This window comes from Chryseobacterium sp. Leaf394 (assembly GCF_001424105.1).
Taxonomy (GTDB): domain Bacteria; phylum Bacteroidota; class Bacteroidia; order Flavobacteriales; family Weeksellaceae; genus Chryseobacterium.
Window position 1 is genome coordinate 682,955 of the sequence record NZ_LMQH01000011.1, and the last position, 57,671, is coordinate 740,625.

The following is a 57,671-nucleotide window of genomic DNA, read 5'->3' on the forward strand; positions in this document are numbered from 1 at the left end:
GTTCATTAGATTTTATCGTTTTTTGAGATTTATATACCTACTTATCAATATGCACTCAATTTATTAAATATCGAAGAATGCTAAACAATTTTACATTCAATTACAAGATTTTGTCATAAACAATTTTGTATTCAGATAATTTTCTTTAAAATAAGCTCATTTAGTAATAATAAAATAGTCGGAATGTAAACATTCCGACTATTTATTTAAAATGAGACCTGCTTTTTATTGGATTATTTTTTTTTAAAAACAATTTTATAGGTATAAGAAGCAAAATCAATACATAGTAATATCAAAATCAATATATATGATGCCATCGCCAAAAAATTATTTTGACGCAAAATAGCTTCATATTGTGAGATAAGAAATAACGCGATTGCAATTTTATATAATACCAATATGTTTTTTTCCATTTTATTAGCTCTCCATATTTAGCCAGTAGTAAAAGCTTTGTATAGATACTGAAAAAGCAGAAAGTAAAGACTCCTTTTCAATATCAGTTAAATTTGAATTTGATACCTGATTAACATAATATTCAGTAATATTATTATAGTCTTCAAAATTTTGTGATTTTTTTGTTGCATCGAAGTATAATGACAATATATCATGGCAGTTTGCATTAATCAAACCATTATCCTTATAAGCTTTTAAAAGTGCCTGCACGTCATAATTAGAATTCTTATATTCAGCAGAAATTGTTTTTATTAGCTCAGCTCCTTTTTTAAAATCAGGTGAATTGTATATTTTTTGGAAATCACTTGAATTTAAATTAGGTATATTACTATTTGCCCAATCTAATTCATTGATGTTATTTCCATCCATATAAATTGCTTGTAATCCGGCGTTGTGGAAAACTCCCACGTTTTCCAAATGGTCAAACTCTCTCGGGAAATCATAAATCACAGATGCACCTTCCGGATTAGTATTATTAAATGTTCCTCTGCAATGACCGCCAGTACTACAATAAGCAGCATACGATCCACCGACTGCACCTATAACAGCTGCACCACCGGAAACCACAGCCCATCCTGCACCAGCAGTTGCAGCACCGACAGCACCAGCTACGCCTTGAGCAACCCATACCATTCCTGCAGCGCCACCAGCATCACCTGAAGCAACAGCAGCTACTTGTCCTACAATTTGCCACCATTTCTTTTTACTTGTTGGGTCCTGATTGATATTCGTGCTTTTAAAATTATTATTGTAATTTTTCAAAAGCAATTTCAAATCACTTGTACTTATTTTGTTAGTGGAAACATTTTCTGTTGTTACAACATTTTCATCACTGGTACAGCTGCTAAAATTAAGCAGAACAGCTAATCCTAGAATTTTAATTGAAGTTTTATACATGTTATTTTTTTGTGCCTCAAAACTATTACAGAAAAATTAATTCACAAAATTAATACTTATTTGATTTTAATATTTTTTTTTGCACAAAGATATTTTTTTTTAAAAAGCAAGCTTTTTCGTAGAAGTAATAAAAATTCTATAATATTAAGAGCCTGTTTAAATTTTATTCAATAAATTTTTATGGCAGATAATTTGACCATATTTTCTGAATTTACCATTAGCAGTTCATAATTCCTGCACAATCTTCGGTCGTTATCAAACCATGAAAAAGTCCGTTCAATAATCCATCGTTTATTATTTCCAACTTATTATTTGTACTTCGTTTGGAATTGATTGAATCTGTATATCTTAATTTAAATTCTAAACTATCGTTTTTTGAGACTGTATCAAAACGTAAATTTATTACTTCTCAGAATTAGTTATTTAATCACTCATAATTTTTGCATATTTTTTTAAACTTATAAAAATTAATTAATTATTATATAGTTTTATTACAAATCCAATACACATTTTACAAGTTACAATAAAAAAACATCGCTTATTTAAAGATAATTTTCTACTTTTATTGAATTATTAATTAACACAATAATAACCATGAAAAAATATTTATTGTCGGAAGCCTTATTTGGTTTTCATGGCGTTTTGCAACAGTAAGCAACTTGCCACGGCTACTTACGAAGCAGGAAAATCTCCAGCTGTGGTAAACTTCGAAAAGGCTATAAGAGCCTTGGGAATTCTGAAAACAAAGAACCTTCAGAAGAAAAAATACAAACAGGGAATTCTTCTGAGTTGAACAACAGGGAGATGAGATCTTCTTATTCCATCTGCTGTGGGGCTTATAAAATCTACAGGCGCAAAAGAGAGTAAGATTACAAAAGAAACACAGGTAGATCGGGACAAAATTTTAGTCTAGGCTATAATAATATATAATGAAAAACTATCCAATATCAATAATAACCTTCTAAACCAATAGTCATGAAAAAGATAGCACTGTGTAAATTAGGGCTAGCTTTTGGCTCTTCTTTATTTGCACAGGACAGTAGTGGAAGCCTTCATATTGTTAATAGATTAGATTTATATTAAACACTGAACACTGTAGGTGTAAATAATTGTGACAGTTACAAAAGTGATGCTTCTTCAGCATTTATAGCACAAGGACATGAGGTGGTTTGTGTCAAGTATAGTGGTATGAAAACCAATTCAGCGTTTATTCCTTACCCAAATACTTTTGATGAATGAACAAATATTACTATAAATTCAGTTTATATCCCATTGGATGAATATGATACTCAAGTTATGGATACAGTTCGGGATCGTATTGACATTAAGTTAAATGATGCAAGTAATTATAGTGTGACATCACTTTTAACTGGCTCTGTTGGTTTTGTATCTTCATGCATATCAAGTAACGCATCTGTTGTCACTGGATTTGGCATTTTAAATGGTAATAATTATGATTTTAAAGCGTAAGCTTTCACTGTGGATGGTGATTATTGGATAATCGTAAAATAGAACAAATGAAAAATCTTAAATATTTGGTTTTGTTTGTGTCTGTACTCTGTACTGCCCAAACTTTTAACTATCAAAGAGATTGGGGCTCGTATTTGGGCGGGGTAAACGGAAAGATGGGCAGATTGTTTGAAGCTAATACTACTTTAGTTTTAGACGGAGTTGTAAAAACGGCTAATTTTTCTCCTGTTCCTTCTGCCGGTTATTATGACCAGTTTGTTACCCCCAATGAACAAGGTTTTCAGTTTGGGGTTAATAATTATAACACTAATTTCTATGTTTCAAAGATGTCAGCTGATGGTATGGCAGTACAGTCATTTGGATACCGCAGTACCCCTGTGATCCATATGGATAAAGATGGGAATTATTTTAAAATTGTCAATAGCGGCACACCTACGGCAGGAGCTTGGTTGTCTGCAGGTGTAGAAACAGGTATGGCTCCTTTTCACAACCAACTGTTAGAGAAATATGATTCCAATAATAATTTACTATGGAGAACTTATATCCCATACGCAAACAATGATTTTGAGTATGTGGATATTGATGGTGATTGCCTGACTACGGACGCAACTGGAAATATATATATAAAAGGATATACCCAATGGCAAAATTTGGGAGATGCAGGTACGGCATACCCCAACTACTCTGTTTATTTAAATGGTTTTGTGGTAAAGCTCAATACTCTTGGGCAAAAAATATGGGCGACATATGTTCCAGGCGCTGGAGTAAATGCCAGCGGAAGGTTTTGTGTATTTGGTAATGATTTGTATTTTGCAACGCGATACAACATTAACAGTTCATCAATAACTGCAACACCTGGTGCTTTTCAAACATCACCGGCTGCCAATGCGATTTTAAACCTTAATGCTACTACCGGTGCACTGCAATGGTCTACCTTTTATGCTTCCCCAAATGAAAATGGGAATTCATCTATCCAGTCAATTGCAGCACAGGAAGATGGACTCTATGTTCTAGGATGGATAAATCCTTTTAATTTTAATGCTTACGGATATTACGCAAGCTCAGGGGCTTACCAAATGCAACAACCAGGGGATTCAGACTGGTATCTTGCTAAATTCGGAACGCAGGGACAAAGAATTTGGGGTACATATTATGGTTCTCCCGATGATGATGGTGATAGTGGCAGAGGTCATTTAGATGTAAAAAACGGTAAAATATTATTAACACATCTTCAGTCCGGCGATACCAATATGGCAACTCCGGGAGCGTATTTAAGTACAAAACCACAAAATAATGGTAATAATGATATTGTATTCTCTATGTTTAATACTGATGGTAACCGTCTTTTTACCTCTTATTATGGAGCATATATTGCAAATGCGGGTGGTCAAGCTGTAGAAGTTCGTGGGCAGTTTTCAAATACCTCAGATGCTTTTTATCTTTACGGTCACACCACATCCCAAAACGGTTTTACACAGAATGAAATACAAAGCAGTATTATTACCCCGTCTTCATCAACATTTACTTATTCTCCGTATACAAGTTACCTTGCCAAGTTTGTGGTCAGTCCGCTGCTTTCTGCTCAAGAAGTTGCCAAGAAAAATGATGTGCAACTTTTCGACAACCCAAATAACGGTGCTTTTTCTATAAAAGGAAGTATTCTTGCTAAAGAGCAATGTAGTTTAAGTATTTACGATGCTTTAGGACGAATGTTGACAAATAAAATGATGGATAAGGCAGAAATGCAACAATTTAATTTAAGCCAAATACTTTCTGCGGGAAGCTATATTCTTACGGTAAAAAATAGTAAAAAAGAAGTAGTAAAGACATTTAAAATGATCGTGAACTGATTTCGATTCTCTTGCATTATCCGTTTTACATTTTAAACGAATCGTTGTAAACATTAATTTTTTTAATAACCCTAAAAAAAATATATAAATATTTTAAGAATATTTTTCCTCTCTAAAAATCGGTACGTTTATTTCTATTTAGTTTGAAATATTCTCGATTTTTTTAAAATTTTCTCATCATTATATCTGAAAATTTTATAAATTTGTGATATCTACAAAACGTTATAAAATTACATAAATTTTAAGGGACGAATTAGGGATTGAAAATTATTCAAGTAACTGAAAACCTTATTAATAGGTGATCGGATGAAATGCTCACAGTCCCGTCCGGATCGCAAAACCTGTTTCATCTTGAGACAGGTTTTTTTTATGGAGTACCGGTTCGATCCCGGTCCTGGGTACGAATGGATCAGTCTCAAAATTTGGGGACTAAGCAAAAGTTTTGACAATCTAAAGAGGAAGAATGTTCTGTCGCGAACGCCCCGAAGCTGTAATCTGAAGTTTTTAATTTTTGCATTGAATGATTCTGTTTAACATTGCTACTTTAGCTTTCAAAATAATTGAGAATATCGTTTAACTAGATTCAGAATGTTTTCATGAGGACAGAAAATGATTTAAAGCCAGATTCTTCCACCTTCTTAAACCAGTGCGCCAATTAATCATAGCTAAAGGTTATTGGATCATTTAATTGTAAATTTTTCTCAATCCATCTGCTAAATCGTAAGTTTTTTTCCAAGTCGGGATAGTGCGAAATTAAGATTTCTGTTCTCTGTTTTTGGTTTGGAGTTCATTTTTTCCGGCATTTGTAGAGCAAATATCGGCTTCTTGTTAGGAGTTGCTTTCAAGTATCTCCCGTTTTCGAAAACTTAAATTTCGGGTTTTTGTTTCTTTAATTTAGATTCTGCCAGCAAACATTTTCTAATTCAATGGCTTCCCAACAGTATTTTATTCTGATCTCCTGCGATGCTTCTGTAGCGAGTTTCTGAACATGAACCAAGCAGAGCGTTATACGAATAGCTTTAAAAAAATAAAAGAATGAGTAAACCGATCCACAACCTCGGTTGCATTTGGGAAATGTTTTTTGACGATTACTTTCGTAAAACCTGCCATTTCGACGATGATTCCTTTTATATTTAGTCTTAATTTTCTGTCGGTTTTAAGAGGTTTTTCAATCACCGTTTCGCTCTTTGTTCCCTGGACAGCCTGTCAATAGCCTTGTAGGAAATGGTTATTGTATTGTTTATTTTTTTATAAGAACTTCGAACGATTATTCCCGATATATGCGTTTGATGTGCAGTTTCACAGATTTTCCGCACAAGTGATTATTTACGGTAAAATCTTTTCGTATGCACCATAAATGAGGTGAATTCTTTGTGAAAGAATATTTTTTTCCTTCAGAATAAAAATGAATAATAATGTTATCTTCTTCAAGTTTCAAGACCTCGAAATATTCGATTAAAAACTACGATAACAGTAATTTCCATAATTCCCATACATTCTGAGATCCCACATAAATTGCGATTTTCTTTTTCGCCATTAGTTTTAATCTTAATCCGAGACTTTCGCTATACAGATTTTTATCAGACCTTTTGAAAAGCAAGCTATCTTTCTCTTTCATTATTTCTGACCAAATCAATCAGTAATAATGGTATGCTAATCCGTAATATATATAATCAAAAGACATATTAGTTTCACGATATTTGTATACAGTCAAATTCCAGACGTACATCAATCATATATCTCAACCTCAAAAAATATAAAATGGCCATAACTACATTAAAGATTAATAAAAAAGACTATACGGTAGATGCCGACGAAAACATGCCGCTTCTCTGGGCAATTCGGGATCTCGCTGGCCTTACAGGTACAAAATTCGGATGTGGAGTAGCACAGTGTGGTGCCTGCGTGATTCACTTAGATGGTGAAGCGGTAAGATCCTGTGTAACGAAAGTCAAGCGTGCAGAAGGGAAGAGTATCACCACAATAGAAGGACTGTCTGCAAATAACGATCATCCTGTACAAAAGGCTTGGCAGGAAATTGATGTTCCTCAGTGCGGTTATTGTCATTCCGGTCAGATTATGTCCGCTGTAGTTCTCTTAAGAGAAAATCCAAATCCAACTGATGTAGATATCGATAATGCGATGTCAGGAAATATTTGCCGTTGCGGAACTTATCCAAGGATCCGTCATGCAATTAAAATCGCCGCCGAACTTCAACGTGAGAAAGGAAAATAGTAAAAGATTTTTTAATTAATCGAATTCCCACCGAAGAAAAATATATAGAAAGATGAATATGTTAAAAAATAGAATACCGGCAATAATCTTAGTGGTCCTTCTCTGTTCTGTTGGGATCTATGCTTATACCTCGCAGAGAGTGCATAGGCCTATTGCAACATCGCAAGTAGAAAAGAAGGTATTTTCTGCTAAAAAAGACAGCGTAGCATCTGTAAAAGCATTCGAAAAAGTGTATGCTGTATTGATGAGTCCGCGCTGCATGAACTGTCACCCGAGTGGTGATATTCCATTGCAGGGAGACGACAGCCATATCCATACCATGCAGCCTAAACGTGGCGTTGACGGAAAAGGTCTTTATGCGATGAAGTGTACCAACTGTCATCAGCCGGAAAATACTCCCGGACCTCATACGCCACCGGGAAATCCTAACTGGCATCTGCCACCTGCCAATATGAAGATGGTGTTTCAGGGTAAAACCGCCCATCAGCTTGCAAAACAACTCATCGATCCTAAACAGAATGGCAATAAGGATATAAAAAAACTCATTGAGCATGCCGACGATGGTCTTGTACTCGCAGGCTGGAAGCCAGCAGAAGGTTTGAAACTTCCTCCAATGAGTCATGCAGAATTTAAAAAAGCCTGGATTACATGGCTTGAAACCGGAGCTTACGCACCTCAACCTAATTAAATTAAATCGATATGTCATTAGATAAAGAAATATCAAGAAAAAGTTTTCTGAAAATTGCCAGTTTGGGTGGTATAGGTTTGTGCCTCGGTCTCTTTGCGGCTGATTCAAAAACGCATATTTTGACGGATGAGGAGATTGAAGCTGCTATTCAGTCGGTTGAGCTCAATGCCTGGGTCATCATTGATACCAACGGTAAAATCACTTTTGTTGATCACCGTGCCGAAATGGGACAAGGGTCTTTTCACAGTGTTCCGCAGATTCTTGCAGAAGAACTGGAGGTCAATTTAAATGACATCCATGTGATCTTCGGAAAAGGTGATAAAAAATACGGCAATCAGGTTACGGGAGGTAGTTCTACCATCCGCTCCAATTATAAAAATTTCCTGAAAATAACCGCAACAGCCCGCGAAATGCTGATCGCAGCGGCAGCGGTAAAATGGTCTGCAGATCACAGTGATTGCTATGCGGAAAACGGGCACGTGATTCACCGTCCGTCAGGCAAAAAAGCACATTACGGAGAGCTTGTTTTGGAAGCATCTAAAATGCCTGTTCCTAAAGATGTGAAACTTAAAAAACGTTCAGATTACAAAGTGATTGGTAAGCCTTCAAGACGTATCGACACAAAATCTAAAACTAATGGAAGTGTAACTTTCGGTCTTGATAAAAGAATTCCGGGAATGCTTTACGCAGCGGTGGAAAGAAACCCAAGACTCAGAGGTAAGGTTAAAAGCTTCGATGATACAGAAGCGCTGAAAGTTCCCGGTGTCAAGAAAGTTCTCAAGATTAAAATGCTCGTATTTAAAACGTATCGTGAAGGAGTAGCAGTTGTTGCTGACAATACGTATGCTGCATTACAGGGCAAAAAAGCATTAAAGGTAGTTTGGGATGACTCTGGATTTGAGCACATCAATACTGCTGATATTTATAAAAGACAGGAAGAAAATGTACGGACCAAAGAAGGTTTATCTTTTAAAAAACAGGGTGATCCGGACAAAATTTTGGCAACTGCCGGAAAAAAAATTGACGTGATGTACCAAACTCCTTATCAGTCACATTACGCAATGGAGCCTCTCAACTGTATCGCACATCATCAGGGAGATAAGTTAGAAATCTGGGGACCGATTCAGGCACCCGATTGGGTGCAGGATGCACTGAGTGAAGAACTTGGACTGAAACGGGAAAATGTAATTGTAAACATGACCTTTTTGGGAGGTGGTTTTGGCAGAAAAGCTTTTATGGATTACCCCCACGAAGCAGCCGTTATTTCAAAAGAGATCAACGCGCCGGTGCAGGTCGTGTGGACGAGAGAAGATGATTCTACACAGGGACCTTACCGTCCCGGTATTACCTACAGATGTGAAGGCGTAGTAAAAAACGGAAAAATTGAAGCTTTAAAGTTCAGAATGTCAGGACAGAACAATGATCACTGGCGCGAAGAATCGGCAAAAACGCAGGCAAACCGAAGCACCAGCGAAGGTTTTCTGGAGCCGTATTTTGAGAATATTAAAAATGTAAGTTTTGCAGAAGTGCCTTTTGAAATCCCGATTCCAAGTATGTGGTGGCGGTCTGTTTATGCATCAACCAATGGTTTTGCCTATGAAAGCTTTTTGGATGAATTATCGCATGAAGCAGGAAAAGATCCGCTGGCATTCAGAAGAGAATATTTAGATGACCGTACGCATAAACTTATTGATAAACTGGAAGAAGTTTCCGGCTGGAAGAAACGTAAAAAGAATGAAGGTTTTGGCGTTGCCATTACAGAATGTTTCGCATCTACGGTGGGACATGTGGTCAAAGTTTCCAAAAATCCTGGCGGCGGCGTAAAAATAGATAAAGTCTGGGCGGTAATAGATTGCGGCTGGTATGTCAATCCTGATATTATTAAAGCTCAGGTGGAAGGTTCTATTGTAATGGGATTGGGTGCCGCAGCATTTCATGAAATTACTTTCAAAGACGGAAAAACCGAACAGAAGAATTTTTATGCTTACCCAATGCCAAGAATTAATGATATTCCGCCCATTGAAGTTTTCGTGATTGATAATGATGAAGATGCAGGCGGAGTGGGTGAACCGGGATTACCGCCTTTGGCTCCTGCATTAACCAACGCAATCTTTGATCTTACCGGAAAAAGAATTCGTAAATTGCCATTTGATTTAAATAAAGTTTAAACTGATCATTATTTAAACTTGATATAACAACTGTTTGATTTAATTCCAATGACAGAAATCGGAAATATTATAACATCCTACAACAGGGCACACGCTGCAGGAAAAAAAACAGCGCTGGCAACGGTCGTGAAAGTGGAAGGATCTTCCTACAGACAGCCAGGCGCCAGAATGTTGGTGACCGAAGACGGAATCCTGACCGGTGCCATCAGCGGAGGATGTCTGGAGGGTGATGCATTGAGAAAGGCTTTACTAGCCATCAATCAGAAACAGAATAAACTGATCACTTACGATACGAGTGATGATAGTATTCTGGAGTTCAGCGTACAGCTCGGCTGCAATGGAATTGTGCATATTTTATTTGAATATATTGATTCTGACAATCCTCATAATCCATTGGAGTTGCTTAAAAAAGTTGAAGAAAACCGCACTGAATCAGTCATTGCAACGTTGTTTTCTTTGGAAAGAAACGCAAAACAAATCGGAATAGTGAATGTGTTTCAGGAAAACCAGAGTTTTTTTGATGACCATTATTCTTTAGAGGATGAAAGTTTAAATACTTTAAAAAATAAATTTTCACAAATCAGAAATATTCCGGTCGAAAACGAAGAGCAGAGCGCATTGTTTCAATATATTGCTCCCCCCGTTTCGCTGGTGATTGCCGGCGCCGGAAATGACGTTCAGCCTGTCGTGAAGATGGCTGATATCTTAGGCTGGGAAGTGACTGTCGTTGAGGGAAGAGTGACTCACGCTACTCAAAAGCGTTTTCCTGAAGCAAAAAATGTTTTGGTTGTAAAACCTGAGGAATTGATACAGAATATAGTGATCGATGACAGAACTTATTTTGTTCTGATGACCCACAATTATAAATATGACCTTGAAGTTTTAAAGCTGGTTTTAAAAACAAACTGTCCGTACATTGGAATATTGGGGCCAAAAACGAAACTGCAGAGAATGTTTGATGACCTTCATGCGGATGGAATTATTCTCACAGACGGAGATTATCAGCGTATCTACGGCCCGATTGGTCTGGATATTGGTGCAGAAACGTCGGAAGAAATTGCTTTGTCTGTCATTTCAGAAATTAAAGCAGTGATTGAGGACAGGAAAGGGACTTCTCTTCGCTATAAAATTGATAAAATTCACGGCCAGCCAGCAGCAAAACATACATAAAACATGATTACAGATACTTTCGGAAGAGTGCATGATTATCTGAGGATTTCCCTTACGGATAATTGCAACCTGCGTTGTTTTTACTGCATGCCGGAAGAAAAATATGCCTTTGCTCCCGCCGCAAAACTGATGCAGGTGGATGAAATTGAAACCATCGCTAAACTTTTCGTAGAACATGGAGTGAAGAAAATCAGACTGACAGGTGGCGAACCTTTGGTTAGAAAAGACGCTCCGAAAATCTTAAAATCATTGGGCAGATTAGATACCGAACTTGCAATTACGACTAATGGAATTCGTGTTGATGAAATGTTAAACGAATTGCTGGTAGCCAATATCAAAGCCATCAACATCAGCCTCGATACTCTTCAGCCTGAAAAATTTTTAAAAATTACAAGACGCGATCTGTTTCACCGCGTCAGAAATAATATCAATTTACTCCTGAAGCACAACATTCGGGTAAAAATCAATGTTGTCGTTATGAAAGGTTTAAATGATGATGAGATTCTTGATTTTATTGCTTTGACGAAACACAATAATATCGAAGTTCGGTTCATTGAGTTTATGCCTTTCAGCGGAAATCAGTGGACAAGCAATCAGGTATTTACGCTACATGAAATTTTAGTGAAAGTAAGTTCGAAATATGATGTTATTCCGGTTGAACCTGAACCTAATGATACCTCGAGCCGATATATCATTGATGGTCATACTGGATCATTCGCCGTAATCAGCACAATGAGCCAGCCTTTTTGTGATACCTGCAACCGGATGAGGCTGACAGCCGATGGAAAATTAAAAAACTGTCTGTTCAGTAAGGATGAAACCGATTTACTGGGAGCGTTACGAAATGGTCAGGATATTTTACCGTTAATTCAGCATACCATGAAAGCTAAGGCTAAGGCTTTGGGCGGACAGTTCAGCGGTGTATTTGAAAATATCGATGCATCAAAATTAGAAAACAGAAGTATGATTACAATCGGCGGTTAATGGAAACAGGAATACTGATTTTAGCGGCAGGAAATTCCTCAAGACTGGGAAAGCCAAAACAGTTGTTGGATTTTAAAGGAAAAAGTCTCCTGCGACATGTTGCTGAAGAATCACTCAAAATAACAAAATCTGTTGTGGTTGTTACAGGATCAAGTTCAATTGAAATCTCAAAAGAAATTGATGACCTTGAACTTATGGTTACAGAAAATAAAACGTGGAACGAAGGAATGGGCTCCTCAATCCACATCGGATTTGATCAGCTTTTAAATTCATTTCCAGCCATTGAAAACTGCATTGTTTCAGTTTGCGATCAGCCTTTTATCGAAGCATCGGTTTTTTCTGAATTAATTCAAATGCAGCAAGATTCACAAAAAGGAATTGTTGCTTCAAAATATGCTGACACTTTGGGAACTCCGGTTTTATTTACTAAAAAATACTTTACAGATCTTTCAAAACTTTCCGGAAAGGAAGGTGCGAAAAAACTTCTCCAGAAATTTAAAGACGATATCGCTGAAATCAATTTTGAAAAAGGCGCCATAGACATCGATACCCAAAACGATTACAAACAACTGATTCAATGAAAATGATTTCCGTCAACGAAGCCAAACAAATCATCCTGCAGTCTGCATTAATAAAAAAAAGCAGTGTCGTTCCGCTTTTAGAAGCTTTTGGATTGGTGACTTCCGAAGATATAATTGCTTCAAACGACATTCCCAATTTTGCACAGTCGTCGATGGATGGTTATGCCTTTAAATTTTCAGATAAAGATCAGGCACTTTCCGTTATTGGTGAAATGGCTGCAGGTGCATCGAAACAATTGGCAATCGGTGAGAACGAAGCTACCAGAATTTTTACCGGAGCGCCTCTGCCTGAAAATGCAGATACTGTGGTGATGCAGGAAAAAATTAGTTTCGAAAATGAAAGGCTGATTATCGAAGATGAAAATTTATCAGAAGGACTCAACGTCCGTCCGAAAGGTGCCGAAGTAAAGAAAGGTGAGGTCGCCATGACAGAAGGAACCTATCTTTCTGCAGCTGCCATCGGATTTCTTGCCGGTATCGGTTGTGCAGAGATTTCGGTTTATACGCCTCCAAAAGTGGCCATTATTCTTACCGGAAACGAACTTCAGGATCCCGGAAATCCATTGGAATTCGGTCAGGTCTACGAAGCCAATTCTTTTCAGTTGAAAGCAGTTTTAAATCAAACTGGAATTAAAAATATTGAAGTCTTCAGAGCCGAAGACGATCCGAAGGAACTGCACAAAGTACTTGAAAGCGCAATCGAAAACAATGATGTTGTTTTGCTGAACGGCGGTGTGAGTGTGGGAGATTATGATTTTGTCACTGAGGTGGCCAATACCTGTGGTGTAGAAGAAAAGTTTCATAAAATCAAACAGAAACCCGGCAAACCGCTTTTCTTCGGAACAAAAGAAGACAAATTGGTTTTCGGGTTACCCGGAAATCCATCTTCATCGTTAACCTGTTTTTACGAATATGTTTTACCGGCACTCGAAAAATTGATGGGACTGCCATCAAGTGTTAACGAGATTAAAGCAAACGTAACTCATCATTATCCTAAACCTGCAGGATTGACGCATTTTCTCAAAGCATTTTACAGCGATGGAAAAGTAACTCCGCTTCACGCTCAGGAATCTTTCCGCCTGCATTCTTTTGCACAGGCAAACTGCTTTATTGTTCTGCCTGAAGAATCATTGGGATGCGAAGAAAATGAAGAAGTTACGGTGCATATTTTACCAAAATAATTTAAATAAAAACAAATCCTAACGCATCACGCCTATGTCTGTAGAAATATTTTATGTTATTCTTTTTTTCGTTGCCTTTTTGTATGCCGCAGTTGGTCACGGTGGTGCGAGCGGATATTTGGCACTCATGGCTTTATATGGCGTGGCTCCGGAAGAAATGAAACCGACCGCTTTAGTGCTTAATCTTTTTGTTTCCTTAACATCTTTCATTCAGTATTACCGTGGCGGATATTTTTCCAAAAAACTTTTTATTCCGATAGCCGCAGCCTCAATTCCCTTGGCATTTATTGGGGGAATGATTACTGTGGAAGAAAATATTTACAAACGGATTTTAGGAATTTTACTTTTATTTCCGGTGATCCGCTTTTTCTTTTTTAAAAATGTAGACGACAGCGAACTGAAACCTCACAACACGACAATTGCAGTCGTAACAGGCGGAATAGTAGGTTTGATTTCAGGAATGATTGGCATCGGTGGAGGAATCATTCTTTCTCCGATTTTACTTTTGTTGCACTGGACGAATCAGAAACAGACCGCAGCGATCAGCGCAGCTTTTATCTTCGTCAATTCTGTAGCAGGACTTGGAGGCATGGTCACACAGGGAATTTCTTTTACCGGTGATATGATGATGTACATTATTGTTGCTTTCACAGGAGGTTTACTGGGCGCTTATTTAGGATCAAAAAAATTCAATCAGAATGTTTTAAAGTATGTCTTGGCGACCGTTTTGCTCATGGCATCGTATAAATTATTACTCACAAAAGCTTAACCATGAAGATTCTTTCAATTCTTATTTTATTTTTCAGTTTGACACTCAATGCTCAGGTTGCCAAATCGATTTCTGTATCCGGAGATATTTCCAGGCCGATAACAATTAGTTTTAATGATTTGAAAAACTACCAAAAACATTCGGTTGACAGTTTAGCTATTTATAATCACAAAATGGATTACAAAAGCACTCTAAAAAAATTTAACGGTGTTCTGCTTAAAGATGCTCTGTCGAAAGTGGAGTTTAAAACCGATTCTCCAAAGCTTTTAAGTGAGTTTTATTTAGTGTGCATAGCCGATGACGGTTATAAAGCAGTCTTTTCTTGGAATGAAATTTTCAACAGCGGAAATGGAGATCTGGCGCTCATCGTTACAGAGCTAAATGGATCTGATGCTTCTAAATTAAAAGAAAACATCATGCTGGTAACTCCTACAGATAAAGCAACAGGAAGAAGATATGTAAAGAATCTGTCGAAAATTGTAATTCAACAGGTAAAATAAGTATGGAAATAAAAGTCATCTCATTTGGACAGATTGCAGAAATTACGGGAAAAGAATTCATGGTGGAAGCAGCAGATTTAGATTCGTTGAAGTTGTTTTTAATTCAAAAATTTCCCGAACTTTCAGACAGGAAATTGGCTTTTGCGGTCAATAAAAAGTTGGTGCAGGAAAATATCATCTTAAATCAAAATGATGTAGTGGCTTTGATGCCGCCTTATTCGGGAGGATAATATGGAAAATTACAATGAAAGATACGCCCGGCATTACGCTCTGTCTGACTTCGGTTTTGAAGGTCAGCAAAAACTTCTGCAGGCAAAAGTTCTTGTTATCGGGGCAGGTGGTTTAGGCTGTCCGGTTCTCCAGTATCTTGCTGCTGCAGGCGTTGGAACTTTAGGAATTGCTGATCATGACCGCATTTCACTGAGCAATCTTCAGCGACAGACACTCTATTCCACCGATGACGTTGCTAAAATGAAAACTGATGTTGCTTCTTTAAAATTAAAACTTCTAAATCCCGAAATAAACATTAAACCTTACCAGCTTGAGCTGACTTCAGAAAATGTCTGGGAAATTATTTCAGAGTATAAGATCATCGTAGACTGTACCGATAATTTTGCCACGCGGTATCTGATCAATGATGCCTGTGTACTTTTAGATAAGCCTTTGATTTTCGGGGCGATTTATAAATATGAAGGTCAGGTGGCTGTTTTAAATTTAAATTTAAAAAATAACAAAGCCGTCAACTACAGACATCTTTTTCCAGATCCTCCAAAGCCAGACGAAGTGCAGAATTGCAATGAAGTCGGTGTTTTGGGTGTGCTTTCAGGAATGATCGGAATGATGCAGGCGAACGAAGTGATCAAATTAATTACAGGTGTTGGTGAAGTTTTAGATGGCAGATTATTGACTTTTAATATGCTCAGTTATGAAACTTTCATTGTGGATATTTCAAATGAAAATTCAGCCATAAATTTAATTCCTGAGAATAGAAAAACTTTTGAAGAAACCAATTATAATTTTCTTTGCGGTGTTTTTGAAATGAATATTGAGGATTTAAGTTCTGAAGATTTTATTCAACAAACCTTCAATGAAAACACACTGACCATTGATGTAAGGGAATTCGATGAACAGCCGAAAGCAGATTTTAAACATATTCAGATTCCTCTTTCTGAATTAAAAAGCAGAGTATCGGAAATTGAGAAAGACAACATTCTTATATTCTGCCAAAGCGGAAAAAGAAGTCTGAAAGCCGCCGGGATTTTACTGGAACATTTCGGAAATCAGAAAAAAGTAAGCCATCTCAAAGGTGGAATCACAGCATTACAGGAAAGAAAAAATGAGTAGAGCAGTTAAAAATATATTTACAGAAGGAGCGATCAGTCCGCTTTTTATTTCTGAAAGCATTGCAAAACATGCGACGAAAAAAGACATTGGGGCACACAGTATTTTTCTGGGTCAGATCAGAGAAGATGTGGTTGACGGCAAAACTGTAGCAGCAATTGAATATACAGCCTACGAGGAAATGGTCTTGGAGAAAATGCACGAAATCAGAGAAGATATTTTTTTGAAATATGATCTGACCTGCATGCACGTTCATCATAGTTTGGGAACCGTTAGTGCAGGAGAAATCTGTCTCTTTGTTTTTACTTCTTCAAAGCATAGAATTGCAGCAATGGAAGCCTGTAATGAATTGGTTGAACGCATCAAATCAGAGCTTCAGATTTGGGGCAGAGAAATTTTTAACGACGAATCCCACCAGTGGAAAGTAAATAAATAATATGGTTGACATTACACACAAATCATTCACGCTGCGGAAGGCCATTGCGACGGCAACAGTAAAAACTTCTTCCGCAGAAACCATTTTGGCAATCGAAAACCGCACCGTTCCGAAAGGAGATATTTTTGAATTTTCGCGGGCGTCGGCATTATTTGCGGTCAAAAAAACGAGTGATGTCATTCCCGATTGTCATCCTTTGCCCGTTGAATTTACATCGGTTACTTTCAAAATAGAAGATTTGTCGGTGATTATTTCCGTGGAAGTGCACACTATTTATAAAACCGGAGTAGAAGTGGAGGCAATGCACGGCGCATCAGTAGCCGCACTGGTGATGTACGATATGCTGAAACCGATTGACAAACACGTAGAAATTCAGAACATCCGTCTGTTGGAAAAAAAAGGCGGTAAATCTGACAGCAATCAATTTATAAATTCTAATATCAAAGCGGCTGTGATCGTTTGCTCAGACTCAGCATTCCGTGGCGGGAAAGAAGATACTTCAGGAAAAGCAATTTGTGATGCCTTAGAAAAATATCAGATCACAGATGTCAACTATCAGATTATTGAAGATGATTTTAGTACCATCCAATCCACTTTGATTAATTATAAAGAAAATATTTTTGATTTGGTCATTTTCACTGGCGGAACAGGACTTTCAGCCAGAGATGTCACTCCCGAAGCAGTTGCTCCACTAATCGACCGCGACATTCCTGGCATTATGGAAACGGCGAGAAGTTACGGTCAGCAAAGAATAAAAACCGCGATGCTTTCCAGAGGAGTAGCAGGATTTTCAGGTAAGACGCTGGTGCTATCGTTGCCAGGTTCCAAAAAAGCGGTTGAAGAATCTATGGAAGCACTTTTCCCACAGGTTCTTCATGTTTTTCAGTTGAATAATAATCAGATTCATTAAATCTCATTTAATTTTAATAAAAATTCGGTCTTAAGTACATCGATTATAAATTAGCTTTAATACTACCACATGAGCCATTATGCAGACATAACGGTTCTTTTTTTGTAATACGTTCACTATACCAAAGCTCAAATTTATGTCAAATAGTGAAAAACAATCCATTACGCTTAATGTGAATGGTGAAAATCATCATCTGGAAACTCTGCCCTGGGTTTCCCTTCTCGATGCTCTTCGGGAAAGAATTCATCTTACCGGAACAAAAAAAGGCTGTGACCACGGACAGTGTGGCGCTTGTACCGTTTTAGTCGACGGGAAACGTGTTTTAAGCTGTCTCAGTCTCGCTGTTATGAAGGAAGGCACAGAAATAAAAACTATCGAAGGAATTGCAGAAAACGGAAAATTACATCCCATCCAACAGGCTTTTATTGATCATGATGCCTTTCAGTGCGGGTACTGTACTCCGGGACAAATCTGCAGTGCGGTTGGATTGCTTAATGAAAATAAAGCCGAAACACGTGAAGAAGTTCAGGATCTGATGAGCGGAAATCTCTGCCGATGTGGTGCCAACAGAGGAATTATTAATGCTGTCATGTCAGTAAAACAAACGATGTCTCATGAATAATTTTGCCTATAAAAAAGCCACTGACGTTGAAAATGCAGTTTCTTTCATCAACGGTCATGATGGCAATAAAATCATTGCCGGCGGTACCAATATTGTAGATCTGATGAAATATTTCGTCATTCAGGCAGATACTTTAGTTGACATCAACCAAATTTCCGGACTGAGTGATATAAAGGAGATTCCGGATGGAGGAATTAGGATCGGTGCGCTACTTACCAATGCGGAAACTGCATATCATCCGATTATCGAACAGCAATATCCACTTTTGTCAAAAGCAATTTTAGCAGGAGCGTCGGCACAGATAAGAAATATGGCGACCAATGGTGGTAATTTACTGCAAAGAACAAGATGCTATTATTTTTACGATATCAATACTCCGTGCAATAAGCGTGAACCTGGCTCCGGATGTTCTGCGATTACAGGTTACAACAGAATTCATGCAATTTTAGGGCACAGCGACAACTGTATCGCTGTCTTTCCTTCAGATATGTGTGTAGCGCTTGCTGCTTTGGATGCGGTGGTTCACATTTCAGGACCTGAGGGAGAACGTACATTGGAATTTGCAGATTTCCATAGACTTCCTGGCGATACACCAGAGTTTGATAACAATCTTAAAAATGGCGAACTCATTACAGGAATTGAGCTTCCCGAAAAAGGCTTTGCTGAAAATTATTCTTATTTAAAATTAAGAGACAGAGCTTCGTATTCTTTCGCTTTGGTTTCCGTTGCGACAGGTTTAACCTTGGAAAACGGGAAAATTAAAGAAGCCAGAATTGCTTTGGGCGGTGTTGCTCATAAGCCCTGGCGTGTAAAAGAAGCAGAAGATTTTTTGGTTGACAGAGAAGCGACAAGAGAAAATTTTTCTGTTGCAGCCGATATAATTTTGAATGGTGCAGTTGGTTTTGAACATAACAGTTTTAAAATTGATCTTGCTAAAAAAGCAATTGTAAGAAACTGCATGATGGCATTAGACCCAAAATCACAGCGTCCCGGCGCAAAACCTTCTTTATAAGAATCACTTTCAAATACAATTATTTATGGAAAATACACCATCTGTCGGAAAACCAATTAGCCGTCTCGAAGGTCATTTAAAAGTAACCGGAAGTGCAAAATACGCCGGAGAATATCAGGCTGATGATTTACTGTACGGTTATGTAGTCAACAGTACTGTCACAAAAGGTAAAATCAAGTCAATCGATACTTCGGAAGTGAAAAAAATAGCCGGCGTGATTGAAGTGTTCACCCATGAAAACAAACCTTCAACGGCCTGGTTCGATTTTCAGTATGCAGATATGGATGCGCCTCCCGGAACTGTTTTTAAACCACTTAAAGATAATGATATCAGATACAACGGTCAGCCGATTGCGCTGGTGGTTGCAGATACTTTTGAACTCGCCAGATATGCCGCCACGAAACTCGACATCGTCTACGAACAGGAAGATTTTGAAACCGATTTAAAAACCAATCTCGAAAAATCCCGTGATCCTAAAAAAGGACTGGCTTCAATGCTCAAACCGCCACCTCCAAAACCGACCGGTGATTTTGATAAGGAATATGAAAATTCATTCATTAAAACAGACAGTCATTTCACTCATGGCACAGAGCACCACAACCCGATGGAGATGTATGCGTCGACTGTTATTTATGAAGGAAAAGATAAATTAAAAATTTATGATAAGACACAGGGAACGATCAATTCCCAGATGTACGTGGCAAATGTTTTCGGACTGAAAATGAAAAATGTTCAGGTCATTGCCCCTTTTGTGGGTGGTGGTTTCGGTTCAGGTCTCCGTCCTCAACATCAGCTTTTCATGGCTGTGATGGCATCTTTAGCTTTAAAAAGAAACGTCCGTGTCACTTTGGATCGCGCACAGATGTACATGATTGGGCACAGACCACCGACTTTGCAGCAGACAAAATTCGGAGCAGATAAAGATGGAAAAGTCAATGCTATTTACCACAAAGCTACCGGCGAAACTTCAAGATTTGAAGATTATGTCGAAATTGTAGTCAATTGGGCAAATATGCTGTATCCCGCTGAAAATACTTTACTGGAACACGAAATAGTCCCGTTGGATGTTTACAGTCCATTGGATATGAGAGCGCCGGGCGGAAGTACCGGAATGCACGCCATAGAGGTCACCATGGATGAAATTGCTTACCAGTTAAATATTGATCCTGTGGAATTGAGACTGATCAATTACTCAGAAACCGACAAGAGCAGCGATAAAGAATTTTCGAGCAAAGAACTGAGAAACTGCTATCTGCAGGGAGCCGAAAAATTTGGCTGGAACCAGAGAAATCCTGAACCGAGAAGCATGAAGCGTGGGAACAAATTGGTTGGATATGGAATGGCCACAGGTATGTGGGATGCCAACAGACTTTTGGGTCGTGCAGAAGCCATTATGACACCCGACGGAAAGGTTGAAATTAAAAGTGCGGTTACCGATATCGGAACAGGAACTTTAACCATTATGACCCAAATCGCAGCAGATGAACTTGGACTTCCAATTGAAGATATAACGTTCTCCCATGCAGACAGTAAAATGCCTTTCGCACCGATTCAGGGTGGATCTTTTACAACGGCAACAGTTGGTCCTGCAGTACAGAATGCCTGTCAGGCTCTGAATGAAAAACTATTTAAGCTCGCCAGAAAACTAAAAGATTCAGTTTTAAGCGATGCTAAATTTAAAGAAGTTCAGTTCAGAGATGGATGGATCAGTTTAAAGAATAATGCTGAAATTAAAATCAGTGTCAAGGATGTTTTAGCTTCCAATGAGGGAAAGTCAGTGAAAACAACCAATTCTGCGATGCCCAACCCGCTGACGTACGGTAAAAAAGCAAGAGCGGTTCACAGTGCTGTTTTTGTGGAGGTGGAAGTGGATGAAGAACTTGGAATAATTGAAGTAAAAAGAGCAGTAACGGCAGTCGCAGCCGGAAAAATTATCAATCCCAAAACAGCAGAAAGTCAGGTTTTGGGCGGAATGATCTGGGGAATCAGCAAGGCTTTGCACGAAGAAACGATTCTCGACCATCAGTTTGGAAAATATATGAATGCAAACTTAGGCGAATACCATATTCCTGTGCATGCAGATATTCATGATCTTGAAGTTTTGTTTGTGGAAGAAAATGATCAGTTTGTGAATGATCTCGGGGTAAAAGGAGTAGGAGAAATTGGTGGAGTAGGAATGCCACCCGCGATTACCAATGCTATTTTTCATGCTACAGGAAAAAGGATTTACGATTTACCGATTCATTTTGACAGACTTCTGTAAATCAACTTTATATAAAAAATTCAATCCCACTGCAACCGGTGGGATTTTTTATGCTCTTAACTGATGAACCAGTTCGCTTACTTTTTTAATCGCAAAATCGATTTCTTCTGAAGTTGTAAATCTTCCCAGACTGAAACGGATTGAGCTTAAAGCATTTTCGTCCGATAATCCAAGTGCTTTCAAAACATGGGATGGCTTCGAGGTAACCGATGAACAGGCCGATCCGCTGGAAACTGAAATATTTCCCAGTGCGATAATCAACTGCTCAGACCACACGCCCGGAAAACAAATGTTTGTCGTATTGTAGATTCGGTTCTTTACCGAACCATTCACAAAACTTCCTTCAATTTTTAATAATTCTGTTTCAAGGTAATCACGAAGTTGGACAATTCTCGTTTCATCATTTTGCATTTCAGATTTTGCAATTTCACAGGCTTTTCCAAGACCGATAATCCCAGGCACATTTAAAGTTCCGCTTCTCAGATTTCTCTGCTGTCCACCACCATGAATCTGTCCGGAAAGTTTAATTCTTGCTTTGTTTGAAACGTACAACGCACCAATTCCTTTCGGACCATAAAATTTATGTGCGGAAATGGTCAGCATGTCTATTCCTAAATCTTCAGCATTAATATCCATTTTCCCAATGGCCTGAGTCGTGTCACACAGTAACAGAGCACAGTTTGCATGTGCTATTTCTGAAATTGTTTTGATATCGTAAACCGTACCTGTTTCATTATTAGACATCATCACAATCACAAGAAGTGTTTCTTCGTTAACGGAATTTTTGAGATTTTCAATGTTGATACTTCCATCAGACTCAACATCAAGATAATCCACATGAAATCCCTGAGTTTCCATATATTCACAGGTATCCAGAACAGCCTTATGCTCTGTTTCAAAAGTGACTATTTTCTTTTTGGATGAATGGGAAAGTCCTTTTATGGCTAAATTTAAAGCTTCCGTTGCGCCTGATGTGAAAATAATTTCATTCTCCTTTGCACCGATCAAATCCGCAATTTGCCATGCCGCATTTTCCACTGCATCTTTTACAGAAAGTCCTTCGATGTGCGAACTATTGGCATTGGCGTAAACTTCTGTAAAGTAGGGAAGCATCGCCTCGAGAACTCTTGGATCGGTCTTTGTGGTGGCGTTGTTGTCTAAATATATAAAATCCATGGATTAAAATATGAAAAATAGAGTTTGTCTGTTGGCAATCTTAGAAAATTTCAGCGTCCTCTCTAAATTTTAAAAATTATATTGTAAAAGAATCTGAATTTTATTTCAAAGATAGAACATATTACTGAACACATTAAATTTTTGAAACTGCATTTTAAGATCTTGTTCTTGAAATTGAACATTTATATATCCTCAGGTATTGTGAGTGAATGCGAAATTTTTCAAAGCTTACATATGCTATAAAAGTGCCTCCAAAGAAATATGAATATCAGCACGAAATATTTATTGCCATTGCCTAAATCAGGAAACGTAAGATAAACATTTTAAATAATCTTATTTTTTTTCAATACTGTTTTATTGTGAAGCCATTTTTAATTTGCTTTTAAAAAAATGAAGGGACAGTAAATGTTCCGTTTTGGAACGAAATTGCATTTTGTCTGAGGCATAACCGCTCAACTGTGAGTTTTCTCTCAATTTTAAAAATGAGGTAGGATTAAAGAAGATTCGAAATAATTAGATTTTTATAAAAGAAAGAGTCCGTCTCACAACTAGTGAAACGGACTTTTTTATGTTTATTATCGACCTCCTGTTGGAGAATGGTTCTCATACTATAGAATCTTAACCCACTTCCGAGTTGAGAATGATTCTTGATTTTATCAATCTACTGCTAATTAATAACAGTATTCGGTGTATACCATACAAAATAAAATGCTGCAGCCTGACAATAACGCAAAACTCATTCTAAACATTTATTTATATTACTTAAATATCAGTAAATCTAATCTTGCTGATTAATTAATCCTGACTTTTAATGTAACCACTAATCAAGAATTTTAAGGAGTCTGGCCGCTGGGAAAATCGCCGCGCCAAAAAGACCATACTGCACCATTGTACACAGCAAGCCGCTTGCTCCCGGGCTTATTGACATATATCATCATTCCGGGTGAAGGGCTCAAAATATCCTGTACATCTGAAACAATTGGTAAAACCATTGCTTTTATGGCAGATTCGAGCACAAGTACTCCGTTTGCAGGAGAAGTTACATCACCAATAATTGTTTTAGTTGATGAGCTTTCCGGTGCACTGGAAAAGTTTGGCTGAACAGTCATTGCATCGGTTATGTCAGCTCCTTTGCCACTGAGATCCAGCCAGCCGCTGGTTCCATAGGCGGTATTGGCGTTGTACATCTTCATCCTTGCTGCTGTGGGAGTACTTACGTCGAGCAGAATTGTACCCTCGGCGGGAGATTGAGGTATGATTCTTACGTAGGGCACTATAAGTCCCTTATTCTGATTGGCTGCAAATTCCAGAAGTACAGATGTTTTTGTAGTGGCAGTACCGACAGCATCGCCGATAATAACCTGTGCACTCATTGTGGATGCACATGCGAAAAGTATTGTTATTAAACTTTTTTTCATTGTTCTGTTTTATATGAATAGAATGATTATGAAATGTGGATAAATAATTAAGGACAGGTAGCTGTATTAAAACAACTCCAGGCAGTTCCGTCGTGCAGTTTAAGACAGTTTGCGTCCGTGTCATACACCATCATTCCTTCCTGTGGTGAGACAATAGCATTGATCTGAGTTGTGGTAAGTCTGTTGACCACAAAACCTTTTGTGTTGGATTCAAGCACGGTATGTGCTGATTTACGGACCATTGGCCAGTTGCTGCTGTCACCTCCGGCTCTGTTAAGCGTTGTAATTCCATGTTTTGTATCAATTCCTGGTGCTGATGTATTGGCAGGGCTGTAACAGGCACATTCCTGAATGATATAATTATTGGTAGAAGGACTGTAGCTGTCGCCGAAAAGGGGAGAAGAATCTGATTTAAAATTATTTGTAGAACCGTTAGTGCCTGCGGGCATTATTTGAAATCTGAAAGTTTCATCCGGTTCTACTACACCATCATTCACAGATGCGATACTAATTGCCACACCGTCTTCATCATTGTTGGGACTTGAATATCCTGGTATAGATCCTCCGTCATAATTTCCCGGCGGAATCGTAATCATGTAACACGGACTTCCCGGGGCATGTGTAATCGTTGGAATACCTTGGGAATTTGCTACTGCAGATAAAGTAATATCATCGTCTGAGATGAAAGATGTACCGTTCTGAGGATTTACCAACTGTACGGCAACAATTGTATTTGATGTGACAGCACCATTAATTCTTAAAAACAATAATCCGTTACTGTTTCCCTCGCACGACGGAAGGGCAATTGAATTTTTTAAATCGATGAGTGGGTGCAGGGTAATCCTGATATCATCCAGCAAATTTCCTAAACCAATATTTCCCCCGTCAACAAGAGCTCTGAAGCCAACTCTGTAAACACCTGCAGTTCCTGTAAAAGGCTGACTTGTTCCCTGATTAAAAGACCAGAAATTTATATTTGATGGAACAGACGTAGTACTGATGGTGCTTATAAGATTTTCATTCTGATCTTCAATTCTCATAGAGGCCTGCTCTGTAGTCTGACTTCTGGCGCGGTGTCTGTAATAAAAGGATATCACATCTCCTGGTGTAAGATACATATTCTGATAAATCATTGAGCTTTCGAATGCATTGAGTTCTACGAAATTGCTTCCCTGTGCAGCATTTACACCATTAAAAGTACTTCCCCAAACTTCAATTGCATGGCAGTTTCCGGAAGGTATCTGTGAACATAATGTATTTTGGGATTGTGTGGTATACCATGGCGCAGTTACCGGAGATCCTGCATCGAAAGTTGATCCGAATCCGAAGTTGGCGTCAAGGTAATTTACATCTCCAGCAGGAACTCCAAATTCAAGTCCAGGATTTATAAAAACTCTGGCCTGGCCAGAAAGATATTGTGCAACTGCAACAAAAAAAACAAAGTAATACTGCCTCGCTCTGATTGATGCGAGTGATTTATATGAAAAAAAATTCATGTTAGAAATTTAGAGTTATGGATGTAAGGGATGATGCAAAGAGAAATACTCTGTGCAATTTTTAAATCTTATTAAAGTGAAAAATGATCAGAAAAGACTTACAGAAGGAGGCGGACGTACAGAATACACCGTGGAGAAACAGAAATCAAATGATCTGCTGTTATAGTACCGATACTTTTGCGAATGCAGATGGTCAAGAGATTTTTTGACCAGTTTCTGCTCCTCAGGCATCTCAAGCTTAAACTGGTCAATGCTGTTCTGCGACGGAACTGTATAATTGGCTGAGAATGGGTCTGACGGAAAAAATCTTTCCTGAACGGGCAGATGATATAAATGAATTATTCTTAATCCCTTTGCAGTTTTCTTAAGATTCGTGAGTTTCTTATGTTCCCTGGTTGGTTTTTCTTTTCCTTTCTTCGCGATTCTGACATCCTGATTCTGATTTTGCTTTCTTTTAAAAGATTGCTGAGCAGTAATCTGCAGATAACGTTTGCCACTTTTACTGATTGAGTAGGAATAATCAGAGTTTTTAACAGTAACGTTTTCTGAAATAATCTGCTTATTGAAACCGGCATCTTCAGAATAGATTCCTGCACCTCTGACAGTCACAATGGTGGGAGATGCTGCCTTATCACTGCTCTGCTGGGAATGAAGAAATGAGAAAGAGATGAATAGAATTGTACAGAAAAAAGCTCTGAGTACCCTTGAAAACTCAGAAAATTTTATATTTTTTGCAGTCGTATTTAAAAAAAATAAAATTTTGCGCAAGTATATCATTTTATGGTGTAATATTAATCAAAAATATCACCAAAAGAAGAATATTTTCATGCTGTTATGTACCACATAGTAAACTTTTTTAATATGCAACAGTATTTATACGGAATTTCAGTAATTGAATTAAGAATTTAATTCATTGAAGAATGATTTTAATGGCTTTTGGTTCGTTTTTTTTAGACTGTAAATTTTTAAGTTCAGGCAAAAATTTGCACTTTCATTTTCAGTAAGAGAAAAAGCCTGTAAGTAGTTATTCTTACAGACTTTTTAGAATGAATTAAATCCTCTTTTACTTTAATTCTTAATCAGTTTAGTACTCCCTGATCTCATTTTTACCAGATAATTTCCATCAGACAAATCTGAAATTGAAACACGGTTTACCCCTTTCTGAAGCTCAATTGACTTTACTAATCTGCCGTCTGGAGCATAAACAAAAGCAATTTCCTTTTCTGATGCATTGATGTAAATGAACTCTGATGCGGGATTCGGATATATTTTATTTTTGCTGATTTCTGCTTCAGCAATGGCCAGGCTGTTGGCAGTCAGTGTAAAACTTTTCACCAAAGTACAGCCTCTTGTTATTTCGCACGTATAATTTCCAATAGAAAGATTACTGATTGAATTTGTATTTGCTCCGGAAATCACAGTTCCGTTTTTCTTCCATACATAGGTAGTTGGTGCACCGCTGATTCCTCCGGATATACTTACTGTTGCAGAACCGTCATTTGATGCAGATGAAGAGGGATTAATTTGACTTTGTGATGCTGCCAATGGCACAACCGTAGATGTAAGATTAACCGTCCATCCAATAATATCCGACGTTTGTGCAATTCCATCCTTTATATAATTTCCGTCTGGATAAGGATTTCCTGTTCTGGTTGTAAATAAAATCAATTCGATATTGGACTGACTGCCCGGAATAGCATAAACCTCCCAAATGTACGTAGAACCACTTTGCAGAGTGAGATCTGAACACTGAAAGTCAGCTACAACAGTTGCTCCAGGATACCATAATTCTGTCTGCAGACTCCCGTTCTGCCAGAAGCCGTTAGCAAGCACAGTATTTCCGGAATCTTTAATTCTGACTCCAACACTGTATCCAGAACCTCTCAGATCGTCAGATGTATTACTTATCGCTGGAAACGTAATATTATTCAGCTTTGCTGTACATGCTGCTTTAAAACTTTGACCTGTTATAAAGGCATAAGTATAATTGAGTGCGCCTGTACCAGATGTTACCGATGTTGTACATTGTGCATTAAAAAAAATCTTTGTTGAAAAGAAAAGTATGAGAAGTAAATATTTTTTCATCATTAATTCATTTTCATTATCATGAGATTACTTCCGGCATCTGCGATGGTATTCTGGGGAGCAACAGCACTGTTTGTTCCGTGAGCAATCACTTTTATCTGGTCGCCCTGGTTTAGTTTTACGTAGCAAATCAGTTCACCTCTTGCCTTAGTGTTCACCGGAGTATAGACATTCAACGGAGTGTATAAACCGTAAATAATTCCGCCGTTTGTGGATCCCCATGCAGCATTGTTGATCTGAAGATTCAGACAGTAAGAAACCGTGTTATTAGTTGGTGAGGCATCTGATCCATGCACACGTGCCTGAATCATGTACACCCCGTTACTTCCTACAGTGTAAACGCCCGTCGTACTGTTGTATACTCCTGACAGAGGAGCGGATACTACATTATTGTAAACAATCGTTGTCGGTGCTGTGGTAACAGCAACGGGCACAGATTCTGACGTGCCGCTTACTTTATCTGCTATCAGTTCCAGGGTTGCTCCTCCTGCCGGCGCCCAGCTTCCGTCACCTCTCAGATAATTAGATGAACCCGGAGTTCCCGTGGCTGATATTTTTGCAGTTGTAACCGACGCATCTGCCAGTTTAGCTGATGTTACTGCAGAGTTACTGATTTTTCCCGTCGTAACAGCACCGTCTGAAACACTTTTTGAACTTAACGCATAAGGCACGCTTAAAAGCTGTTGTGTTCCGCTGATGGAATAAGAGGTTCCCCCGGAAGGATCAATTTCTGTTTTCACAAAGTACAGATCAGAACTCCAGTCAATATTTGCAATAGAGCCACTCACAACAGTGCCATTTCCCAATTGTGCCGTTACAAGACCATTGGCATTTGTAGAAATATTTTGAGTTTCAGCATAGGAAACTGTGCCATTAACAGATGTTTTTATTATTGAAAACTTTAACCCTACAGTCTGGTTAACTGCGAGATTATTACCTGAGTTTCTCACAACGGCCTGATAGCTGAAAAGATTGGGTGCCTGAGCATAGAAAAATGCCGTTGCACACAAGGCTAAAAATGTAAAAATGTTTTTCATTTGAGGGATTTTATTTTTTAATAATGGTATAATTTTTTAAAGGCTTTCCTGCCTGTTGTACAGAAAAAAAATAGGTCGAAGAAGGAAAGTCCGTCATATCAACAATGGTTTCTCTTTCTGAAATTTGACCTGTTTTCAGAAGAGCTCCCGTTGCGCTGTGCAACCGGTAAGTAAGATCTTTTGTGTTTTTAGAATCCGCGGTAAGTGTAAGTTTGTCTGCAACAGGATTTGGAAAAATCTTCATTTCAAGACTGATGGAATTTTCATTGATTCCTAAAGTCGGCGTCAGCTCGTATGAATGTTGTGTGCCTGGTACCAGCGTTCCTGTGGAGGAGCTGAATTCTCTGTAAAATACATTTCCTGTAGAGAAAGAAATGCTTCCGCTCGCTGAATTAAGATTCCCTCCGGATGAATTCTGGGCTGACTGTGCACTAATCAGTAACGAGCAACATCCAAACACAGTACTAAGCAGTAGTTTAGTTTTTATGGGCATGATTAATTGTTTTTAAGAGTTTCATAAATGTCTTTAAATTCTGTTTTTTGTAGAAATTGTTTCTTAAAGTAGATTGCAGGAGACTGCAGAGTAAGGGGTAGATTCAATCGTTTTTTTTGATTGCAAAGTACCTAAAAACCTGAGTGGAAATTCCCATCCTGTAAGGTAGTATTCGCATAAAATAAAAAAACTACCTGTACGGGTAGTTTTGTAAATTATTGATAAATAAATATTTATGATTTTATTTTCCTTTAAATTTAAGAAGCAAATCTTTTCTGCTTTTCAGATCAAGGATATTGTAAATATTTTTAATGTGAAACTTTACTGTGTTTTCTGAGATAAAAAGTTTTTCGGCAATCTCCTTATTGCTCAGACCTTCTGCCATAAGATCGAGAAGTTCCTTTTGTCTTGCACTCAGCAGATCTTCATTTTCCAATTTTACTTTACCTTCAGAAATGGTCCGTTGGGAGTAAGATTCCAATGTCTTTTTCATCTCAAAAAGTTCCTGCTCATATTTATTTTTCTGATATGTGGATTTTTGGTAGAAATAAAAACTGATTCCACCCAACAAAAGAATTATAAAAATTGAAATAAAAAGAGTCCTGAGAAAATTATTTTCGTTTCCTTCATTCTGTTTTTCAAGAAATTTTTCATTGGTGACATGCATTCCTGAAAGCTTGCTTTCTCTGTCGTAGATTAAATTTAAACTGTCCAGAATGGTACTGTAGTAAAAAGTCTCATCTTTACTGTCATTTCTTTTAAAAATGGATCTTATCTCTTCAGTAGCGTAGATTTTATATTTGATGATTTTACACGAATCAGCAATAGTCATACATTTCTTATAAATCTCCTTCACTCTTACAAGGTCATTTAAGGTTGCGTAGAGTTGCATTTGTTTCACAAGAACCGCAGGTTGGTTACAGGGCGAAAATTTAGAGAGTATATTCAGTGCATTTTCATAATCCTTTACAGCTTTGTCATACTTTTTATCAAGATAATGAATGTAGCCATGCTGCATGATGATATAAGCTTTGTCATTTTCATTGACATTGAGATAATTGCTCAGTGCAATTTTTTTAATAAGATTTTCAGATTTTTTGTAGTTCTGGTCGTCAAAATATACAAATGCCAGTTCTGCATTGATGCTCGCTTTAAGGGAATCATCGGCGTTAAGATTTTCGGCTAATTCGCTGGATTTTTCAAGATAGCTGATAGCAGTTCCGTAATCATTAATGCTTCTGAAAGTTGTTGCAAGCAGAAGATTTACTTTTACCTGATCCCGGTAGCTTAAATCTTCTTCAGAAAGTAATTGTAGTAATTTGGTCTGGGATAAATGATGTTTACCATTTCTGTTATTGTCATAGACCTCATTTTCAAGCTTATTGAAGTCGTTGATCTGGGCTGAAAATAAGCCAAAGATAAAATACAGCAGATAAAATATTTTCTTCATAAAATGAACATTCGCAAAAATAATGTTTTTATGTTATTTAATATGCAAAAATCTACTTCAAGATGGAAATAAAAATGGAAACGGTTCAGAAAAATTTGCTGATCACAAATTTATTTGACCTGCTGTAGATTCACGTGTAAATTTGACTATTTATAAACAGCATTCATCATCAAAATGAGCCGTTGAAATCAAACGCTTTTAGCTGAAAAAAACTTTGAGAAAATAAATATTTCTACCCTAAAATCTATAATTTAAACCAAAGGAATGGTAAACCAAAATGTGCTTCCCTGGTTGATTTCGCTTTCTGCACCAATGGTTCCTCCATGTTTTTCGATTATTTCAGAACAGATGTAAAGACCCAGCCCAAGGCCGTTATATTCCTTGCCTGAATGATCCGCACGGAAAAACCGGTCAAATAATTTTGGAAGAACTTCCTTTTCGATTCCGTAGCCAAAGTCGCGTACTGAAACTTTCACAGCGTCACTAAATTTTTCCATCTTAATGTGAATATTTTTAGATGAAGGAGCATATTTTACAGCATTGTTCACAAAATTGATTACCACCTGATCCAGTCTGTGCATGTCTGCAAATACCATCACATCCGGCTCACCTTCCAGAGAAATTTTGTATTCATCCTCAAGTGTGATATGACTGCAGCTTTCCTGAAGCATTTCAAATAAATTAAATTCTTTTTTCTCAATTTTCAGCTGCCCCTCGTTCAGTCTTTTCACATTGAGAAGATCATCCACCAGATCAGACATTTTTTCTACGTTTTTTACTGACTGATTGATGAGTTTCAGATGAATGTCCGAAAATGGACGGTCTTTCATCCTGTCAAGCAGCTGAAGACAGGCTTTAATCACCGTGACAGGTGTTTTGAGTTCATGACTTGCGACACTCAAAAAGTCATCTTTCCGCTGTTCGAATAATTTTTTATCCGTAATATCTGCAGTCATACCGACCATGCGGTCAGCATTACCCTTTTCGTCATAGCGCGGGCGTCCATGAGCCTGAATCCAGTGTACAGATCCGTCACGCCATTTTATTGGGTAATCCGCTTTGTAAACTCCGTTGGTACGAATCGCTTCCTGTACGAGTTCCTTTACACTTTCTCTGTATTCAGGGAAAATAGATTCAAATAAATCTGAGTAAGTGAAGTTTTCCTCCGGCAGAAATCCATAGTTCATTTTAAACTGATCGGTGCTTTTCATAATGCCTGTCGCCAGATTGACTTCGGTAGATCCCAATCTGCCGGCATCTATGGCAATCTGAAGCCGGGTGCTCATTTCTTCTGCATCCAGCCGGGCGTTGACCATTTCTGTAATATCATTTGCGACAATCAGTATCGATTTTTCGCCGGAACTTTCTTCTTTTGTGGGATGATAAACGAAATTCAGGAAACGCTCAGTAAGAGTTCCATCAACCGAAACCATAACTTTTACTTCTTTGCCGTAAAATGCTGATCCGGTATCATACACATTCGTAAGGATGTCAATAAATGGCTGGTTTTCAAGTTCTGGCAAGGCTGAACGCAATGGTAAACCGATAACAGAACGGTCTTTGCCCCAAATGGCGAGGACTCCGTCATTGACCATATCTACCGTAAAATCTTTTCCTTTAAGAGATGCCATCGCTACAGGCGACTGTTCTACCATCGTACGGAAACGCTTTTCACTTTCATTCAGTGAGTCGAGCAGATGGTGCAGATTTTCCTGTGAAACGATCAATTCTTCGTTGGTTACCTGATATTCTTCGTTAATGGCAAGAAGTTCTTCATTCAGCTTCTGTTCGGCGATGGACCGTTCTTCAACCATATTCCAGGCAGCCATACGCTCAGATACTTCTACTGCTGTGTGAAGAATAAATTCTGTTTTACCCTCGCTGTCGAGAAGAGCTTTGTACTCAAAATCGAAATAAAATTCCTGCATCTCGCCGTCAATTTCAAGAAATGCTGAACGGTCTCGTGCAGTATAGGTTTGGCCACTGTTCCAAACTTCTTTTAAAATATCAATAAAAGGCTGACCGCTAAGCTCCGGAATCGCAACAACCATTTCTTTGCCCAGTACCGAACGGTCTTTACCCCACATTTTCAGCATGGCATCATTGGCACTGAGAATCTTAATATTTTCGCCGGTATAAACAGCTGTGGCATTTGGAGAATGAAAAAGGACACTGAGCAATTTCTCAGGTTGGATATGCTGTGGAGAATTCATTGATCAGAAATAATTACAGTTCAAATTTAAATATTTTTTAGAAAAGTCTGAACTATTTTGAGAAGGAAGTATTATAAATAAGACTCATTTATCTTTTGAGAAAAATATCTGATTATTTTTAAATAAATGAAGGCTTAAGAAATTGCTTTATGAAATTTTAAAATTCTAAGAAAATCAAATTCTTAATGCATAATTTGACCAATTCTTGAAAGTAAATTATCAATATCAAATGGTTTTGAAATAAAATCGTCCGGAGCACATGATTTATAGATATTACTGATTTGTGCATGAGCACTCATGATAATAACAGGTGTATCTCTGCTTTCACTATTGTTCTTAATCTGCTCGCACAAATCAATACCTGAGCCGTCTGGCAGCATCACATCAAACAAATAAAGATCAGGTGTTTGGGTCAAATCTCTTCTTCTGAAATCGAGTACATTCGCAAAAGAAAGAACCGAATAGTTCTCGGAACTCAGCAAAATCTCCAGGATTTCCCTTATGGCCTCATCATCTTCGACCAGATATATTTTTCTCATACATCATTTTAAGCAAGAATAGAACCAAAAAACTTTGCTGAGAAAACTTCATAAAACATCACTAGTGAATTTTGGGTTCGATGCTGATATTATATTTTAAAGGTTTGTAAAATCCTGAAATTCTGAAAATCTATAAAAAATTTCTTCGTGATATCGGTACGTGTTTTGGTTAAGACACTAGACGGGATGCCCCGTAAATTTAACACCAAAACAAATAAGAATTTTTAAAATGAAAAAAGCATCACTGAAAACAATCGCAGAAAAAATGAAAGACCTCGATTTCTGCATGATGACCACAACAGATGGAAAACAGGTTGTACATTCAAGACCAATGAGTAACAATGGTAAAGTGGAGTACGATGGAGACTCATGGTTTTTCACATTTGAAGACAGTAATAAGGTCCGTCAAATTGAGAAAGATGACAAAGTAAGTTTGGTTTATCAGACTGATGATATGCTGTTTATCGAATGTTATGGTTCCGCTTCGATTACTACGGACAAGAAAATTTTGGAAGATAAGTGGGTTGATGGTCTTGAACAATGGTTTCCAGAGGGTATAGAAACGCCTGGTATTTGTTTGATTAAGGTAACCTCGAAACGCGTAACATTCTGGCACAAAGAGGAGGAGGGAGAATATGTTTCTTCATAAACTTAACTGAATTTCAAAGAACACTCCGGTAATCATTTTCAAAAGTTGGATGACTGATTTTCAAATTTTGAACTTATACATATTATATTCTGAACAAATCAACAATTTTTAATTCTTGAAAATATCATCTGCAACAGTTACCTGTTGATTTAATCAAAATTATTGTGCTGGTAAGATAAAATTATTTTACACCATAAATATTATAGAAATTAATAAAAGTTCTGTCCGGATCGCAAAACCTGTTTCATTTTGAGGCAGGCTTTTATTTAGAGTTCCGGTTCGATCCCGTTCCTGGGTATAAATGATTATGGGGTGTTCAGACTGCTTTGAGAATCATACGAATTTCTTTTGAACATAACTTTGCAAATGAAAAACAACAGTTTACTATTGTCAGTTTTTTCTTTTTCAGAAAATATCTGAGTCAATTCTGGAATTTGTTTTTGATGCCTGAAAAAATTATAAAGAATAAAAATGGGATAAGAATAATTTTCAACATTCCGTAAATAATGCTGAATCCTGAAGAATTTGAAAATAAAAGAATATTCAGGGGTATGAAAAGTCGGCTTTCTTCTGTTTGCGGATTGTGAAATATTTTAAAATTCTCCTCACTCACATATTCTGTAATGTCTTGTTTCAGTTTTACATTTGATTCTTTAATTTCATTTTCAGAAGACCAAAATACTGAATGTGATCTTCTGTTGATAACATCGACAGCCGTCCTGTGAAATTTTTTACTGTAAATTGTATACTGATAATCTAAATCAACGGTAGATTTCCTGCTTTTTCCACCTTTCCAGACGACGTCGAAATTTGAGATCTGACCTTTCACTTCAATCCAGTCGTGATGTGTCAGTTTAAATTCATAGTATTGAATTATAGGAGAAACAGAATATACAAACATGAGAAATAAATAGACAGAAGCTAAAACAAACAGGAAAGTTTTTCTGAAAATGTGTCTGCGAAAAATCAGATAATAAACACTTGTACTCAGAAGAGTTGCCAGAACGAAAAACGATATGGGGTTGAAGGCGATAAAAACTATTCCCAGCAACGGATAAATAATTTTAAATACAATAAAATCTGATATCTCCTCCTTAGAACGGCTTTGCATTGCTGATCAATTTTTGTATATGGTTATAAATATTTTGGCAGACAAAGGTTTGTTCTGATTTAAGTGCTCAAATCCGTATCATCCCAACTCACTCCGTTTGAAAGCATCCACGTTAAAGCATGTCTCCGTTCATGTATTACTCCGCCGTTTGCAATGGGATCAAAATTTTCAGGAACTGTTTTCCTGCCCATTTGTGCGCTTCTGACAGCATTGTGGATGCAGTAAAACATATCTTCTTTCTTTCTCAGCTTTTCTTCTGGAATTACATCTCTTTTTTTAATCCAGTCTTCTATATTTTCGTCCAATGGGCAGGCGTGGTCATTCAGGATTTCCTGCATCTGCACCCCGGTCATCATTTCTCCTGTAAAGTCGGGTTCTTTATAACCAAAGTACCATGCAAGCGGCCATGCGTTTTCAAATTTCCAGCCAATCAGGTTTCTTGCTTCCTCGTCATTTCTGGGTGATTCCAGAATCAGTTTTTCATCCTCAGCGATGTAATCTTCAAGCTGGTTTCGCTCTGTAAAATTCAGAATTACTTCATCAGGAAGATTTTCCGGCGGTACCATAAGCCAGAGCACAATAGCTTTGATCGCATGAAGCCGTTTCGCGATTTCAATGGCAGGACGGATTTGCGTTTCAAGCTCTGTTGGAAGGGAATTGGTAGGTTTAAAACCTGCATAGAGGCAAATTGACAGATTTTGAATTCTTGTTGCTGTCATCCCCGGTATTTTCCTGTAAGAGTCGATTAGATTTTCAATCTCAAAACTTTTTTCCTCTTTATGATTTTCAGTATTGCCTAATAATTTTTTAAAAAAACTCATAATTTCAATTTTTTCTCAGAGAGTATACATTCAAATATAAAAATTTTATCCCTTTTACGTGATACTATTTCAGTCGCGTGTATTAATTTTAAGTAATTTGCTGACTATATCTCGTTTGGTAGTGATAAATATTTGGGGAAATATTGTTGAATTTTACTATTTTCAGCTGTTTAAACCTGTTATAACGCATTTTATAAGTACTGAAAGTAATTTCGTAAATATTTTTTGATAAATTTTAAAATTAAGGTCTGAATTTTGTATTTTTAGTACAGAAATCAGTATGTATGAAAAAATTATTCAGTTCAAAATCTTTAATTTATTTTTTAATTTTCAGTATCGTTTTATATTCATGTAAAGAAGAAAAACCCGACGTTTCAGATCCTAAAGACCAGAAAACTATTTCTAAAGAGATAGCAGAAGTTGCTAAAGATCCGGATTCTGTAGTAGTAAAACCTGTAAAGGAGTCGGTGTCGCCGATGATTCAGGAAAATGGTTTTTACAGTGGAATTATCTTTCCAAAAGACAAAAAACTCAGAGACTCACTTTACGCTGATTTTGAAAAGAAATACAGCGCGAAAGACAGATATACCATTTTAGCCCTGAACAGATTGGACTCAAAATTCAAAAGAAGTGCAGATACTCTGGTCATTCCTGCAACTATTGATTCTACTCTGATGGCCTATTCTCCATTTCCGCTGCAGCTTGATGTGCTGTCCAACGTGAAAAAGTTTGTTATATTTTCGTATCCAATTCAGGCTTACGGTGTCTATTCAAACGGAAATCTTGTGAAATGGGGACCAACAAGTATGGGAAAAAAAGCTGCTCAGACAACGAGAGGATTAACCTTTGCCAACTGGAAGAAAAAGCTCGCCATTTCTACGGTAGACAGCGAGTGGAAGCTTCCGTATAATTTCAATATTCATAATTCCGGCGGTATCGGATGGCATCAGTATGAGCTTCCGGGCTATCCAGCATCTCACTCATGTTTAAGATTGCTGATGAAAGATGCTCAGTGGCTGTATTCGTACGCTGATACATGGATTTTAAATCCTGGAGGAGCTACTACAAAAGCTAAAGGAACACCTGTAATGGTTTATGGCGATTATAAATGGGGCGGACAAAAACCGTGGAGAAAACTTTTATCTGATCCCAACGGAAACAATATTTCAGTTCAACAGATGGAAGCTTTGCTGAGTCCTCATGTTGAAAAAATGGTGAAAGAACAGACCAACAGAGAAAAAGTTGCAGATTCAATATCTCAGTCAAAAGCCCTTGAAGCTCAGAAAATTCAGGAATCAGGAGAGATTGGGAGCTGATCTTTGTCTTCAAAAGGAAGTGTTGATTCTTCGGCGAATTTTCTGAGTTTCAGCATTTCTTCCTTTCCTTTAAACTGCCCAAATCTCGCCGCCGCATAGGTTAGACCAATGAAAAATAACATAACAAAAGATAAAGTGAGTGCCCACGGGTACTCATTTGTTTTTATCTGCTGCTCTACATAATACATCGTAAAAAATGTCATCCAGAAAATTGAAAACAGGAAGTACAGAAACATAAAAAAAGTCCAGACCGCTGAGCTTGGTCCGAATACGCCTCTCACTACAGTGTTATCGTCTTCAGCTTCAATACGGAGTGCAAGTTGGGGTTTCCAGTAGTTGTCGTCTTCAGTTTTTACGCAGATGGTAGCTACTTCTTTGTTTACGTTTCCCTCAAATTCTTGCGCATGGGAAGCCAGATATTCTTTAAGATTAACTGCATAATCCTCTTTGGAAAGAAGGGTGAACATCTTAAATCTGGGTCTGTTTCTTATTCTGTCTAAAGTAGTTTCTTCTGTATTCATATTATTCCTGATAAGGTATTGGATCTTCTAAAATAAATTTAATTTTCATCGGTTTAAACTTTCTTTCAATTTCCATTTCAATTGTTTTGCCGTCTTCAGATTTCATAAGATCCACAATTTTCTGCATCGTCATGTCGGAAGTTTTCTTACCGTTTATTTTTATTAAAAGATCATCTTTCTGAAGGCCGGCAAGAGCTCCGGGAGAATCTTTTCTTACTCCTGCGATTGAAAAAATCGGTTTTAAAACAAATTTATACTGTAAAGCGTTGTTGATGACTTCGGTACCCTGAAGATTAGTGTTTTTCTTAGTTTCAATGTGCATCAAATCCTGTTCCCATTGCATTCCGTCCTGTTTAAAATCGATGCCGCTCATGTTGAAATGGAAAGGATCGTCAAAATTCCGGTTTTTCTTCAGATACAGTTTTTCATTTTTATAATCGAATGCCACCGTAAACCTGCGGAGTATTTCACTTCCAATTGATCCCTTTCTGTCTTTAACCAAATTTAAATTCTGAATTGAATACTCGTCAGGCATTGCAATCAGAGGCTTTTCAAATTTAAATTTACCCAAATATAAATTGTGAATACGGCTTCGCTTTCCAAAAATATCTCCGTTGAAACCCCGTCCAAGATAATCTTCAATATTCGGACGGTTATAAACGAAATCTTTGATCAGTTTGGGAAAAAGCCAGATGGCATCCGTATTTCCAAGATCTAAAAGGAGTTTTGAATCTTTAGGATCATTGGTCATTTCCACATTTGCTATAATATAGGGTTTGTATTTTTCAATGGTAATCGGAAACTCCTCAAATTTTCTGACTTTCGACTGAAAGCTTTTATAGTCTGGAAAAAGCGTCATTTTTTTAGATTCATAATCAATAATTACCTGAAGGTTTTTAAAAAACTGATATCCTATAATGCCGTTTACGGGAATTCCGATGTGGGAAGAAATATTAAATTCAGGATCTGAAATAATATAGAACGCAAAGTCCTTGTTGGTTAAATTTTTACCAATTTTAGCAACATTTCCTTCTGACTTGAAACCATCAATACTTCCGCTGGTTCCCAGACCTGTGAATGTTGTCTTTTCGAGGTTGCTCAGTTGGATATCTTTGTTTTCAAGACTGAAAATTGTAGTTTCATTGACACCTGAATCCAAAAAAAAGGTCAGTTCAACGCCATTTACTTCAATCGGAATAAAAATCAGATTGTTAATCAGCCGAAAAGGAATCACCACTTTTTTGGGCTCACTCATCTCAAAAGCATTTTGAGCATTATAAAAAATGCCCATCAGTAACAAGAGTAAAATCCAGATCGGTTTCATCAAATGAATTTAGTAAATAAATCATTCAATGTCATAAAAAAACATCTTCAGGATATGAAAATGTTTTTAAGTAAATGTATTGTGTTGGATGTGAGTTATTTAGCGTAAAAATCCATCAGATCAATGTAGTTTTTCTGGTTTACACCGTGACCGTTCATATATTCTCTGAAAGAAAAATAACAGCTCAGATCATACAGCATATCTGCCGCCTTTCGTCCCCATTCCAGAGGAATTATGGCATCGTCGGTACCGTGAGAAATAAAAAATCTCAGGTTTTCGAGTTTCTTTTTTTCTTTTACAATATCTGTGAGCAGCTTTTCTTCAGGATAAGTGCTCATTAAAGCGACTTTATTGAATAACTCCGGATGTCTGAGTGCCAGCGCATAGGCAAGGATTCCACCCTGACTGAAACCGCAGAGATGTGTTTTGCTGTCTGTTAAACCATAATGATTTATGATTGCCATTATATTTTGAATCAGCACTTTCACCATTTCATTGGCCTGATCAATATCAATAAAGTTTTCAGGATTATTAAAATTGATGTCAAACCACGAAAATCCTTCATATTCTGTGCTTCCCGGAGCTCTGAAACTTATTAAAATCCAGTCTTTCGGAAGATCTTCTCTGAAGCTGAAAAGATCCTGCTCATTGCTGCCGTATCCGTGCAACATAAAAAGGATAGGGGTAGACGAAGTTATCTGCTCAGGTTCTCTTACAATGTAATCTAAATTCATAAAGCAAATATAATCAAATATTCATTTTTAAATGATTTTCGCTGAGAGGGAGTTCGTATTTTGATGTACTTTAATTTTGATGAATTGACATAATTTGAATGGCAATATTGGAAAATTTTCATAAAAGTTATTTTTATATTGATAAAAATCCTATATTTGAATCATAAAAAATTTATCTGGAGAAATGAAGCATTTTTACACATCAAAAAGTTTACTTAAATTTTCTTTTTTATTCTTATTTGTTTTATCTGTATTTTCTTTAACAACATCTTGTAAAAATGATGATGATGACGAGGAATTTACTGATCACCTGGTACAGTTTCAGGTAAGAGGAGTAAAAGGAGGTGCACCTGCGGGAACAGAAAAAGTAGTTATTAAAACCATAGTTACTCAGGTTGGAACTGTTCAGGATACAAAATTTGATCCGGTACAGCCAGGAGTTTTGAACTGGGCCAGTGAAGAGTTTTTTGTAAATTCAAGCCAGGCGCAGCTTAATCTTGATGCCAACGCAATTTTACCAAACGGTGATTCAGAGCTGATCGTTACGATTATGGTAGACGGTGAAGTGGCTGTAACGAAAAAAGTAGTAGGATCTGGAACTCAAAGTGTTTCTGTAGATTTCAGCTTTTTGGAATTGTAATTTGAAAGTTTAAAAACTTTAAATCATAAAAAAACCGCCTGTTGGCGGTTTTTTCGTTTTCATTTATATTGCTTTTACAATAAAGTAATTTTTCTTTCCTTTTTGCAGAAGGAGAAATTTACCGTCGATCAGATCATTTTCTGATGCGGAATACTGGTCATCAACTTTCTGTTTGTTTACTGAGATTGAATTTCCTTTCAACTCTCTCGCTGCTTCACTTTTAGATTTAAGAAATCCTGATTTTTCTGTTAGGAGTTCAATAATATTAATTCCTAAAACATCTGTTTTTGGAACATCTTTCTGAGGAACACCATCAAAGATTTCCAGGAAAATTTCCTCATCTAAACTTATCAAATCTTCAGCGGTAGATCTTCCGAATAGAATTTCGGAAGCTTTCACAGCTTTTTCAAATTCTTCTCTCCCATGGACCCAGACTGTAACTTCCTCTGCCAGTTTTTTCTGTAGCTTTCTTTCGTGTGGAGCTGTTTTGTGCTCTTCAATTAAAGCTTCAATTTCTTCTTTTGGTAGGAAAGTATAGAATTTAATGAACCTTTCAGCATCGGTATCGGTAGCATTTAACCAAAACTGGTAGAATTTGTAAGGCGAAGTTTTCTTCTTATCCAGCCAGTAATTTTCGCCACTTTCAGATTTTCCAAACTTGGAACCGTCTGCTTTTGTTATCAATGGAACTGTTAAAGCGAATGCTGTTCCTTGTGCTTTTCTACGAATTAATTCTGTACCTGTAGTAATATTTCCCCATTGGTCAGAACCGCCCATCTGAAGTTTCACGTTATTATTCTGGTACAAATGCAGGAAGTCGTAACCCTGAATGAGTTGGTATGTAAATTCTGTAAAACTCATTCCGTCTGCACCAGCTTCACCGGAAAATCTTTTCTTCACGGAATCTTTCGCCATCATGTAATTCACAGTGATATTTTTCCCCACATTTTTCGCGAAATCCAGGAAAGAAATATTTTTCATCCAGTCATAATTGTTGACCAATTCGGCTTTGTTCGCTTCATTCCCTTCAAAATTTAAGAATCTTGAAAGCTGATTCTTCAGACAGTCAACATAGTGGAGAAGGGTTTCTTCATCCAGAAGATTTCTTTCGGCAGATTTTCCTGACGGATCACCGATCATTCCTGTAGCGCCTCCTACCAAAGCAATTGGCTTGTGGCCATGCTGCTGGAAGTGAGCCAAAATTTTAATCTGAATCAAACTTCCGATATGCAAAGAATCTGCGGTAGGATCAAAACCGATATAGGCAGTCGTCATTTCCTTATCAAGTTGCTCGTCCGTTCCCGGCATCATGTCTGCAAAAAGACCACGCCATTTCAGTTCTTCAATAAAAGAGTTCATTATTTTTCAGTTTAAAATTAAGTCGCAAAGATAAGAAATTTGAGTGAGTTGATTGGTGCGGGTTTTGGGGTTCGGGTTTCGGGTTTCGAGATTTAGGTTTCGGGATTCGGGTTTTGCGATTCGTGGTTTAGGATCAGGAGTTAGTATTTTGAGATTTTTGTTTGGAATTGTTTTTCGATATAGAAGGATTTGACCAGGCGATTTCAAATATCAGCAGTGAGTAAAGACTTTTGACAGAATTAAATCTCTATTTCTCTATTTAAAATCCGTAACCTCCATCTAATACCTCGCATCCCGTATCCCGCATCTCACATCCCGTATCCCGAAACCCGTATCTCGCACCCGTTTGTTTTTTAATCAAAATCAATTATATTTGTTAGTAATGAACGACGAACAATTATTTCTGCTCATTTCCAAAGCCAATGATAAGGATCAGAAGGCTCAGACAAGGCTCATCAACATTTTCTGGGTTGATGTTTTTTCTTTTGTGATGAAAAAAGTGAGGGATGAAAACGATGCCGATGAAATTACAGTCAATGTCTTCTCTAAGGTTTTGTCTAAACTGGATATGTATGATCCTCATTTTCAGTTTAAAACATGGATTTTGACAATTGCTCAAAATACCATCATCGATTTCTGGCGCAAAAAATCCCGCGAAAATCAGGATCCTACGGAGAATCTGGATGAGGTAAAAAATCAGTTTGCAAAATCTCCGGAAGAACTGATGATTTCTGATGAAGAACAGAAAAAAATTATAAAAACCATAGAATCTCTCGACAAAAATTATCAGGATATTTTAAGACTCAGATTTTTTGAAGAGAAAAGCATCAAAGAAATTGCTGAAGAGCTTGGAATTTCGGTTGCCAATACCAAAGTACGTGTAATGCGGGCTAAAAAAGTTTTGGCGGAGTTGCTTAAAAATAATGATTTCGAAGAGTAATTTATTTTTTAAAAAATGAATTTAGCACATAAAAAATCTGAAATTTCAGAACTAGGTTTTACTGTGATTGAAAAGGTTTTTTCAGATTCCGAAATTGAAAAAATCAGTCAGGTGATCCAAGACATCGACACTTCAAAAGAAACGTTCAGAAAGTCGGAAGATCTTTTTGCCATACGTCAGTTTTTGAAGGAAATTCCTGAGGTGAAAGATTTGATTTTTAATGAAAATTTAAAAACGATCATCAAAGAAATTTTTAGCGAAAATTATTTTGCCGTTAAAAGCATTTACTTCGATAAACCTGAAAAATCAAACTGGTATGTTGCCTATCATCAAGATTTAACCATCTCTGTTGATAAAAAGGTCGAACTGGAAAACTTTGGACCGTGGACAACGAAACAGAATCAGTTTGCGGTACAGCCACCGTTAGATATTCTTGAAAATATTTTCACCATAAGAATTCATTTAGACGACACTGACGAAAATAATGGCGCATTAAAAGTCGTTCCAAAATCCCACGCAAAAGGAATTAACAGGCCCGAAACCGTCGACTGGAATGTGGAAACTGAAAATATCTGCAGCGTTGAAAAAGGTGGTGTGATGATTATGAAACCTCTGCTTCTTCACGGTTCTAACCGTACGACGAATGGAAAGAAGAGGAGAGTGATTCATATTGAGTTTTCTGATAGGGAATTGCCGGAGGAGTTGAATTGGTCGGAGAGGATGATTTGATAGTGCATAAAAATGATAAAAAGAAACTGGCTTTTAATTCCAATGCTGATTCTTGGATTTTATTATAATCTTTGGAGAATTCAAAACGCAGATACTGAAATGGTGTTTCAGGAGTTTTTTTATGCATTTCTGCTTTTATTATTTTTAATTTTTTTCGGTTTTGCTGTAAAGAAAGATTTTAAAAAATATCGTATTTCAAAATCATTGAAGAGTTTTATACCTTCCACAATCGGATTTTTGATCTTAATTTCTTTTGCAGTGAATGCTTTTGTTCTAAGTTTGAGAGATCATTCCCGCGTTATAATGCATGCCGGATATGATGGAGATTTTAATGGTGCATGGTTTGAATTCAGGGAAGACGGAACTTATAAATTTGTTGACCATGCCGGAATCGGAGCGGATATTACACGAGGGAATTATGAAATCAAAGACTCAATTATAACTATTGACAGATGCAAAATTGGAAATGTAATTGTTTCGAATAAACTGGCTGTAAGAAAAGATTCAACTAATACTAAAGTGCTTGTACAGATTGATAACAGACATTCAGTGTTAGATGATTTAATAAAGTTTTCTGTCACGAACTTTAATTGTGATCCATAATTGGTTCATGTAGTATTGATTGTTACTTTGTATCTATGATGTATAATATATAATATATTAGAAACCAGTATAACACATAAAGATTATTCTTTCTTTAAATATTCAATAAACTTAGATGGCGTTAATCCTGTTTGCTGTTTAAAAATGTTCACAAAATAACTGTAAGAACTAAAACCGCACTCTTCGGCAAGATAGGCGATTTTAAAATTCAGATATTCAGGATTGGTTCTGAGTTTTTGCGTGATGTAGTTGATTCTTAATTCGTTGATGTAGCCATTAAAATTAGTATTTTTATGGGTTTTGATAATTTTTGAAAGGTAATTTACATTTGTATTAAACGCTGAAGCGATAGAGCTTAGACTGATTTCCTGAGAAAGATATTGTTCCTTTTTTTCAAAATTATTAAGTTTTTTAAGGAGTTCATTTTCTTTCTCGTCGGAAATATTAGAAACCGTAGTTAATTCTTTTTCACTATTTCTGATTTCTAATTTTTCATGAAGCTGCTTTTCATATTTTTCAATCAATCCAATTTCTGTGATTCTTTTAAGTTCTTTTATTTTTTTATAGCGAATCATCAGTTTTATACTGAAAAATATGATGATTATGATGAGAATTGCAAAACCTGAAATAATAAGGTAAACTTTAGCATCCTGTTCTTTTTGTTTATCGACTAAAATTTGATTTGAAACACTATCTGTTAATTTTTTTTTATTTACCTGATTACTATTAAACTGTTCTAATGCCTTCGTATTATAAATCATAAAATTTTTGGTATCACCCAGTTCTTCATACATAAACGACATATCTTCGTAAATAATCAACAATTTATTTGGATTTTTCAGTTTGATTACAAGAGGTAAAACTTTTTTATAATAATAGATTGCGCTATCATTTTTGTTGGCAGAATAATAGGTTCGTGCCATTCCAAATAAGGCATTTGCTTCTGTGACCGGAGTGTTAATTTTCTTGGAAATAGCAAGAGCATGCCTAGAATAGTATATTGCGGAATCACTTTTTTCAAGGTCTGAATAAGAGGATGCAAGATTAGTATATTGAGTTACAAGCTCATTTTGTCTTATTTTTTCATTACTTATTTTTAAACAGTACTGTAGAGCTATTTTATCATAAACCAATTGCTTTGGCAGATTATTTTTAATCTCTTCAAATATTGATTTACATCTATAAATATTACCTACTGCCACATAATAATCATCACCCTCCAGGTTTTTACTTACAGATAATGCCTTCTCAAGAGTTTCTTCTGTCTTATTGTAAAAATTAGAGTTAGCATAAATATTTGCTAATTTCATTAATGCTCTAACTTCATACAGGTGGTTTTTTTCTTTTTGTGATAAGTCGAGAAGTTTATTAGAAAGTTCTAAAGCTTTTTTCTCATTACCTATGTAATTATAATCTGAGATCAGGTAAAATAAAGATCTCATTTTGCCTTTACCGTAATTGATTTTCTCAGATTGATTATAAATTTTTGAAATGATAAATATAGATTTATTTTTATCAGTTAATTTAGAAGCTTTAGTGATCAAACTGTCAATTGTATCGGGAGCGTACAGTTGTGCGTTCGTTTTTAGAAAAAATGCTACAAGCACGAAGAAGTAGAATTTTATTTTCAAATTTATATTTTTAAAATTATTTTTGTTTTGATTCTTCTTTCTTTAGATAATCAATAAACTTTGAAGGCGTCAACCCTGTTTGCTGCTTAAAAATATTCACGAAATAACTGTAAGAATTATATCCGCATTCTTCCGCCAAATATGATATTTTATAAGTATGATATTCCGGATTATTTTTCAGTTTATTGATTATGTAATTGATTCTTAATTTGTTGATGTATCCGTTGAAGTTATTATCCTTATGTTTTTTAATTACTTTTGACAGATAATTGACATTCGTATTGAAGCTGGCAGATAAAGATGCTAAATTAATTTCCGCAGATAAATATTGCTCTTTTCTCTCAAAGCTTTTAAGTTTTGATACCAGTACATTTTCCTTTTCATCGGAAATGTTTGAATTAATCAGATTCTGCTCTGCTACGGTTTCAGTAAAGATTTGCTGATTTTCAGGATTAGATTTATTCTCCAGATCGGCAATGATTGTAATAAACTTTTTGTAATCTCTTTTATTTTTATAAAACTGATAAAGCGTATATGAAGATACAATTAGTAAGAGGAATAGCAAAGAACCGATCATCCAGTATTTTGTACGATTTGATTTTGCGAACTCTTTTGTATTATCAGTATCAATCAGTTTTAGCGTTTGATTGAGCTCATTACGCTTAGTAACATCCATGCTGTCTTTGAGCTGGAAAAAAATCCTGTCATACTTGATACTATTTTCCCTGTCACCAATTTTTAGATATGCAGCACGTATATANATCGCTCATTTCTACAGCCATTTTAAAATCTCTGTAGCTCTCAGCAATTTCAAAACCTTTAATATATTGATCTATAGCCGCTTGGGGTTGATTTGTTGCTTCATAATATTCTCCAAAATTCCGGTAAACAAAAATCAGATGCATTCTGTCTTTATCAATATTGGCGTGATATTCAGCTTTTTTAAGATAGTAAAGCGCAGAGTCATATTTTTTTACATACAGATAATCATAAGCAATGTTATTATAAGCTCCGGAAACACTGGCAATTCCGGGATAAGGCTTTTTTAATTTCAGCAATTCTGAAAGAAATTTTCTGTGATAATCTAATATCGTATCATCAGAGTCAGTTAAATCAGCCTTGTCACGCCACAGCAATCCTTTTATAATGTGATAATCATCAGTATTCTTATCCATCTGAGTTGCCATTGCAAAAGCTCTGCTGTTTTCAGTTAAAGACTTTTCATCAAGCCCCAACTCATAATAGCTCAACGCTTTTCTTCGTACGGCATGGATTTTTGAAAAATACTTATCACTTCCTCCACGATCTATCACCTTGTTGCAATATTGCACAGATTCTGAGTATTTTCCTAATCTGAAAAAGGACAAACCTATATGATATAAAGCGAATTTGATTTTATCCTCATCATTTGCTTCGTTCGCTTTTTTCAGAAGTTCAAAACTTACCTTAGCTTTTTCCGCAGGTCTTATTTCTAATGACTGCGTTTTTTTAAATAAAAAGTCAATATCATTTGTTACTTTCTGAGCATTAACAGAGATCAGAGAAAAAATAAATAAGAGACTTGAAAAACATTTACGTTGAAAGATCTTTCTCTTTTGTGTATTTGAGAAAGTTTTGGAAAGAATAAAACAGATTGAAAATATTGGTCCGTTCATTTTTATCAGAATCTTTTTCAAAAATCAAATCAGAAAATAGTAAATTTTTTAACCGAAAAAATTAGTGTTTGATTTCAATTTGAAGAGAAAAATATCCTTTTACAAATATATCTTTTTTTATTTACTATGATCTTCTTGTCTGATCAGTTTTACTTTTTAAAGTTATTCTATAAATATAATTAACGAATCATTTATGACTGATTGCTCATCATCTAAAGCGTCGTTATTATATCAATTCAAAAATCTCAGGTCGCCAACTATCTGTTTTTAAAACATTAGAAAACACGATAAAGGGCATATTTGAGAATAAATTTCCAAACAGCTTTCATGAAAAATAATCATTTACACTTAAGCGTGATTTTTATTTTAATTATTTAAAAATCAGTGTTTTGTAAAATTATTTATATATGAGAAATTCGGAATTTTAGACATGTAGTATGGTTTAGGATGGGTAAGAAGAGCGTTAATTTGTGAAATCAAAAATATTGCAAAAACTTAATGATGAATGTACAGATTGGTTTTGATAATATGATTGAAAGAATTTTTTCCTAAAAGGACAAAACTACATATACAAGGTTACAGCCTTCTTCAATTAAAAATATGAAGGTTATTATTTAAAAAAAATATTATCAAATAGTCCAAAATCATAATGCAGATAAATGTTAAAGACATCCACATTGGTAATATCATTAAAGAGATAACAGAGGAAAGAGAAATTACCATACAGAGAATATGCAATTTTTTTAAAATTGACGAACGTGAGGTTTTTAAAATGTTCGGACAGAAAAGTTTGGAGTCTGATCTTATTTTAAAATGGAGCAAGCTTGCTGAATATGATTTTTTCAGACCTTATGTTACGCACCTTATGCTTTTTGCGGGCATAAGTCAAAATAAAAATAATCAGCATCTGAAAAAGAGCGGGGATTTACAGTTTAGAAAAAACATTTACACAAAGGAGATTAAAGAATTTATTATGGAATTGGTTAATACCAAACAAAAAACTTTATCAGAAATCAATGAAGAATACAATATTCCAAAAACTACAATTTACAGATGGATAAGAAAGCAGGATATATTGTAACTCTAACTTAATAAATTACCAAAAAAGATGAAGCCAAACTATACAAGAATATATTTAGATCTTATAAAATATAGGCAGAAAGAGAATCTTGTTTCAGATTCCGTACTTAAGAAGATATATAATATAAAAATGGCTAACGATATATTTGAGATTGAAAGAGCATTGTTCGGCAATAATAATTTCGCTGACAATCAGAAACTTAAATCTTACGATGAAACAACTGTTAAAATTGTGTTGAATCATCAACGAAAAAACAAACTGAGCAATTTAGAATTAAGCAATAAATATAAGATCAGCAGAAATACAATTGCTAAATGGAAGAAGATCTATATCGCATGAAATTATAAAATCCTAACAAACAAAACTTAATAAAAAATGACGAAAAAATTATTTACTACCGCAGTTCTTTTACTTTCTGTTTCGGCTTTTAAAGCACAAGTTGGTATTAATACTGAGACACCAAAATCCTCATTAGATGTACGGGGTAAAACCGATTCAGGAGGCTTATCCATCACAACGGATATTACCGGCTTACAAGCGCCTCGCCTTACCCGTGCAGAGCTGACCGCTAAAGGCAACGCTTTATACGGAGTTGATCAGAAAGGGGCTTTGGTTTACATTACCGATATTTCTGGAGGAGATACACTTAGCCAGAGAATAAAAATCACGGCAAATGGGTATTATTATTTTGACGGCACTCTTTGGCAGTCAGTTTCCAGTGGTGCTGCAACCGGAATCAATTACTTCTATGCACCATCAATGGTTTTACCTACAGTAAATGCCAACCTGCCTTCTTACGCTTCATTTAGTGGCGGAACTTTCACCATAAACCTTTATTCTGCTTACAGCAATGAGTACGGATTGACAGACAGCGGTACAGTAGCTACGAGATCTTCAATTAAGAGTGCAACCTCAACTACATTACCTGTTCTCGGAGCTTCTGCTCTAGAATATTTTGTAATCTATTTTGACAATACGGTATTTGATCCAAATACGATTACTCTGAGCGATACCGGTATTTTAACCTATCAGATTTTGCCTTCAGCTGTCGTTACTGAGAAAACCTTTATGAATATTGTATTTAAAATTAAATAAAAACAATGTTTTGAAAGTGGTCATTTTTTTATATATGGAAAATTACAACTAAAAAAAATTTTATCGGTCTATAAGATGCATTCCACTTTCTGAGCTTGAAATAAACAAAACTTAATACAATACACTATGAAAATAAAAATACTTTTGAGAGCTAAAGTATTATCATTCTTTTTGATGATGATATTTTTAGCGATATTAACAAATCAGGCCAAAGCTCAAAATGGTTATATTTATCTACACCATCAGGCTGCGAATGAAGAGGGTAGCCCTAATTTTACTTTTAATGTAATAGGTGGCAGTTTAAATCAAAATTACACCTTGAATGACCAGACCGACTTTCTGAGCAGTGAGGATCTGGGTGCATCTCAAAGCGGTCGTCTTTGGGCTTTGGCTCGTCCTTTTACAGATCTGACATTTAATAATTTCAAAATATATTACAGAGATACAAACAGTGCAACTTGGGTTGCAATTATAACACCAACAGGGTCACCAAGAGCTATTGATGGTGGTAGCGGAGGTACTGCAATCTATTCGTCCAACACAGCCACTGGAGCAGGACGCGTCTTTTCTATTGCCGCAGATGGTTCAACAACGGATATTTCAGGTAATTTACCTGCGGGTATTGTTTATGATGTATCGGATAACTGGCTTCCATTAGGCTCTGGTGGAAGACAGTATGCCTCTGTACAAGGGCAAAACATCTATCAGCGTACAACTTCTGCATTACCTGCAGTATGGACTGTGGTTGCAAACACACCTTCTCACCGCGTAGATGCTGTTCCGAAAACAAATAACTTATATTATGTTGTAGGAAATAGTACAACTGCAGGGTCTACGGTATTTTATCGGGATGTTACATCTGCTGCTTCAATCAATTTAGGAGCAGGATCTAACACAGATGATATTGCTATCACTGAAGATGGAACTGTGATTGCCGGATATAAAAAAATGGAGGGTACACCATCAGCGCCAATTTGGAACGGTCCGGATGATGTTCAGGGAATGTATGGTTTCAATGTGACCGGTGGACCGAATAATCAGTTTTGGAGCAGTGTAGGTGTTACCAATGTGAATAACGGTAATACTTCTGTAAGACCCAATAGAATTATGACCAGAACTGCTACTAAGAACTGGATAGATGATGAAAGAATCCGAGCGACAGGGACATATAATGATAACTCAGTGTTATTGGCTTTAGCACCGGGAACTTATACCATTACAGAAGCTACTGAACCGTCAGGTTGGAGATTGCAAAGCATTACAACAGATCCTGTTGCTGCAAGTGATGTTGCAGCAAAGACGGCAACTGTTACTGTAACTGCCAACGCTACAACAAATGTTGTATTCAGTAATGTGAACGATGTAGCTTTTGCAATGCCTGCAGATTGTACAGCAGGCTTTACAGAAAACTTCGGAACGACAGAAGCAAACTACGCTTCGCCAACAATTTCAAGTGGATATCATAATGGTGCTCCTATTTTGAATGGAACACCCAATTCCGCAATGGGCTACGGCTACTATGGCTTGATCAAAAATTCAAATCTGATCACCGGAGATTTAGCCTCTGGTAACGGAGTAGAGTATACTACTGGATTTACAGATCATACTTCGGGTTCCGGTAGAATGCTGGGAGTGAATGCGACTGGACAGCCAAGACTAGTTTATCAAAAAAGATTAACGGGCTTAACTGTTGGTGTCGCTTATAACTATTCTGCATGGGTAAGAAGTGCAGATATCAATGCTGGTACTTTACCAAACGTTGGATTGCAAGTTTTACACCCTATAACTGGTGCAGTTATATTTTCTACCCAGTCGGGTACTATTGCCAATGCAAATCCACCAGCTGCATGGAAACAGGTTGTCTTAAATTTTACAGCAACTACAACGAGTGTTGATATTGCGGTAGCTAGTTTAACAGCAGGTGCATGGGGAAATGACTTTGCAGTAGATGATATCAGTCTTGTTCCAGTGAAACCCACTGCTCCCATTATAGGATCAGTTACACAGCCAACTTGTTCTGTACCTACTGGAAGCATCGAACTAAGCGGTCTTCCTGCAGGAACATGGACGTTAACTGATACCGTAGGAGGAGCCACAATAACTGGAACCGGAACAACGGCTACATTTGCCAATCTTGCTCCTGGCACACATGCATTCACAGTTCAGCTTTCATCAACATGTGTATCTCCAGCAACAAGCTTTACGGTATTGAATAGTGCCACTCCACCAGCCGCAGTTATTCTGGCAACAGGACCAACAACTGTTTGCCCGGGAGCAAGTGTAGTGTTAACTGCATCACCTGCTACGACGTATCAATGGTACAATACTTCTGGAGCAATTGCCGGAGCTACAAACCAACAGTATGTAGCGACATCAACAGGAACTTACTATGTATTGCAAACAGAAAATGGCTGTACTTCTGCCAATTCAAACTCAATTTCTGTAACCGTTCAGGATACAGTAGCACCAGTTTTTGTAGCTTCTGCCGGAACACAAGTAGTAAGTGACTTAATCGATTTCGATACAGCATCTACAACAGCAGCAACTTCGCCTGCTAATTTTCCACAGTCTTACGGTTCTGGTGCTGCAATGGTGACGATAAATCAATCAACTGCTGGTACTATCAGTAATACTTCAACAGTGGGTTTTTCTGCTGGAACACCCGTTCCTAATGCTAGTCCCGGAAAAGCTCTGGAAATGCAGGCTAATCCTAATGTGAGCAGAACCAATACATTAACTTTCCCACAAAAAATCCAAAATCTTAAATTTGCAATGTCTGATCTTGATGGCGGTGTTCAGATTGCTTTCCAGGCTTATAATAACGGTGTCCTGCAAAATGTAACATTAACACCATTAGCTACTACGGGAGCGCAGGTTTCGGTTTCAAACAGTGGTACTGCTAATGCTTCACTTATCGGCCCCGGCGGCGCTTATGGAGCTAGTGGAAGGCAGGCTGCAGTAAATGTCGATATCCCAGGACCAATCGATTCGATAGTTCTTGTTTACACGATACCTTCCACTCCGAATTCAAACACCAATAATAATCTTATTACGGATATGAGTTTTGAGCATATTTCAAATACTCAGGTTGTTGCCACCTTACCGGTAAATACTACAGTAAATTGCAACGCAATCCCGGCTGCACCAACGCTTTTAGCCGCAGACAACTGTGGAACTGCAACGGTAGTACCAACGGAAACCATTGCAGCCAATACACCGGCAGCAGGACAATCTACAATTACCAGAAGCTGGACGGCAACAGACGGATCAGGAAACACAACGGTTCATACACAGGAAATTGTGGTTAATGGTTATAGTGCACAGCCAACAGCTGCATCAAACCAAAGTATTTGTGCTACCAACTTCACAACTTTAGAAAGTATTGTAATCACAGGAACTGACATCAAATGGTATGCAGATGCTGGTACATCCAGTGTTTTGCCATCTACAACTGTACTCACGAATGGGACAACTTATTATGCCACTCAAACAGTTGCGGGAGGTTGTGAGAGCTCTCGTGTACCTGTCACTGTACAATTGAGAAATTGCTCTTGGATTAACCCGGCACTAAGATTTAAGGCAAGTAAATAGATGAAAATAGTTTTTAATCAAATAACCTATTAAAATAAAAAAATATGAAAAATACAATGTTCTTTCTTACGTTTTTAGGTTCCGCACTATGTTTTGCCCAAACAACAATCAATTCTTTTATCGGAGACTGGAATCAGAGTGACGGTAAATTATTGAAAATAAGTGCGATGTCAAATAATGAAAGTAATACAAAAGCGCGCTATAATTACGGTAATCATTATTTCAACTCTTCTTTTTCAACGCCGGATCAGTATAATTATGTAGTCGTATATAATGCGACTGATAATACAATTACGTTTTCTTACATTAATATTTATGTTGATTATCTAAACCTAACCACTTATAATAATTATAAGTATAATGTTACCAATATTGGTCAAAACCAAATGACGCTTACTAATAGTGTAAATGGCGAAGTCATAACTTTTACAAAAGGAATTTTAGCAACTTCCGACTTATATAAATCTGCCAAAGATGTTATTTTAGCTGAAAATCCTGTTCAAGATGAGCTTATTTTGAAATTCAGTGGGGATGTAGATCAGAAACAAGTCAAGATTTATAATATTGATGGTAAGCTGTTGAAAAAGATAAAATATTCTACAGAAAAACCAACTAATATTAGTGATTTACCAAAGGGGATTTATATCCTGGAAATTGAAAATAAAGATCAACCTGTAAAGATCAAAATGATAAAAGATTAAAATTGATTTCAGTGAAACCTTCTTACAAAAATACGTAAGAAGGTTTTTTTTGATCTTAATTGATTTTTAAAACTTCAGCTAACGTTGTAATGGTGGTAAGTATAAACTTTGATTACAAATGAGTCTTTGTTGATGATGCCTGCACTTCTAAGACTTAAATAATAATGAGAAGATCATACATATTTCCAAAGAGAAATTGGCTCACTCAGCAAAATATTCCTAATACTAAACAAGAAACCTCTTCCAAATCGAAAGAGGTTTCATTATTTTAAATTTAAATCGCAATTTCTATTTCACAGAAATCTCATCCACAAATACATACGCGTCGCCACCTGCACCCTGATGCCATGCCGGAAGTTTGCCAAAGTGATATGCTTTTACTTTCAGATAACGGGCTTCAGTTGGAAGAACGTCTGTTGCAAAATCTTTCACCTGAACGGTTTCATCCTTCGCATCAATGTTATTTTCCAGCGTTTTCAGAAGAATAAAAGTTTTTCCATCCATTGATGCGTAATATTCTACTTTTTTCGGCATTAAAATCCATGCACGGCTGTCCTGTAAGTAGGTTGAGGAAATATGATTCATCTGCTGAGGAGATTTAAAATCAATAATTGCTTCCACAGTTTGTCCCTGATAGCCCTGCCATTCGCCTTTTCGCCAGTTTACGTCACCGTTGATTCCGTCGATGATTGAAAGTTTTCCACCTGCTGTGTACTGAGGGTTTGCTGTTGCATTGATCCTCACATCCCAATGATTCGGGCGTTTGCTGAAATGAGCTGTCGTAATCGCACTCTTTTCACCACTTCTTTCCGCATACGTAGAAACCTGCGTCGTTTTGTTGATGGTGAAGGGTTCTTTGTACACTTTAAAAGTCTTTCTCGCGTTAGCATCATTTTCATCCATCGTCATGTAATAGACTTTATCTTTCGCATTCAAAGGTGTAATTTTAACCTGAGTAGTGAAATCAAAAAGTCTGTCTGCTGCGATGACCGGAGAAGCAGTTTGTTCGGTGTATTTTAAGTCTTTGGCAACTTTTACGTTTTCAAAACCTAATTTTTTAAGTTCACTTTTAGGAGTGTTTTTCGTGATGATTCTTGTCGTTCCGTCTTCCAGATGAAGTTTAATTTCATCAAAATAGGGCGTTACCGTTTCCCATTCAGGCTTTCCGGGAGTTACAGAATAAATTCCCATGGTGCTCAGAATATACCACGCACTCATCTGTCCGCAGTCTTCATTTCCAATCAGACCATCCGGAGCATTTTTGTAGAAATTATCAAGAATGTACTTGATTTTTGCTTCTGTTTTCTGTGGTTTGTCGACGAAATTATAAAGGTAAGCAATGTGGTGGCTCGGCTCATTTCCCTGAGCATATTGTCCCATCAAACCAGTGATATCCACCTGTTCTCTTCCGGTTGTTTTGTCCGGAGCAGCAAAAATTGCATCAATAAACTGTTCAAATTTCTCCTTTCCGCCATGCGCCTGAATCAATCCCGGAATATCCTGCGGAACGAAGTAAGAATAATGCCACGAATTTCCTTCCGTATAATTGTTATTCACTTCTCTTGGGTCAAATGGCTCATACCAGTTTCCGTTTTTTCTTGCCTGCATAAAACCGTTGTTTGGATTGTATAGATTTTTCCAGTTTTGAGAACGTTTCATGAAGTATTCGTAATCTTCTTTTTTATTTAAAATTTTCGCCATCTGAGCGATACACCAGTCGTCGTAGGCGTATTCCAAAGTTTTAGAAACACTTTCGTGCTCATCATCAATGCTGATGTAATTATTCTGTTTGTAAGCACTTAATCCAAAAATATCCTGCATTGCCGAATTTTTTGAAGCTTCAAATGCTTTTTCATAATCAAAACCTGTAATTCCTTTTGCCATCGCGTCTGCAATTACGGAAACACCGTGATAACCGATCATACACTCCGTTTCATTCGAAGCGAGTTCCCAAACGGGAATTCTTCCGCCCTGCTCACGCTGTTTGATGAAAGTATTCACGAAATCTGCCGTTCTTTTTCTGTCAATCAGAGTCATCAACGGATGTGCACCTCTGAACGTATCCCAAAGCGAGAAAACAGAATGGTACCCGAAGTCTTTTGCCATGTAGAACTTATTGTCTCTGCCACGGTATTTTCCGTCAGCATCCATATTGATGTTTGGCTGTGTGAAAACGTGATACATCGCCGTGTAAAAAACGGTGAGTTTATCTTTATCGTCAGACTTCACTTCAATTTTTGAAAGTTCTTTATTCCAGTCTGCAACCGCCTGCGTCTGAATTTCATTAAAATCATTTGATTTTCCTTCAGCAAGCATATTTTTTCCTGCACCTTCGTAACCTGTTGGAGAAATTGAAACTTTTACCAGAATTTTTTCGCCTTTTTTAACTTTATTTGAAAATGTAATTTGAATTTCATCCCCTTTTATAATACTTTCAGGTGTAGATATTCCTCTTTCGATTGGTTTTACAACGTGTTCTTTAGATATAAACATTGGTTTGGAAAATTCAATTCTTGCATAAATTTGTTGATTGGTCGCCCAGGCTTCACTTCTTCTAAAAACTTCAATGGTTTTGCTGTCGATGATTCTCACTTCACCTTCCAATAACTTATCTCTGTGATTTAAATCTAAAACAATGTTGGCGTTTCCTGCTTTATTGAATTTATATTCGTGATATCCGACTCTTTTTGTCGTGGTTAAACGGACATCAATGTTATGTCTGTCTAATTTAACGGAATAAAATCCGGCTGTTGCTTTTTCATTTTTATGAGAAAATTTCGATGAATATTCTTTCGGAGTCAGTCCCGGAGTTCCCATTGTCGGCATCAGCATTATATCGCCGTAATCTGAAACACCAGTTCCGTTCAAATGGGTATGTGAAAAACCGTAAATCACCGAATCTGAATAATGATAGCCGCTGCAGCCATCCCAGCTTCCGTCGATTCTGGTGTCGGGAGAAAGCTGAACCATCCCAAAAGGTACGATCGCGCCTGGAAAAGTGTGGCCATGACCGCCCGTTCCGATAAAAGGATTAACGTATTGCGAATAATTTTGTGAAAATGAATTATGAGCAATTAATCCTAAAAGAACGAATAATATTTTCTTCATTGATATTAAATTTAAATCGCCCTAAAATACACAAATTTTGGCTTCACAAAAGAATTTATCTATCACCACGTTTATTGATTCTAAATAGCTAAAATTTCCGTAAATTTGTGCTCAATTTATATTTTTATGTTGACTAAAGAAAAAGTTCAGGATTTCCTTAAAGAAATAGAAGTAGATGACTTGGTAACAAACTTTCAGGTAATGGGCAGCGATGTGTACATCGACATGACCGCTCATTCACCGGCAATGCACGAAAAAAAGAAGCTTGAGGCGGCAATGAAACAGGCTTTTGCAAGTGAATTTGGTGAAGAAATTAATTTAAAACTTAAAATAGTTTCTCCTGAGCCAAGTGAAGTTCAGCTAAGTCAGATCAAAGGAAAACAAATCCCTGGAATTCAAAATATTATTGCCATCGCATCCGGAAAAGGAGGTGTTGGTAAGTCTACAGTTGCTGCGAATCTTGCGGTAACTTTAGCAAAGATGGGTTTTAAAGTTGGAATTTTAGATGCCGATATTTACGGACCGTCTGTTCCTACAATGTTCGATACAGAAGGGCAGAAGCCGATTTCTGTTGACGTGAACGGAAAAAGCTTAATGAAACCAATCGAAAATTACGGTGTGAAAA

50 protein-coding genes (1 of these 50 cut by a window edge) are annotated in these 57,671 nt (G+C 36.8%); 30 read left to right on the forward strand and 20 right to left on the reverse strand.

The window, feature by feature from the left end; translation table 11 throughout:
- Positions 1-417: 417 nt before the first annotated feature.
- Complete coding sequence (locus ASG21_RS07600; protein ID WP_056077817.1) at positions 418-1,350, reverse strand: hypothetical protein; 933 nt, start codon at positions 1,348-1,350, stop codon at positions 418-420.
- Positions 1,351-1,984: 634 nt separating this feature from the next.
- On the opposite strand from ASG21_RS07600, the gene ASG21_RS20210 reads away from it, so the two are divergent.
- The 18 genes from ASG21_RS20210 (at position 1,985) to ASG21_RS07685 (ending at position 21,530) form a co-directional block, all read left to right on the forward strand.
- Positions 1,985-2,143, forward strand: coding sequence for a hypothetical protein (locus tag ASG21_RS20210; RefSeq protein WP_157844520.1), 159 nt, complete (start codon positions 1,985-1,987; stop codon positions 2,141-2,143).
- Positions 2,144-2,867: 724 nt separating this feature from the next.
- Positions 2,868-4,670, forward strand: coding sequence for a T9SS type A sorting domain-containing protein (locus tag ASG21_RS07605; protein WP_056077818.1), 1,803 nt, complete (start codon positions 2,868-2,870; stop codon positions 4,668-4,670).
- A 1,767-nt stretch (positions 4,671-6,437) separates the two neighbouring features.
- Complete coding sequence (locus tag ASG21_RS07610) at positions 6,438-6,905, forward strand: (2Fe-2S)-binding protein (RefSeq protein ID WP_347230682.1); 468 nt, start codon at positions 6,438-6,440, stop codon at positions 6,903-6,905.
- Between the two features lie 58 nt (positions 6,906-6,963).
- Positions 6,964-7,593: a cytochrome c gene (locus tag ASG21_RS07615; protein ID WP_241773472.1), complete on the forward strand. Its 630-nt coding sequence runs from the start codon at positions 6,964-6,966 to the stop codon at positions 7,591-7,593.
- 11 nt (positions 7,594-7,604) lie between these two features.
- A complete protein-coding gene (locus ASG21_RS07620) occupies positions 7,605-9,761 on the forward strand; it encodes a molybdopterin cofactor-binding domain-containing protein (RefSeq protein ID WP_056077824.1) in 2,157 nt (718 codons plus the stop codon).
- A gap of 48 nt (positions 9,762-9,809) precedes the next feature.
- A complete protein-coding gene (locus tag ASG21_RS07625) occupies positions 9,810-10,931 on the forward strand; it encodes an XdhC/CoxI family protein (protein WP_056077827.1) in 1,122 nt (373 codons plus the stop codon).
- A gap of 3 nt (positions 10,932-10,934) precedes the next feature.
- Entirely contained in the window at positions 10,935-11,915 is a 981-nt protein-coding gene (gene moaA, locus ASG21_RS07630) for a GTP 3',8-cyclase MoaA (RefSeq protein ID WP_056077829.1), read from the forward strand.
- Entirely contained in the window at positions 11,915-12,496 is a 582-nt protein-coding gene (locus ASG21_RS07635) for a nucleotidyltransferase family protein (protein WP_056077832.1), read from the forward strand. The genes moaA and ASG21_RS07635 overlap by 1 nt, the downstream gene beginning before the upstream one ends.
- Positions 12,493-13,677 (forward strand): gephyrin-like molybdotransferase Glp, encoded by a 1,185-nt coding sequence (glp, locus tag ASG21_RS07640; RefSeq protein ID WP_241773473.1) that lies wholly within the window; start codon positions 12,493-12,495, stop codon positions 13,675-13,677. Before ASG21_RS07635 ends, glp begins: the two co-directional genes overlap by 4 nt.
- A 34-nt stretch (positions 13,678-13,711) precedes the next feature.
- The gene (locus tag ASG21_RS07645; protein WP_056077834.1) at positions 13,712-14,446 is read left to right on the forward strand and encodes a sulfite exporter TauE/SafE family protein; all 735 of its coding nucleotides are present in this window, start codon (positions 13,712-13,714) and stop codon (positions 14,444-14,446) included.
- A gap of 2 nt (positions 14,447-14,448) precedes the next feature.
- Positions 14,449-14,946, forward strand: a complete 498-nt coding sequence (locus ASG21_RS07650) for a molybdopterin-binding protein (protein WP_056077837.1) — start codon at positions 14,449-14,451, stop codon at positions 14,944-14,946.
- A 2-nt stretch (positions 14,947-14,948) separates the two neighbouring features.
- On the forward strand, positions 14,949-15,176 hold the full coding sequence (locus tag ASG21_RS07655; protein ID WP_056077840.1) for a MoaD/ThiS family protein: 228 nt from the start codon (positions 14,949-14,951) through the stop codon (positions 15,174-15,176).
- Position 15,177: 1 nt separating this feature from the next.
- Positions 15,178-16,290, forward strand: coding sequence for a HesA/MoeB/ThiF family protein (locus ASG21_RS07660; protein WP_056077842.1), 1,113 nt, complete (start codon positions 15,178-15,180; stop codon positions 16,288-16,290).
- Positions 16,283-16,723 (forward strand): molybdenum cofactor biosynthesis protein MoaE, encoded by a 441-nt coding sequence (locus ASG21_RS07665; RefSeq protein ID WP_056077845.1) that lies wholly within the window; start codon positions 16,283-16,285, stop codon positions 16,721-16,723. Before ASG21_RS07660 ends, ASG21_RS07665 begins: the two co-directional genes overlap by 8 nt.
- Before the next feature lies 1 nt (position 16,724).
- Positions 16,725-17,633, forward strand: a complete 909-nt coding sequence (gene moaCB / locus ASG21_RS07670) for a bifunctional molybdenum cofactor biosynthesis protein MoaC/MoaB (RefSeq protein ID WP_056077849.1) — start codon at positions 16,725-16,727, stop codon at positions 17,631-17,633.
- 136 nt (positions 17,634-17,769) lie between these two features.
- On the forward strand, positions 17,770-18,255 hold the full coding sequence (locus ASG21_RS07675; protein ID WP_056077852.1) for a (2Fe-2S)-binding protein: 486 nt from the start codon (positions 17,770-17,772) through the stop codon (positions 18,253-18,255).
- A complete protein-coding gene (locus ASG21_RS07680) occupies positions 18,248-19,267 on the forward strand; it encodes a xanthine dehydrogenase family protein subunit M (RefSeq protein WP_056077854.1) in 1,020 nt (339 codons plus the stop codon). The genes ASG21_RS07675 and ASG21_RS07680 overlap by 8 nt, the downstream gene beginning before the upstream one ends.
- 25 nt (positions 19,268-19,292) lie before the next feature.
- Complete coding sequence (locus ASG21_RS07685; protein ID WP_056077856.1) at positions 19,293-21,530, forward strand: xanthine dehydrogenase family protein molybdopterin-binding subunit; 2,238 nt, start codon at positions 19,293-19,295, stop codon at positions 21,528-21,530.
- A 48-nt stretch (positions 21,531-21,578) separates the two neighbouring features.
- Here ASG21_RS07685 and ASG21_RS07690 read toward each other — a convergent pair whose 3' ends face one another.
- The 10 genes from ASG21_RS07690 to ASG21_RS07735 all read right to left on the reverse strand — a co-directional run bounded on the left by ASG21_RS07690 (position 21,579) and on the right by ASG21_RS07735 (position 33,437).
- Positions 21,579-22,706 carry a cysteine desulfurase family protein gene (locus ASG21_RS07690; RefSeq protein WP_056077859.1) on the reverse strand — a complete coding sequence of 376 codons (1,128 nt, stop codon included), beginning with the start codon at positions 22,704-22,706 and terminating at the stop codon, positions 21,579-21,581.
- A gap of 833 nt (positions 22,707-23,539) precedes the next feature.
- Positions 23,540-24,079 carry a hypothetical protein gene (locus ASG21_RS07695; protein ID WP_128414244.1) on the reverse strand — a complete coding sequence of 180 codons (540 nt, stop codon included), beginning with the start codon at positions 24,077-24,079 and terminating at the stop codon, positions 23,540-23,542.
- Between the two features lie 92 nt (positions 24,080-24,171).
- On the reverse strand, positions 24,172-25,620 hold the full coding sequence (locus tag ASG21_RS07700) for a hypothetical protein (protein ID WP_056077867.1): 1,449 nt from the start codon (positions 25,618-25,620) through the stop codon (positions 24,172-24,174).
- 87 nt (positions 25,621-25,707) lie between these two features.
- Complete coding sequence (locus ASG21_RS07705) at positions 25,708-26,388, reverse strand: hypothetical protein (RefSeq protein ID WP_128414245.1); 681 nt, start codon at positions 26,386-26,388, stop codon at positions 25,708-25,710.
- Positions 26,389-26,688: 300 nt separating this feature from the next.
- Positions 26,689-27,705 (reverse strand): T9SS type A sorting domain-containing protein, encoded by a 1,017-nt coding sequence (locus ASG21_RS07710; RefSeq protein WP_157844521.1) that lies wholly within the window; start codon positions 27,703-27,705, stop codon positions 26,689-26,691.
- 2 nt (positions 27,706-27,707) lie between these two features.
- Positions 27,708-28,742 (reverse strand): hypothetical protein, encoded by a 1,035-nt coding sequence (locus tag ASG21_RS07715; RefSeq protein WP_056077876.1) that lies wholly within the window; start codon positions 28,740-28,742, stop codon positions 27,708-27,710.
- Between the two features lie 10 nt (positions 28,743-28,752).
- A complete protein-coding gene (locus tag ASG21_RS07720; RefSeq protein WP_056077879.1) occupies positions 28,753-29,235 on the reverse strand; it encodes a T9SS type A sorting domain-containing protein in 483 nt (160 codons plus the stop codon).
- Between the two features lie 241 nt (positions 29,236-29,476).
- Complete coding sequence (locus tag ASG21_RS07725; RefSeq protein WP_056077882.1) at positions 29,477-30,685, reverse strand: helix-turn-helix transcriptional regulator; 1,209 nt, start codon at positions 30,683-30,685, stop codon at positions 29,477-29,479.
- A gap of 251 nt (positions 30,686-30,936) precedes the next feature.
- Positions 30,937-32,898, reverse strand: a complete 1,962-nt coding sequence (locus ASG21_RS07730) for an ATP-binding protein (RefSeq protein ID WP_056077884.1) — start codon at positions 32,896-32,898, stop codon at positions 30,937-30,939.
- A 182-nt stretch (positions 32,899-33,080) separates the two neighbouring features.
- Positions 33,081-33,437 carry a response regulator gene (locus ASG21_RS07735; RefSeq protein ID WP_056077888.1) on the reverse strand — a complete coding sequence of 119 codons (357 nt, stop codon included), beginning with the start codon at positions 33,435-33,437 and terminating at the stop codon, positions 33,081-33,083.
- Between the two features lie 229 nt (positions 33,438-33,666).
- Here ASG21_RS07735 and ASG21_RS07740 point away from each other — a divergent pair, with 229 nt between their 5' ends.
- The gene (locus ASG21_RS07740) at positions 33,667-34,086 is read left to right on the forward strand and encodes a pyridoxamine 5'-phosphate oxidase family protein (protein ID WP_056077889.1); all 420 of its coding nucleotides are present in this window, start codon (positions 33,667-33,669) and stop codon (positions 34,084-34,086) included.
- A 421-nt stretch (positions 34,087-34,507) separates the two neighbouring features.
- Here ASG21_RS07740 and ASG21_RS07745 read toward each other — a convergent pair whose 3' ends face one another.
- Together ASG21_RS07745 and ASG21_RS07750 are read right to left on the reverse strand one after the other, a co-directional pair.
- Positions 34,508-35,197, reverse strand: coding sequence for a hypothetical protein (locus ASG21_RS07745; protein ID WP_056077893.1), 690 nt, complete (start codon positions 35,195-35,197; stop codon positions 34,508-34,510).
- Positions 35,198-35,256: 59 nt separating this feature from the next.
- Positions 35,257-36,018, reverse strand: a complete 762-nt coding sequence (locus tag ASG21_RS07750; protein WP_056077894.1) for a DUF4272 domain-containing protein — start codon at positions 36,016-36,018, stop codon at positions 35,257-35,259.
- Between the two features lie 284 nt (positions 36,019-36,302).
- On the opposite strand from ASG21_RS07750, the gene ASG21_RS07755 reads away from it, so the two are divergent.
- Entirely contained in the window at positions 36,303-37,334 is a 1,032-nt protein-coding gene (locus ASG21_RS07755; protein WP_056077899.1) for a L,D-transpeptidase, read from the forward strand.
- Here the strand turns inward: ASG21_RS07755 and ASG21_RS07760 are convergent.
- From ASG21_RS07760 to ASG21_RS07770, 3 genes are all read right to left on the reverse strand, one after another.
- Entirely contained in the window at positions 37,307-37,855 is a 549-nt protein-coding gene (locus ASG21_RS07760) for a hypothetical protein (protein ID WP_056077902.1), read from the reverse strand. The genes ASG21_RS07755 and ASG21_RS07760 overlap by 28 nt on opposite strands.
- Position 37,856: 1 nt before the next feature.
- Positions 37,857-39,110: a PDZ domain-containing protein gene (locus ASG21_RS07765; RefSeq protein WP_241773474.1), complete on the reverse strand. Its 1,254-nt coding sequence runs from the start codon at positions 39,108-39,110 to the stop codon at positions 37,857-37,859.
- Between the two features lie 164 nt (positions 39,111-39,274).
- Positions 39,275-39,913: an alpha/beta fold hydrolase gene (locus tag ASG21_RS07770; RefSeq protein WP_056077907.1), complete on the reverse strand. Its 639-nt coding sequence runs from the start codon at positions 39,911-39,913 to the stop codon at positions 39,275-39,277.
- A 184-nt stretch (positions 39,914-40,097) separates the two neighbouring features.
- Here ASG21_RS07770 and ASG21_RS07775 point away from each other — a divergent pair, with 184 nt between their 5' ends.
- The gene (locus ASG21_RS07775) at positions 40,098-40,553 is read left to right on the forward strand and encodes a hypothetical protein (RefSeq protein ID WP_056077909.1); all 456 of its coding nucleotides are present in this window, start codon (positions 40,098-40,100) and stop codon (positions 40,551-40,553) included.
- A 63-nt stretch (positions 40,554-40,616) separates the two neighbouring features.
- Here the strand turns inward: ASG21_RS07775 and tyrS are convergent, their stop codons facing one another.
- Complete coding sequence (tyrS, locus tag ASG21_RS07780; protein ID WP_056077911.1) at positions 40,617-41,912, reverse strand: tyrosine--tRNA ligase; 1,296 nt, start codon at positions 41,910-41,912, stop codon at positions 40,617-40,619.
- 382 nt (positions 41,913-42,294) lie between these two features.
- Here tyrS and ASG21_RS07785 point away from each other — a divergent pair, with 382 nt between their 5' ends.
- Genes ASG21_RS07785 through ASG21_RS07795 form a run of 3 tightly spaced genes read left to right on the forward strand, consistent with a single transcriptional unit; the run spans position 42,295 to position 44,184 of the window.
- Positions 42,295-42,852, forward strand: a complete 558-nt coding sequence (locus tag ASG21_RS07785) for a sigma-70 family RNA polymerase sigma factor (RefSeq protein ID WP_056077913.1) — start codon at positions 42,295-42,297, stop codon at positions 42,850-42,852.
- A gap of 15 nt (positions 42,853-42,867) precedes the next feature.
- On the forward strand, positions 42,868-43,581 hold the full coding sequence (locus tag ASG21_RS07790) for a phytanoyl-CoA dioxygenase family protein (RefSeq protein ID WP_056077916.1): 714 nt from the start codon (positions 42,868-42,870) through the stop codon (positions 43,579-43,581).
- Positions 43,582-43,593: 12 nt separating this feature from the next.
- On the forward strand, positions 43,594-44,184 hold the full coding sequence (locus ASG21_RS07795; protein WP_056077919.1) for a hypothetical protein: 591 nt from the start codon (positions 43,594-43,596) through the stop codon (positions 44,182-44,184).
- Between the two features lie 83 nt (positions 44,185-44,267).
- On the opposite strand, the gene ASG21_RS07800 is transcribed toward ASG21_RS07795, so the two are convergent.
- The gene (locus ASG21_RS07800; protein WP_128414246.1) at positions 44,268-45,815 is read right to left on the reverse strand and encodes a tetratricopeptide repeat protein; all 1,548 of its coding nucleotides are present in this window, start codon (positions 45,813-45,815) and stop codon (positions 44,268-44,270) included.
- A gap of 16 nt (positions 45,816-45,831) precedes the next feature.
- Positions 45,832-46,575 (reverse strand): helix-turn-helix transcriptional regulator (locus tag ASG21_RS19920; RefSeq protein ID WP_206743168.1); only part of this gene is annotated, 744 nt, incomplete at its 5' end.
- A gap of 1,544 nt (positions 46,576-48,119) precedes the next feature.
- Here ASG21_RS19920 and ASG21_RS07815 point away from each other — a divergent pair.
- The 5 genes from ASG21_RS07815 (at position 48,120) to ASG21_RS07835 (ending at position 53,938) form a co-directional block, all read left to right on the forward strand.
- Positions 48,120-48,551 carry a hypothetical protein gene (locus ASG21_RS07815; protein ID WP_056077926.1) on the forward strand — a complete coding sequence of 144 codons (432 nt, stop codon included), beginning with the start codon at positions 48,120-48,122 and terminating at the stop codon, positions 48,549-48,551.
- A 129-nt stretch (positions 48,552-48,680) separates the two neighbouring features.
- Complete coding sequence (locus ASG21_RS07820) at positions 48,681-48,890, forward strand: hypothetical protein (protein ID WP_128414247.1); 210 nt, start codon at positions 48,681-48,683, stop codon at positions 48,888-48,890.
- Positions 48,891-48,926: 36 nt separating this feature from the next.
- Positions 48,927-49,646 carry a hypothetical protein gene (locus ASG21_RS07825; RefSeq protein ID WP_056077932.1) on the forward strand — a complete coding sequence of 240 codons (720 nt, stop codon included), beginning with the start codon at positions 48,927-48,929 and terminating at the stop codon, positions 49,644-49,646.
- Positions 49,647-49,772: 126 nt separating this feature from the next.
- Positions 49,773-53,237 (forward strand): hypothetical protein, encoded by a 3,465-nt coding sequence (locus ASG21_RS07830; RefSeq protein WP_128414248.1) that lies wholly within the window; start codon positions 49,773-49,775, stop codon positions 53,235-53,237.
- A 44-nt stretch (positions 53,238-53,281) separates the two neighbouring features.
- The gene (locus ASG21_RS07835; RefSeq protein ID WP_056077940.1) at positions 53,282-53,938 is read left to right on the forward strand and encodes a T9SS type A sorting domain-containing protein; all 657 of its coding nucleotides are present in this window, start codon (positions 53,282-53,284) and stop codon (positions 53,936-53,938) included.
- A gap of 288 nt (positions 53,939-54,226) precedes the next feature.
- Here ASG21_RS07835 and ASG21_RS07840 read toward each other — a convergent pair whose 3' ends face one another.
- On the reverse strand, positions 54,227-57,046 hold the full coding sequence (locus ASG21_RS07840) for a GH92 family glycosyl hydrolase (RefSeq protein ID WP_056077943.1): 2,820 nt from the start codon (positions 57,044-57,046) through the stop codon (positions 54,227-54,229).
- A 126-nt stretch (positions 57,047-57,172) separates the two neighbouring features.
- On the opposite strand from ASG21_RS07840, the gene ASG21_RS07845 reads away from it, so the two are divergent.
- A protein-coding gene (locus ASG21_RS07845) for an Mrp/NBP35 family ATP-binding protein (RefSeq protein WP_047445419.1) crosses the window boundary here: on the forward strand, positions 57,173-57,671 show its start. Its footprint extends 605 nt past the window's final position; the window shows 499 of its 1,104 coding nt (coding positions 1-499); the start codon lies at positions 57,173-57,175; the stop codon falls past the right edge of the window.

Coding starts and splice junctions, on each gene's coding strand:
- ASG21_RS07825 (WP_056077932.1), top strand. CDS start 48,927: ATGACGAAAAAATTATTTACTACCGCAGTTCTTTTACTTTCTGTTTCG.
- ASG21_RS07690 (WP_056077859.1), bottom strand. CDS start 22,706: ATGGATTTTATATATTTAGACAACAACGCCACCACAAAGACCGATCCA.
- ASG21_RS07750 (WP_056077894.1), bottom strand. CDS start 36,018: ATGAGTTTTTTTAAAAAATTATTAGGCAATACTGAAAATCATAAAGAG.
- ASG21_RS07695 (WP_128414244.1), bottom strand. CDS start 24,079: ATGAGTGCACAGGTTATTATCGGCGATGCTGTCGGTACTGCCACTACA.
- moaA (WP_056077829.1), top strand. CDS start 10,935: ATGATTACAGATACTTTCGGAAGAGTGCATGATTATCTGAGGATTTCC.
- ASG21_RS07600 (WP_056077817.1), bottom strand. CDS start 1,350: ATGTATAAAACTTCAATTAAAATTCTAGGATTAGCTGTTCTGCTTAAT.
- ASG21_RS07685 (WP_056077856.1), top strand. CDS start 19,293: ATGGAAAATACACCATCTGTCGGAAAACCAATTAGCCGTCTCGAAGGT.
- ASG21_RS07815 (WP_056077926.1), top strand. CDS start 48,120: ATGCAGATAAATGTTAAAGACATCCACATTGGTAATATCATTAAAGAG.
- ASG21_RS07840 (WP_056077943.1), bottom strand. CDS start 57,046: ATGAAGAAAATATTATTCGTTCTTTTAGGATTAATTGCTCATAATTCA.
- ASG21_RS07740 (WP_056077889.1), top strand. CDS start 33,667: ATGAAAAAAGCATCACTGAAAACAATCGCAGAAAAAATGAAAGACCTC.
- ASG21_RS07760 (WP_056077902.1), bottom strand. CDS start 37,855: ATGAATACAGAAGAAACTACTTTAGACAGAATAAGAAACAGACCCAGA.
- ASG21_RS07660 (WP_056077842.1), top strand. CDS start 15,178: ATGGAAAATTACAATGAAAGATACGCCCGGCATTACGCTCTGTCTGAC.
- ASG21_RS20210 (WP_157844520.1), top strand. CDS start 1,985: ATGGCGTTTTGCAACAGTAAGCAACTTGCCACGGCTACTTACGAAGCA.
- ASG21_RS07665 (WP_056077845.1), top strand. CDS start 16,283: ATGAGTAGAGCAGTTAAAAATATATTTACAGAAGGAGCGATCAGTCCG.
- ASG21_RS07820 (WP_128414247.1), top strand. CDS start 48,681: ATGGCTAACGATATATTTGAGATTGAAAGAGCATTGTTCGGCAATAAT.
- ASG21_RS07645 (WP_056077834.1), top strand. CDS start 13,712: ATGTCTGTAGAAATATTTTATGTTATTCTTTTTTTCGTTGCCTTTTTG.
- ASG21_RS07730 (WP_056077884.1), bottom strand. CDS start 32,898: ATGAATTCTCCACAGCATATCCAACCTGAGAAATTGCTCAGTGTCCTT.
- ASG21_RS07720 (WP_056077879.1), bottom strand. CDS start 29,235: ATGCCCATAAAAACTAAACTACTGCTTAGTACTGTGTTTGGATGTTGC.
- ASG21_RS07620 (WP_056077824.1), top strand. CDS start 7,605: ATGTCATTAGATAAAGAAATATCAAGAAAAAGTTTTCTGAAAATTGCC.
- ASG21_RS07770 (WP_056077907.1), bottom strand. CDS start 39,913: ATGAATTTAGATTACATTGTAAGAGAACCTGAGCAGATAACTTCGTCT.
- ASG21_RS07835 (WP_056077940.1), top strand. CDS start 53,282: ATGAAAAATACAATGTTCTTTCTTACGTTTTTAGGTTCCGCACTATGT.
- ASG21_RS07650 (WP_056077837.1), top strand. CDS start 14,449: ATGAAGATTCTTTCAATTCTTATTTTATTTTTCAGTTTGACACTCAAT.
- ASG21_RS07785 (WP_056077913.1), top strand. CDS start 42,295: ATGAACGACGAACAATTATTTCTGCTCATTTCCAAAGCCAATGATAAG.
- ASG21_RS07655 (WP_056077840.1), top strand. CDS start 14,949: ATGGAAATAAAAGTCATCTCATTTGGACAGATTGCAGAAATTACGGGA.
- moaCB (WP_056077849.1), top strand. CDS start 16,725: ATGGTTGACATTACACACAAATCATTCACGCTGCGGAAGGCCATTGCG.
- ASG21_RS07680 (WP_056077854.1), top strand. CDS start 18,248: ATGAATAATTTTGCCTATAAAAAAGCCACTGACGTTGAAAATGCAGTT.
- ASG21_RS07700 (WP_056077867.1), bottom strand. CDS start 25,620: ATGAATTTTTTTTCATATAAATCACTCGCATCAATCAGAGCGAGGCAG.
- ASG21_RS07775 (WP_056077909.1), top strand. CDS start 40,098: ATGAAGCATTTTTACACATCAAAAAGTTTACTTAAATTTTCTTTTTTA.
- ASG21_RS07615 (WP_241773472.1), top strand. CDS start 6,964: ATGTTAAAAAATAGAATACCGGCAATAATCTTAGTGGTCCTTCTCTGT.
- ASG21_RS07715 (WP_056077876.1), bottom strand. CDS start 28,742: ATGAAAAACATTTTTACATTTTTAGCCTTGTGTGCAACGGCATTTTTC.
- ASG21_RS07605 (WP_056077818.1), top strand. CDS start 2,868: ATGAAAAATCTTAAATATTTGGTTTTGTTTGTGTCTGTACTCTGTACT.
- tyrS (WP_056077911.1), bottom strand. CDS start 41,912: ATGAACTCTTTTATTGAAGAACTGAAATGGCGTGGTCTTTTTGCAGAC.
- ASG21_RS07625 (WP_056077827.1), top strand. CDS start 9,810: ATGACAGAAATCGGAAATATTATAACATCCTACAACAGGGCACACGCT.
- ASG21_RS07745 (WP_056077893.1), bottom strand. CDS start 35,197: ATGCAAAGCCGTTCTAAGGAGGAGATATCAGATTTTATTGTATTTAAA.
- ASG21_RS07755 (WP_056077899.1), top strand. CDS start 36,303: ATGAAAAAATTATTCAGTTCAAAATCTTTAATTTATTTTTTAATTTTC.
- glp (WP_241773473.1), top strand. CDS start 12,493: ATGAAAATGATTTCCGTCAACGAAGCCAAACAAATCATCCTGCAGTCT.
- ASG21_RS07830 (WP_128414248.1), top strand. CDS start 49,773: ATGAAAATAAAAATACTTTTGAGAGCTAAAGTATTATCATTCTTTTTG.
- ASG21_RS07765 (WP_241773474.1), bottom strand. CDS start 39,110: ATGAGTGAGCCCAAAAAAGTGGTGATTCCTTTTCGGCTGATTAACAAT.
- ASG21_RS07635 (WP_056077832.1), top strand. CDS start 11,915: ATGGAAACAGGAATACTGATTTTAGCGGCAGGAAATTCCTCAAGACTG.
- ASG21_RS07795 (WP_056077919.1), top strand. CDS start 43,594: ATGATAAAAAGAAACTGGCTTTTAATTCCAATGCTGATTCTTGGATTT.
- ASG21_RS07735 (WP_056077888.1), bottom strand. CDS start 33,437: ATGAGAAAAATATATCTGGTCGAAGATGATGAGGCCATAAGGGAAATC.
- ASG21_RS07790 (WP_056077916.1), top strand. CDS start 42,868: ATGAATTTAGCACATAAAAAATCTGAAATTTCAGAACTAGGTTTTACT.
- ASG21_RS07725 (WP_056077882.1), bottom strand. CDS start 30,685: ATGAAGAAAATATTTTATCTGCTGTATTTTATCTTTGGCTTATTTTCA.
- ASG21_RS07675 (WP_056077852.1), top strand. CDS start 17,770: ATGTCAAATAGTGAAAAACAATCCATTACGCTTAATGTGAATGGTGAA.
- ASG21_RS07710 (WP_157844521.1), bottom strand. CDS start 27,705: ATGAAAAAATATTTACTTCTCATACTTTTCTTTTCAACAAAGATTTTT.